This window comes from Pseudomonas sp. W15Feb9B (assembly GCF_000828175.1).
Lineage (GTDB): Bacteria > Pseudomonadota > Gammaproteobacteria > Pseudomonadales > Pseudomonadaceae > Aquipseudomonas > Aquipseudomonas parakoreensis.
The window spans coordinates 56,865-114,535 of the sequence record NZ_JTKF01000016.1 but is presented as its reverse complement, the minus strand read 5'-3'; the positions used below and the strand labels follow the sequence as shown (position 1 = coordinate 114,535).

At 61.6% G+C, this 57,671-nt stretch carries 48 protein-coding genes (2 of these 48 cut by a window edge); 21 read left to right on the top strand and 27 right to left on the bottom strand.

Annotated elements, in window-relative coordinates; all coding sequences use genetic code 11:
• The 12 genes from OC71_RS10205 to OC71_RS10150 form a co-directional block, all read right to left on the bottom strand.
• A protein-coding gene (locus OC71_RS10205) for an iron ABC transporter permease (RefSeq protein ID WP_041068196.1) crosses the window boundary here: on the bottom strand, positions 1-141 show its 5' end (the start). The gene continues 870 nt to the left of window position 1, outside the view; only the first 141 of its 1,011 coding nucleotides appear in the window; it begins with the start codon at positions 139-141; its stop codon lies off the left edge, out of view.
• Entirely contained in the window at positions 138-1,085 is a 948-nt protein-coding gene (locus OC71_RS10200) for an ABC transporter substrate-binding protein (RefSeq protein WP_041068194.1), read from the bottom strand. The genes OC71_RS10205 and OC71_RS10200 overlap by 4 nt, the downstream gene beginning before the upstream one ends.
• Positions 1,082-1,870 (bottom strand): ABC transporter ATP-binding protein, encoded by a 789-nt coding sequence (locus tag OC71_RS10195; protein ID WP_041068192.1) that lies wholly within the window; start codon positions 1,868-1,870, stop codon positions 1,082-1,084. Before OC71_RS10195 ends, OC71_RS10200 begins: the two co-directional genes overlap by 4 nt.
• Before the next feature lie 114 nt (positions 1,871-1,984).
• Complete coding sequence (locus tag OC71_RS10190; protein ID WP_041068190.1) at positions 1,985-4,108, bottom strand: TonB-dependent siderophore receptor; 2,124 nt, start codon at positions 4,106-4,108, stop codon at positions 1,985-1,987.
• A gap of 150 nt (positions 4,109-4,258) precedes the next feature.
• Positions 4,259-5,638, bottom strand: a complete 1,380-nt coding sequence (locus OC71_RS10185; protein WP_041068188.1) for a PepSY domain-containing protein — start codon at positions 5,636-5,638, stop codon at positions 4,259-4,261.
• Positions 5,639-5,791: 153 nt separating this feature from the next.
• On the bottom strand, positions 5,792-7,912 hold the full coding sequence (locus OC71_RS10180) for a TonB-dependent copper receptor (protein WP_041068186.1): 2,121 nt from the start codon (positions 7,910-7,912) through the stop codon (positions 5,792-5,794).
• Positions 7,913-7,997: 85 nt separating this feature from the next.
• Complete coding sequence (locus tag OC71_RS10175; RefSeq protein WP_041068184.1) at positions 7,998-8,438, bottom strand: DUF2946 domain-containing protein; 441 nt, start codon at positions 8,436-8,438, stop codon at positions 7,998-8,000.
• Positions 8,439-8,459: 21 nt separating this feature from the next.
• Positions 8,460-8,936 carry a copper chaperone PCu(A)C gene (locus OC71_RS10170; protein WP_041068182.1) on the bottom strand — a complete coding sequence of 159 codons (477 nt, stop codon included), beginning with the start codon at positions 8,934-8,936 and terminating at the stop codon, positions 8,460-8,462.
• Positions 8,937-8,984: 48 nt separating this feature from the next.
• Entirely contained in the window at positions 8,985-9,383 is a 399-nt protein-coding gene (locus OC71_RS10165; RefSeq protein WP_041068180.1) for a DUF2946 domain-containing protein, read from the bottom strand.
• A 349-nt stretch (positions 9,384-9,732) separates the two neighbouring features.
• On the bottom strand, positions 9,733-10,461 hold the full coding sequence (locus OC71_RS10160; protein WP_041068178.1) for a cobalt-precorrin-6A reductase: 729 nt from the start codon (positions 10,459-10,461) through the stop codon (positions 9,733-9,735).
• Positions 10,458-11,555 (bottom strand): cobalt-precorrin-5B (C(1))-methyltransferase, encoded by a 1,098-nt coding sequence (locus tag OC71_RS10155; protein WP_041068176.1) that lies wholly within the window; start codon positions 11,553-11,555, stop codon positions 10,458-10,460. Before OC71_RS10155 ends, OC71_RS10160 begins: the two co-directional genes overlap by 4 nt.
• Positions 11,548-12,759: a bifunctional cobalt-precorrin-7 (C(5))-methyltransferase/cobalt-precorrin-6B (C(15))-methyltransferase gene (locus tag OC71_RS10150; protein WP_041068174.1), complete on the bottom strand. Its 1,212-nt coding sequence runs from the start codon at positions 12,757-12,759 to the stop codon at positions 11,548-11,550. The genes OC71_RS10155 and OC71_RS10150 overlap by 8 nt, the downstream gene beginning before the upstream one ends.
• A gap of 229 nt (positions 12,760-12,988) precedes the next feature.
• On the opposite strand from OC71_RS10150, the gene OC71_RS10145 reads away from it, so the two are divergent.
• The 6 genes from OC71_RS10145 (at position 12,989) to OC71_RS10120 (ending at position 25,619) form a co-directional block, all read left to right on the top strand.
• Complete coding sequence (locus OC71_RS10145) at positions 12,989-13,645, top strand: hypothetical protein (protein WP_041068172.1); 657 nt, start codon at positions 12,989-12,991, stop codon at positions 13,643-13,645.
• Positions 13,646-13,792: 147 nt separating this feature from the next.
• Positions 13,793-15,091, top strand: a complete 1,299-nt coding sequence (gene cobG / locus OC71_RS10140) for a precorrin-3B synthase (RefSeq protein WP_371260375.1) — start codon at positions 13,793-13,795, stop codon at positions 15,089-15,091.
• On the top strand, positions 15,084-15,710 hold the full coding sequence (locus tag OC71_RS10135) for a precorrin-8X methylmutase (protein ID WP_041068168.1): 627 nt from the start codon (positions 15,084-15,086) through the stop codon (positions 15,708-15,710). The genes cobG and OC71_RS10135 overlap by 8 nt, the downstream gene beginning before the upstream one ends.
• Complete coding sequence (locus OC71_RS10130; protein WP_371260372.1) at positions 15,707-16,441, top strand: precorrin-2 C(20)-methyltransferase; 735 nt, start codon at positions 15,707-15,709, stop codon at positions 16,439-16,441. The genes OC71_RS10135 and OC71_RS10130 overlap by 4 nt, the downstream gene beginning before the upstream one ends.
• The gene (cobJ, locus tag OC71_RS10125; RefSeq protein ID WP_041068166.1) at positions 16,441-18,141 is read left to right on the top strand and encodes a precorrin-3B C(17)-methyltransferase; all 1,701 of its coding nucleotides are present in this window, start codon (positions 16,441-16,443) and stop codon (positions 18,139-18,141) included. Before OC71_RS10130 ends, cobJ begins: the two co-directional genes overlap by 1 nt.
• A 410-nt stretch (positions 18,142-18,551) precedes the next feature.
• A complete protein-coding gene (locus OC71_RS10120; RefSeq protein WP_041068164.1) occupies positions 18,552-25,619 on the top strand; it encodes a TcdA/TcdB pore-forming domain-containing protein in 7,068 nt (2,355 codons plus the stop codon).
• 99 nt (positions 25,620-25,718) lie between these two features.
• Here OC71_RS10120 and OC71_RS10115 read toward each other — a convergent pair whose 3' ends face one another.
• Entirely contained in the window at positions 25,719-26,315 is a 597-nt protein-coding gene (locus tag OC71_RS10115; RefSeq protein WP_003221263.1) for a MarC family protein, read from the bottom strand.
• 238 nt (positions 26,316-26,553) lie between these two features.
• Between OC71_RS10115 and OC71_RS10110 the strand changes: the two genes are divergently transcribed.
• Complete coding sequence (locus tag OC71_RS10110; protein WP_041068162.1) at positions 26,554-27,336, top strand: hypothetical protein; 783 nt, start codon at positions 26,554-26,556, stop codon at positions 27,334-27,336.
• Between the two features lie 60 nt (positions 27,337-27,396).
• Entirely contained in the window at positions 27,397-28,086 is a 690-nt protein-coding gene (locus OC71_RS10105; protein ID WP_041068160.1) for a hypothetical protein, read from the top strand.
• Between the two features lie 50 nt (positions 28,087-28,136).
• Here OC71_RS10105 and OC71_RS10100 read toward each other — a convergent pair whose 3' ends face one another.
• The 12 genes from OC71_RS10100 to gcbA all read right to left on the bottom strand — a co-directional run bounded on the left by OC71_RS10100 (position 28,137) and on the right by gcbA (position 44,353).
• Positions 28,137-30,911: a hybrid sensor histidine kinase/response regulator gene (locus OC71_RS10100; protein WP_041068158.1), complete on the bottom strand. Its 2,775-nt coding sequence runs from the start codon at positions 30,909-30,911 to the stop codon at positions 28,137-28,139.
• Between the two features lie 99 nt (positions 30,912-31,010).
• Positions 31,011-32,306, bottom strand: a complete 1,296-nt coding sequence (gene purD, locus OC71_RS10095) for a phosphoribosylamine--glycine ligase (protein ID WP_041068156.1) — start codon at positions 32,304-32,306, stop codon at positions 31,011-31,013.
• Positions 32,307-32,460: 154 nt separating this feature from the next.
• Positions 32,461-34,068 carry a bifunctional phosphoribosylaminoimidazolecarboxamide formyltransferase/IMP cyclohydrolase gene (purH, locus tag OC71_RS10090; protein ID WP_041068154.1) on the bottom strand — a complete coding sequence of 536 codons (1,608 nt, stop codon included), beginning with the start codon at positions 34,066-34,068 and terminating at the stop codon, positions 32,461-32,463.
• 82 nt (positions 34,069-34,150) lie between these two features.
• On the bottom strand, positions 34,151-34,471 hold the full coding sequence (fis, locus tag OC71_RS10085) for a DNA-binding transcriptional regulator Fis (protein WP_003221275.1): 321 nt from the start codon (positions 34,469-34,471) through the stop codon (positions 34,151-34,153).
• The gene (gene dusB, locus OC71_RS10080; RefSeq protein ID WP_007961945.1) at positions 34,468-35,478 is read right to left on the bottom strand and encodes a tRNA dihydrouridine synthase DusB; all 1,011 of its coding nucleotides are present in this window, start codon (positions 35,476-35,478) and stop codon (positions 34,468-34,470) included. Before dusB ends, fis begins: the two co-directional genes overlap by 4 nt.
• 185 nt (positions 35,479-35,663) lie before the next feature.
• Positions 35,664-36,956, bottom strand: a complete 1,293-nt coding sequence (locus tag OC71_RS10075; RefSeq protein ID WP_041068149.1) for a DUF3426 domain-containing protein — start codon at positions 36,954-36,956, stop codon at positions 35,664-35,666.
• Positions 36,957-36,986: 30 nt separating this feature from the next.
• Positions 36,987-37,865, bottom strand: a complete 879-nt coding sequence (gene prmA / locus OC71_RS10070) for a 50S ribosomal protein L11 methyltransferase (protein ID WP_041068147.1) — start codon at positions 37,863-37,865, stop codon at positions 36,987-36,989.
• A 235-nt stretch (positions 37,866-38,100) separates the two neighbouring features.
• Positions 38,101-39,459, bottom strand: a complete 1,359-nt coding sequence (gene accC / locus OC71_RS10065) for an acetyl-CoA carboxylase biotin carboxylase subunit (protein WP_041068145.1) — start codon at positions 39,457-39,459, stop codon at positions 38,101-38,103.
• A gap of 17 nt (positions 39,460-39,476) precedes the next feature.
• Positions 39,477-39,941 carry an acetyl-CoA carboxylase biotin carboxyl carrier protein gene (gene accB, locus OC71_RS10060; RefSeq protein WP_024164417.1) on the bottom strand — a complete coding sequence of 155 codons (465 nt, stop codon included), beginning with the start codon at positions 39,939-39,941 and terminating at the stop codon, positions 39,477-39,479.
• A 48-nt stretch (positions 39,942-39,989) separates the two neighbouring features.
• Positions 39,990-40,442: a type II 3-dehydroquinate dehydratase gene (aroQ, locus tag OC71_RS10055; protein ID WP_007914604.1), complete on the bottom strand. Its 453-nt coding sequence runs from the start codon at positions 40,440-40,442 to the stop codon at positions 39,990-39,992.
• A 242-nt stretch (positions 40,443-40,684) separates the two neighbouring features.
• Positions 40,685-41,728 carry a methyl-accepting chemotaxis protein gene (locus tag OC71_RS28720; RefSeq protein WP_371260374.1) on the bottom strand — a complete coding sequence of 348 codons (1,044 nt, stop codon included), beginning with the start codon at positions 41,726-41,728 and terminating at the stop codon, positions 40,685-40,687.
• A 954-nt stretch (positions 41,729-42,682) separates the two neighbouring features.
• A complete protein-coding gene (gene gcbA / locus OC71_RS10045) occupies positions 42,683-44,353 on the bottom strand; it encodes a diguanylate cyclase GcbA (RefSeq protein ID WP_041068095.1) in 1,671 nt (556 codons plus the stop codon).
• A gap of 322 nt (positions 44,354-44,675) precedes the next feature.
• Between gcbA and OC71_RS10040 the strand changes: the two genes are divergently transcribed.
• The 11 genes from OC71_RS10040 to OC71_RS09990 all read left to right on the top strand — a co-directional run bounded on the left by OC71_RS10040 (position 44,676) and on the right by OC71_RS09990 (position 55,205).
• Positions 44,676-45,824 carry a DUF2515 family protein gene (locus OC71_RS10040; RefSeq protein ID WP_041068092.1) on the top strand — a complete coding sequence of 383 codons (1,149 nt, stop codon included), beginning with the start codon at positions 44,676-44,678 and terminating at the stop codon, positions 45,822-45,824.
• Positions 45,825-45,933: 109 nt separating this feature from the next.
• Positions 45,934-46,542 (top strand): hypothetical protein, encoded by a 609-nt coding sequence (locus OC71_RS10035; RefSeq protein WP_368040865.1) that lies wholly within the window; start codon positions 45,934-45,936, stop codon positions 46,540-46,542.
• The gene (locus tag OC71_RS10030) at positions 46,521-47,027 is read left to right on the top strand and encodes an Hcp family type VI secretion system effector (RefSeq protein ID WP_041068089.1); all 507 of its coding nucleotides are present in this window, start codon (positions 46,521-46,523) and stop codon (positions 47,025-47,027) included. Before OC71_RS10035 ends, OC71_RS10030 begins: the two co-directional genes overlap by 22 nt.
• 53 nt (positions 47,028-47,080) lie before the next feature.
• The gene (locus tag OC71_RS10025; RefSeq protein WP_368040866.1) at positions 47,081-47,500 is read left to right on the top strand and encodes a hypothetical protein; all 420 of its coding nucleotides are present in this window, start codon (positions 47,081-47,083) and stop codon (positions 47,498-47,500) included.
• Positions 47,501-47,637: 137 nt separating this feature from the next.
• Complete coding sequence (locus OC71_RS10020; protein WP_007963034.1) at positions 47,638-48,705, top strand: DUF2333 family protein; 1,068 nt, start codon at positions 47,638-47,640, stop codon at positions 48,703-48,705.
• 3 nt (positions 48,706-48,708) lie between these two features.
• Complete coding sequence (locus OC71_RS10015) at positions 48,709-49,266, top strand: NUDIX hydrolase (RefSeq protein WP_041068082.1); 558 nt, start codon at positions 48,709-48,711, stop codon at positions 49,264-49,266.
• Between the two features lie 188 nt (positions 49,267-49,454).
• Positions 49,455-49,826: a translation initiation factor Sui1 gene (locus tag OC71_RS10010; protein WP_041068080.1), complete on the top strand. Its 372-nt coding sequence runs from the start codon at positions 49,455-49,457 to the stop codon at positions 49,824-49,826.
• A gap of 217 nt (positions 49,827-50,043) precedes the next feature.
• Positions 50,044-51,957: an arginine decarboxylase gene (gene speA / locus OC71_RS10005; protein WP_007963030.1), complete on the top strand. Its 1,914-nt coding sequence runs from the start codon at positions 50,044-50,046 to the stop codon at positions 51,955-51,957.
• 231 nt (positions 51,958-52,188) lie between these two features.
• Positions 52,189-53,526 (top strand): contractile injection system protein, VgrG/Pvc8 family, encoded by a 1,338-nt coding sequence (locus OC71_RS10000; RefSeq protein ID WP_041068076.1) that lies wholly within the window; start codon positions 52,189-52,191, stop codon positions 53,524-53,526.
• Positions 53,523-54,317: a DUF4123 domain-containing protein gene (locus OC71_RS09995; RefSeq protein WP_041068073.1), complete on the top strand. Its 795-nt coding sequence runs from the start codon at positions 53,523-53,525 to the stop codon at positions 54,315-54,317. The genes OC71_RS10000 and OC71_RS09995 overlap by 4 nt, the downstream gene beginning before the upstream one ends.
• 12 nt (positions 54,318-54,329) lie before the next feature.
• Entirely contained in the window at positions 54,330-55,205 is an 876-nt protein-coding gene (locus tag OC71_RS09990) for an alpha/beta hydrolase (RefSeq protein WP_041068070.1), read from the top strand.
• Here the strand turns inward: OC71_RS09990 and OC71_RS09985 are convergent.
• Entirely contained in the window at positions 55,199-56,548 is a 1,350-nt protein-coding gene (locus OC71_RS09985; RefSeq protein WP_041068067.1) for an MATE family efflux transporter, read from the bottom strand. The two genes, OC71_RS09990 and OC71_RS09985, sit on opposite strands and share 7 nt — an antisense overlap.
• Positions 56,549-56,700: 152 nt before the next feature.
• A complete protein-coding gene (locus tag OC71_RS09980; RefSeq protein ID WP_007963021.1) occupies positions 56,701-56,994 on the bottom strand; it encodes a hypothetical protein in 294 nt (97 codons plus the stop codon).
• A gap of 239 nt (positions 56,995-57,233) precedes the next feature.
• On the opposite strand from OC71_RS09980, the gene OC71_RS09975 reads away from it, so the two are divergent.
• Positions 57,234-57,536, top strand: a complete 303-nt coding sequence (locus OC71_RS09975; protein ID WP_007951009.1) for a MazG-like family protein — start codon at positions 57,234-57,236, stop codon at positions 57,534-57,536.
• On the top strand, positions 57,536-57,671 hold the start of the coding sequence (locus OC71_RS09970) for a methyltransferase (RefSeq protein WP_041068058.1). It continues 614 nt past the right edge of the window; only the first 136 of its 750 coding nucleotides appear in the window; it begins with the start codon at positions 57,536-57,538; its stop codon lies off the right edge, out of view. The genes OC71_RS09975 and OC71_RS09970 overlap by 1 nt, the downstream gene beginning before the upstream one ends.

Below are 57,671 nucleotides of genomic sequence, written 5' to 3'. Positions count from 1 at the left end.
ACCGAAGGTCTTGTGCAGCAGAATCCGCCACACCACCTCCACCGGCACCCGCGCCGGACCAAAACCGAGCGAGACCACGCACGACACCAGCAACAGGGCGCCGAGGGCGGTGAGCAATAGGGCGTAGCGCCGGTCGATCATTCGCCGTGGAATCCTTTGGCCAGGGTTTCCACCGCCAGCACGTTATCGATCCCCGGTGTGGCCTGCACGTAAGGGATGACGATGAAACGCTGGTTCTTGATCGCGTCCACCGATTGCAGCGCCGGGTTCTTCAGCAGAAATTCGATCTTCTGCTCTGCAGTGATTTCGCTGTAGTCGACGATCACGATCACCTGCGGATTGCGTTCGACCACGGTCTCCCAGTTGACCCGGGTCCAGCTCGCGTCGACGTCATCGAGAATGTTGCGCCCACCCGCCGCGTCGATCAGCGCCTGCGGCATGCCGAGTCGGCCGGAGGTCATGGCGCGGTCTTCGCCACTGTCGTAGAGGAACACACGCGGCTTGTCGGCGGGCAGGTCTTTACGGATCTCGGCGACCTGATTCTGCATGTCGGCGATCAGTGCGTTGGCGCGATCCTGTACGTCGAAAATCTTCCCGAGGTTGCGCAGGTCGTTGTAGGTGTCATCCAGCGTCGCCGCCGGGCGCTTCATCACGAAGGCGCAGGACTCGGTCAGCTCATACACGTTGATGCCCAGCGGTTGCAGGGTCTGCGGGGTGAGATCACCGCCGACGCGCATGCCGTAATCCCAGCCGGCGAAAAAGAAATCGACGTTGGCGTTGAGCAGGGTTTCCACCGACGGATATTTCGCGGCCAGCTCCGGCAAGCCGTCGAGCAGCGACTGCATCTGGGGCGTCACCGACTTCCAGCCACTGACGCCGCTGTAACCGGCCATGCGCGGTTTGAGGCCGAGGGCGAGCATCATCTGAGTCATGTTGATGTCGTGGCTGACCGCGTGCTTCGGCGCCTCGTTGAAGGTCACTTCGCGGTTGCAGCTATGGACGGTCAGCGGGTATTTGGTGGCTTCGGCCAAGGCTTGGGCACTGCACAACAGAAGAGCGACGCAAAGCAGGGAACGCACAGTCATGGTCGGGTTATCCAGGTGATTCGCGGGTAGCCGTGGAGGGGGTGGGAGTCGATCAACGCCTCGACGCCGAATACGTCGCGCAGCAGCTCGGTGGTCAGTACTTCTGGCGGCGTGCCGCTGGCGACGATCCGGCCGTGGTTGATCACGTACAGTCGGTCACAGAACGCGGCGGCCAGGTTCAGGTCGTGGATGCTGGCGAGGGTGCCGATCTGCAGACGTTTGACCAGTTGCAGCAGTTCGAGCTGATAACGCGGGTCGAGGTGGTTGGTCGGCTCGTCGAGGATCAACAGTTGCGGTTGCTGGGTCAGGGCGCGGGCAAGGATCACCCGCTGCTTCTCACCGCCGGACAGCGTGGCGAACGCATGGTCTTCGAAGCCGTCGAGGCCGACGGATTTGAGCGCTTGCGTCGCCAGATTGCGATCGTCCAGCGTGTCGCCATCGAACAGGCCTTTGTACGGCGTGCGACCCATGGCAACCACTTCTTCGACGGTCAGGCCAAAGGCATCGGGGAATTCCTGCAGAACCACGGCGATGCGTTTCGCGCACCAGCGCGAGGATTGCTTCCACACGTTGTGGTGATCGAGTCTGACCTCGCCACTTTCCGGCTGACTGAAGCGATAGGCGCAGCGCAGCAGGCTGGTCTTGCCGCTGCCGTTGGGGCCGATCAGCCCGACAAACTCACCGGCGGCCACCTGCAACGAGGCATCACGCAGCTGGAACTGGTGATGGCAGTGGCCGTGGCCCAGAGGTGTCCAGGCAAGGTTGGCGAGGGTCAGTGAGGTCATGCTTTTACTCTGAAATATCGGGTGTTGCTGATGACGCCTTCGCGAGCAAGCCCGCTCCCACAGTGGATCGCATTTCAATGTGGGAGCGAGCTTGCTCGCGAAGGGGCCGGTGAATCAAAAGGTGTAATCCGCCGTGACGAAAAACGATCTCGGCTCGCCGAGAATCCACTGCTGGCCCGCATTGTATTGGCTTTGTGCGTACTGGCGGTCAAACAGATTGTTCAGCTGCAGGCCCAGCGTGGTGTTGCGCAAGGCTTGCCACGACAGCGTCGCATCGACCACGGTGTAACTCGGCAGCTCATTGCGGTTGGCCATGTCGGCGTAACGTGCATCGACATAACGCACGCCGGCCCCGGCCTTCAGATCATCGCTGAGGTTTTTGTTCAGCCACAGATTGGCGGTGCGCCGTGGTACATCCACCGGACGATTGCCGTTGTACGACAGCGTCTGTCCGTTGACCACTTCGGAGAAGTCATCGTACTTGGCCTTGACGATGGCGGCGTTGGCCTGCAGTTGCCAGGCGTGCGGCAGTTGCAGGTCGAGGCTGGCTTCAAGACCGTTGGACGATTGCTGACCGACTTGCTGCTTGAGCGTCGGGTTACCCGGATCGTCGGTCAGCAGCTTCTTTTTGACGATGCGATAGGCCGCCAGGGTGAACTCGCCGCGTTGATCCCAGAACAACTGCTTCATGCCGACCTCGGTCTGGCGTGCCGTGGACAGGTCGTATTGCTGCTGACTCGGGCTCAGGGATATCAGGCCACCAATGCCGTCGGTGCTGGTCGCGACCTGAGCGTAAAACGAAGTCTCGGGCGTCAGGGCAAACACCAGTCCAGCCTTCCAGTTATTGCCGGTCAGGGTCTTGTCGCTCTGGCTGTCGTCGACCAGGTTGTTGCGATCCACCTGTACATAGTCACGGCGCACGCCGGTCACCAGCGACCAGCGCTCGCTGAGTTGTGTGCGGTTTTCGCCGAACACTGACATCTGTTTGGTGGTGCTGTCGAACTGGTCGCGGTACGGGTTGGCGCTTTCGAAATAGCCCGGTTGCGGGTGATACAGATCCAAGGGCTGACCGTTGGGCAACACATCGTTGAACGGCGAGTTGCTGTTGAGCTGGAAACGGATGCGGTTGTAATCGACGCCAGTCACGGTCTGGCTGTCGAGGCCGAACAGCGAGTGTTTGAAGGTGAAGGTCTGGCGGTCACCGACCTGTTCCTGTTGGTGGCCGATGCCGAAGTAGCCGCTGCGGCTGAGCTGTTGCGTGGCGGTGTCGAAGTTGTAGTTCTCGGCGTTCTGCCAGCGGCGCCGGGCCTTGAGGTAATACAGCTCGTTGCTGGCACTGACGGCATCGTTGATCTGCCAATCCGTGGTCAGGCGCGTCCACTGATCGTTGTAGTGCTGCTGGTCGTCGCGCACGTTGTAGTTCTTGTTGCGCAGGCTGTCTTTTAATTGGCCGTTGATCAACGGCGTGCCGAAGTCGTTCTGCGGGCGCTGATCGCCGTAATCGTGGGCGAGGGTGAAGGCCAGATCATCGCTTGCCTGCCAGCGCAGCGCAGCGCTGATGAAATCGCTTGATGAATCACCGCGATCAATCCAGCCGTTGCTGCGCAGGCGATTGAGATTGAGCCGATAGCTCAGGGTGTCGCTCAGCGAACCGCCGCTGTCGAATGCCTGCTGCTGACGGTCGTAGGAGCCGTAGCCGAGGCGCAAGTGGTTTTCGATGTCGCCCTCGAACGGTTTCTTCGCAATCACGTTGACCACCGCCCCGGTCGCGCCCTCGCCGTACAGCACCGAGGCCGGGCCGCGTAGCACGTCGACGCGCTGCACCGACCAGGTGTCGACCGGAAAGGTCACGGTGCCCATGCCGGTGTACATGCGGTTGCCGTCATACAACTGCATCACTGAACTCTGCCCGGTAAAACCGCGCGCCTGCAACGAAGTGCCGCCATCGCCCGGAGTGCCGGTGCGGCTGATGCCGGTGCTGCGCGACACGGCGTCCTGCACGCTGCGATCGCCACGGGCGCGCACCTGCTCGCCGCTGAGGCTTTCGACGCTGGCCGGGGTCTCCATGGCCGTCAGGTGCAGGCGCGAACCGGCGGAGGTCGGCGTGGTCAGGCTGACATTTTCTTCGTCAAGCGCAGGCGCGGTGATGGTGCCGGTGGGCAGCGTCAGCGGTTGGCCATCGGCGTTGGCGTTGTTCAGGGCGAACAGGCAGAGGCTGGACAAGAGGTACTTGTTCATCGGGGCGGTGAATCACTTCTTCAAAAGAAAGCCCGCAACTTTTGATCGCGGGCAGAGCGGCATATTTGCGTTATACAGTAACACTAAAATCTGCCGGAGTTTAAACCCCGGCAGTTTAAAGATCTGTCTGAAACGCGCATCTCGCCTGCTTCACGATGAAGTTGAGGCAGATTCAGCTTGGCGGCCCAGACGCGACAACAGCAGGCGATCCAGCAGCCAGACCAGCACCAGCGAAGCGCCCACTAGCGGAAAGATCACGGCCAGCACCAGTATGATCGCCACCCCGGTTTTCCATTTCGGCAGGTCATGGCGCAGCGGCGGCACGCCGAACTTGCCTTGCGGACGACGCTTCCACCAGATCACCACGCCGCTGACGGCGCTGAGCAGAATCATCAGGCAGATCAGCAGCACGACGATCTGGTTGAAGGTGCCGAACATCTTGCCCTCATGCAGCATCACACCGATTTCCGTGGCCCGTGCCACCGCGCCGTACTGCTCGAAACGCACATCGGCGAGGACCTTGCCGGTGTACTGATCGACATGCAGGGTCGCATCGTTACGCGGGTCGTCGGCGAACACGGCAATGGTGAACACGCCGGTCGCGGTGGTCGGCAGGGTGATGCTGTAGCCGGGTTCGACCTTGCGCTCAATGGCGATGCTCTGCACGTCTTGCAGGCTGATCGCGGGTGCGGCGGGGCCGTGTTGCATGCCGCCGTGGGCCATGTGCTCGGCATGGTCACCGGACATCGGCATCGGCGTGTTTTCCATCGCCCATGGCACGGTCTGGCGCGCGGCGTTGTTGAGGCTGCCGGCCTCGATGTCGGAGGTCGGCACATTGTTCCACATCGCGGCCGGGAACACGTTCCAAACCTGGGCGTATTGCTTGCCCCAGAAGCCGGTCCAGGTCATGCCGCTGAGCAGCATCACCAGCAACAGTGCGGCGCCCCAGAATCCGGTAACCGCGTGCAGATCACGCCACAACACCCGACCGCGACTGTTCAGCCGTGGCCACAGAATCCCGGCGGCCTGCCCGCGCGGCCACCACAGGAACACTCCGGACACCACCAACACCACACCCCAACCGGCGGCGAGTTCGATCAAGCGGTCACCGAGCGTGCCGATCATCAATTCGCCGTGAATGGCGCGGGCGACGGCTTGCAGATTTTTCTTCGCATCCTGCTCGCCGAGGATGTCGCCGTGGTACGGATCGATGAACACATTGAGTTCATGACCCTCATTCTTCACGACAAACTGAGCGCTGCGTTCGGCGTTGGCCGGCGGCAGGTATTGGCTGATCTGACCCTGTGGATAAGCGCTCTTGACCCGTTGCAGCAGGTCATCGGCCGGCACCGTGTGATGCCCGGCCGGGACGTTGAGCAGGCTGCTGTACATCAGTGAATCGAGTTGCGGTTTGAACAGGTAGACGATGCCGGTCAGGGCCAGCATCACCATGAATGGCGCGACGAATAATCCGGCATAGAAATGCCAGCGCCAGGCCAGGTTGTAGAAATTCGGTTTGGGCTTTTGCATCACGTTTGCTCCGCTTGGCTTGGATCTTTTAGTTGTTCTGCAACCCTTGTGGGAGCGAGCTTGCTCGCGAAGGCGTCGTATCAGGCTGCATCTATGCTGAACGTGCCGTCCCCTTCGCGAGCAAGCTCGCTCCCACAGGGTGGGATTTGACTGTCAGAAACTCATATCGACCTTGGTCCAGAGCGTGCGCCCCGGCTCGTTGATCGCTTGCGGGTCGTTGGCCGGGTAGCCGAAACCGGCGTTGCCCGCCAGGTTCAGGTGCTCGGCGTAAGCCTTGCCGAACAGGTTGTCGACGCCGGTGCTGACCTTCCAGTTCTTGTTGATCCGGTAGGCGCCGTTGAGCGAGAACACGCCAAAGCCGCCGCTCTTGTCGTAGTCCTTGCCGACCACGTTGCCTTTGTTCTGGTCGATGCGGTTTTGCGCCGCGACCACGCGCCACAGCGCCCCGGCGCTCCAGTTGTCTTCGCTGTAGGTCAGGCCGAAGCGGGCATCCAGTGGCGGCATTTGCGGCAGGGCCTTGCCATCGCTGCTGTTCTTGCCCCAGGCGTACGCCAGGGTCGCGTCGGCTTTCCAGTTATCGGTGAGTTTGTAGGCGGCGCCGAGTTCGCCACCCATGATCCGTGCGTCGATGTTTTCCGCGCGCGAAGTACTCATGCCCATCATCGTTGGCGTGTAGTCGAACAGGATGTAGTCGCGCACCACACCGACGTAGCCCGAGGCCCAGGCTTCGAGTTCGGCGGTCTTGTAGTTCACGCCAAAGTCGAACTGGGTGGTCTTCTCCGGCTTGATCGAGTCGAACGCATTCAGTGAACCGGCCGGGCCGGACTTCGGTGAAAACAGCTCCCAGTAATCCGGAAAGCGCTGCGCGTGACCGAGGCCGGCGTACAGCGTGGCCGGTGTGTCGGTCAGGTCATGCTCGTAGCGCACGAAACCGCTGGGCAGGGTGTCGGCGCGGGTCTCGTCGGCGGTCGGGTTGGGGCGGCTCATCATCCCCGAGCCGATACTCTGCCGGTAATCCTTGGCCGAGGCACGGTCGACCCGGGCGCCGGTAATCAGCCGATCGCGGTCGGCGGCGTACCAGGTCATTTCGCTGAACACGCCGTAGTTATGGAAATCGGCGTCCTTGGTGTAGGGCTGATCCTTGTAGGTGTCGATGCCCATGCCGCTGCGCTGGCGGTGTTCGTTGGTCTGCGCATCGAGGCCGGTGATCAACTGGATGTCGGCCCAGCGCCAGGTCGCCTTGATCCGCGCGCCGAGGGTCCGACGGTCGACGTTGGAGGCCATGGGCCCGGCCATCATCCCGGTGCCGGACGGTGTGCGCAGGGTGTAGTTGTCCATCACGTGGTCGGCGTAGTTGTAGTAGACCTGTGCTTCGAGTTTCTCCAGTACGTCAGTGATGTTGGATTTTTCGAAGCGCAGGCCGAGGCTTTCGCGCAGGAACTGCGAACCGTCCATGCCGCGTCCGGCGTAGCGCGCTTCGCCATCGCCCTTGCCGGCGGTGAGTTCGATCAGGGTGTCTGCGTCCGGGGTCCAGCCGACGGCGATGTCACCGTTCCACTTGTCGTAGCGCGACGGCACGCTGTCGTTGTTGCCATCGCGGTAGTCGTCGGAGTGCGCGGTGTTGCCGATCACCCGCACGTAGCCCAATGGTCCGCCGGCAGCGGCGTCGACGACCTTGTCGAAGCGTCCGTTGGAGCCGGCCAGCACGCTGGCATTCACCCGCGTGCCGAGTTCGCCGAAGCTTTCCGGCTCACGGTCGAAGAGGATCGTGCCGGCCGATGCGCCCGGGCCCCAGAGTACGGTTTGCGGGCCTTTGATCACCGTGAGTTTGTCGTAGGTTTCCGGTGAGATGTAGGAGGTCGGCGCGTCCATCCGCCCCGGGCAGGCGCCGAGCAGCATGCTGCCGTTGGTGAGAATGTTCAGCCGCGAACCGAACATGCCGCGCAGCACCGGGTCGCCATTAGTGCCGCCGTTGCGCACCAGGGCGAAGCCGGGAATGGTCTTCAGGTAATCGCCGCCGTCGCTGGCCGGCACCGGTTGGCGCGGGTCCTTGGGGTTGGTGACGATGGTCAGCGGCGAGCTCGGGGCGATGGCCGTGATCACCGTCGGGCTCAGTTCTTCGTTGTGCCCGGCGTGGTCATCGGCCAGCACCAGCGGCGACAGCAGGACGCCGCAAAGGACGGCGGTAGCGTGCGAGAAACGAATGCGCGATTCGCTCAGTGCGAAGGAAGCCCGGGCAGAACCCGAGCGCGGAACAGCAGAAAACCTGGACATGACAATTTCCATCAAACAGTCGTAAACGACACGGCCGGCAGCCTGAAGCTGTCTTCTCAACCGTGTGCAATCAAAGGTGCGGTGTTTACGCTGTGACGGGCGGGGCGCGGGTGCGGGCGCCAGGGAAGAAGGTCTGCCGGGCATGGCCCAGACGCGGGGAGGATGGGACGAAGGTGTTGACGTGGGCGATGCTGAATGTGACGAACGTGCCGCCACCGGTCAGCGCCGGGCAATTGAACAGCAGGCTGCAATAACCACACTTTTCCCACAGGGCGTGGTGCGATGATTGCGGCGGACAGTGTTCGGCAGCCGGTTGTGCGCCGTGCGCGGCGTGATCCATACCCGGCATGGCCATGTCCATGCTCATCGGCATGGAACTCGAGGCGTGCTGATCCATCGGCATCGACTGAGAAATCAGCGGGCCGATGAAGATCATCAACATGGCGAACAGGGCGATCCAGCTACCGCGGGTCAGAGCCTGACTCTGGCGATGCTTGCTGGACGCCCCGGCGCGTTGCGGGCGCACGGGCGTGGTCAGCCGGATCGGTTACTGGGCGTGATCGTGTGCCTTGGTTTCCGGTGGTTTCTTCTGCACCGCGACTTCGACGGTCACGTTGCCGGCCTTTTCGAAATGCAGGGTCAGCGGGAAGCGTTTGCCGTCGCTGAGCAGGTTGCGGTCTTTCGGGTTGAGCAGCATCACGTGATAGGCCATCGGCGCGAACGTCACTTTGCCGCCGGCCGGGATCACCACGTTGGGCACTTGCTGCATTTTCATCAGATCGCCCTGCATCACGTGCTCGTGCAACTGAGCCTCGTCAGTGATCGGCGAGTCGACGCTGAGCAGGCGGTCGTCGGTCTTGCCGGGGTTACTGACCACAAAATAAGCGGCGACGGTTGGCGCGTTGGGCGGCAACTCCTGCGACCACGGGTGCGCGATTTCCAGCTCGCCGGCCTTGTATTCGTGGGCATGGGCGAAGCACGCCGGCAGCAACAGCGCAGCGATGACGAAGAGTTTGTTCAACATGGCAGTTCTCCAGAACGATTTGATACGCAGGTCAATTGCGAGAACAAATCAAACCAGAGGCGAGGCGCGCGGATTAAGGCTCGGCCATTGCTGGCGCGGTGTCGGTGTTTGCAACGAGGGCGGCGCCACGCTGCGATTGCTTTCGTAACGGGCAAAATACAGCTGCGGCGCATGCCCCGGCAACGCCACCAGCGGCGCTGAACCCGAGCAGCACCAGCAATGCTGCATGTTGGAATGGCTGTCATTGGACGGGGCTTTCTGCTGCGGGGTGCCGATGTTGATCGCCACCATCTTCGTCCCGCTGCCAGTGCAGAAACTGCTCCACAGCAATTGTTCGGCCGGTGAATTGGCCGCCTGCGCCAGCGCCCCGGTCATCGGCATGGCGAGCATGTTGAACAGCACTGCAAAGCAGGCGATCCAGGCAAATGCTAGCCGGTGTCGGTTCATGGGACAGATCCGTTGGGTGGGCGATCAGGCGCGGGCTATTTAGCCTGATCAGGGCCGATAAGTAAAAAGGCGTCGTGCGGTTTGGTGTCGCAGATCAATGGAAATGAGTGTAGCGGTGGAAATGTGCAACGCCAGACTCATCCGCCGATCCTGTAGGAGCTGACGAGTGGAACGAGGCTGCGAACTTTTGATCTGCTTTTTAACGTTCAGGATACGAGCTGTCAGGTCGCACGCCTTCGCGAGCAAGCCCGCTCCCACAGGATCCCTGGCATACGCAAACTATGCGGTCGCCACCGACCACTGTGGGAGCGGGCTTGCCCGCGAAGGCGTATTCGGGATCTGCAACTGGCTAAAGCCGGGTGAAGGCGGCAAGGGCAGCGAAGACTTCAGCCGTCGTCACAAACTCCCGATCAACCCCCGGCAACACCGGCCGCTTCAACACCATCACCGGTACTCGCAACTCCCGCGCCACTTCCAGTTTCGGCTCGGTCGCGGTGCTGCCGCTGTTCTTGCTGATCAGGACATCGATCTGCCGGCGTTCGAACAGTGCGCGTTCGTCCTCAAGCAGAAATGGCCCACGGGCGCCGATCACTTCGCAGCGTTCGTTGCCGGGGTAGACGTCGAGGGCGCGCAGGGTCCAGAACTGGCTGGCAGGGATTTCATCGAGGTGTTGCAGCGGTTCGCGGCCGAGGGTAAACAGCGGGCGGCGGAACGGTTTGAGGGCTGCGGTCAGTTCGGCCCAGTCGCTGACTTCGCGCCAGTCATCGCCCGGTTGCGGCTGCCATGCAGGGCGGCGCAAGGCCCAGCAAGGGATGCCGCTCAGTTGCGCGGCGCGGGCGGCGTTGTGGCTGATTTGCGCGGCGTAGGGGTGGGTCGCGTCGAGCAGCAGGTCGATGCCTTCGTCGCGAATGAACTGCGCCAGACCTTCGGCCCCGCCGTAGCCGCCGACGCGTACCTGGCAGGTCAGGTCGGTCGGCACCCGGCCCACGCCGGCCAGGCTGTAAATGTGTTCTGGCCCCAGCGTGCGAGCGATGGCCAGGGCTTCGGTGACGCCGCCCAGCAACAGAATGCGCTTCATGCAAAACCTCCGGCGTGGCCGACAATGCCGCCCTGGCGATCAATCGCAAACACTTCGACCTGAACCTGCGCCGGCACTACGCTGCGGGCGAAATTCAGCGCGTGGCGGCAGACCTCATCGCCGAGGGCAATGCCTGCCGCACTGGCCATCGCCAGGGCCTGCTGACTGGTGTTTGCTTCACGAATACTCTGTTGCAACGCCTGATCGGCGCCAATCACCGCCGCCCATTCGGCCAGTTGCGGCAGGTCGATGCTGGAATGGCGAGAGTGCAGATCCATGTGCCCGGCCGCCAGTTTGCTGATCTTGCCGAAGCCGCCGCACAGGCTGAGTTTATCCACAGGCACTTTGCGCAGATGCTTGAGCACCGCGCCGACAAAGTCGCCCATTTCGATCAAGGCGATTTCGGGCAAGTCGTAGACCCGGCGCATGGTGTCTTCGCTGGCGTTGCCGGTGCACGCAGCGATGTGCAGGTAACCATTGGTTTTGGCGACGTCGATGCCCTGATGGATCGAGGCGATGTACGCCGCACAGGAAAACGGCCGAACGATACCGCTGGTGCCGAGAATCGACAGACCGCCGAGAATGCCCAGCCGTGGATTCATGGTTTTCAGCGCCAGCGCTTCGCCGCCCTCGACATTGACCGTGACCTCGAAGCCGCCGCCATAACCGCGTTCGGCGGCGAGCAGGCTCAAGTGATCGCTGATCATCTTGCGCGGCACCGGGTTGATTGCCGGCTCACCGACGCCGAGCACCAGCCCCGGCCGGGTCACGGTGCCGACACCTGTGCCCGCGATGAAGCGAATCCCCGGCACGGCCAGCAGCCGCACGTGTGAATAGAGCAGCGCACCGTGGGTCACGTCGGGGTCGTCGCCGGCGTCCTTGATCGTTCCGGCCTCGGCGCCGTCGGCGGTCAAGCGGCAAAACTCCAGGCGCATCTGCACCTGCTTGCCCTTGGGCAGGACGATCTGCACCGCGTCCGCCGAGGTACCGTCGAGCAGCAGGCGCGCGGCGGCAAGGCTGGTGGCGGTGGCGCAGCTGCCAGTGGTCAGGCCGCTACGCAGCGGCGCGGGTTGTTCGGCGGTTTCGTCACGCATCGAGGGGTTTGACCAGATCGAGCAAGGTGATCGGCAGCGCCTGACGCCAAGTGTCGAACTCGCCCAGCGGTTGCGCCTGGGCCACGTGAATTCGGGTCAGTTCGCCGCCGTGGAGTTCGCGCCAGTGCATCAGAGTGACTTCGCTTTGCAGGGTCACGGCGTTGGCCACCAGTCGGCCACCGGGCTTGAGTTGTTCCCAGCAGGTTTCAAACACGCCTTCACGGGTCACGCCGCCCCCTATGAAGATCGCGTCGGGTCGCTCCAGCCCGGCGAGCGCCTGTGGTGCGCGGCCCCGCACCAATTGCAGACCGGGTACGCCCAACGCGTCGCGGTTGTGTTCGATCAAGGCCTGTCGGCCTTCGTCCGCCTCGATGGCGATGGCACGGCAACTGGGGTGCGCGCGCATCCATTCGATGCCGATCGAGCCGCAACCGCCGCCGACATCCCACAGCAGTTCGCCGGGGATCGGCGCAAGGCGGGCGAGGGTGATGGCGCGGACATCGCGTTTGGTCAGTTGCCCGTCGTGCTGGAATGCCGAGTCGGGCAGTCCGGCCAGACGCGACAGGCGCGGTGCCTGCGCATCGGCCAGGCATTCGATGGCGATCACATTCAGATCGGCAATCGCCGGGTCGTTCCAGTCATTGGCAGTGCTGTCGATGCGCCGCTCGGCGTCGCCGCCCAGGTGCTCCAGAACACTCAGGCGACTGCCGCCAAATCCGCGCTCGCGCAGCAGCGCCGCGACCGCCGCCGGACTTTGCCGGTCATTGCTCAGCAGCAACAGGCGCACGCCGCTGAACAGCTGCGCATTGAGTGCCGCCAAAGGTCGCGCGACCAGCGACAGTGTCACTACATCCTGCAACGGCCAGCCGAGTCGGGCGGCGGCCAGCGAACAGGAAGAGGGCGTCGGCAGGATCAGCATCTCGGCACTCGGCACCTGCCGCGCAAGGCTGGCGCCGACGCCATAGAACATCGGATCACCGCTGGCCAACACGCACACCGCTTCGCCGCGCTGCTCCAGTACCGGCGCGAGGGAAAACGGGCTTGGCCACAACGCGCGTTCACCGCGTATACATACCGGCAGCAAGTCCAGTTGCCGCTGGCCGCCGATGATCCGCGAGGCGCCCATCAGGGCGCGCCGGGCATTTTTGCCCAGGCCCTTGAAGCCGTCTTCACCGATTCCCACAACCGTCAGCCAGGGTGTCATGCCGTTCCTTAAATCCAGGGTAGATCTTCAAGGGCGGCATGATAACGCGGCGGCCGGCATCTGACGCGGGTCTGTCGTCGCGGTGGGCTGAAAGCCGCGCGGAAATGTGTTGTTGAGCAATATTGGATTTTTCAACTGCTGTTTTTGTTAGTTTGCTTCAGTTCAGTCTTTTAATAAGTCTGGCGCAATAGATCGATAAATAATCAATGCCAAGTTGGCAGGAGATGATATGGATATCAGTTCCAATACACGTTTAAGTCAGAATAACGCAGTGGCCGTTAACAATATGTTATTCACCGGCCTGGAAGGTCGGGCCGAGGCCGATAACAACTTTGTGAAGCACTGCATTTATCTCGCGCAGATCAAGGCGGACGGCGTTTATAACAGCAGTACTCAGCCTGCGCAGTGGTTCGATCATTTTGCCGGCATCCTCTGGTCGTTTGGCTGGAGTCTTGAGGAACAGCCAGTGGTGCTGGTCCAGACGGCGTTTTCCGGGAGTGTGCAGGAGGCATGGCGGCGATTGACTGCGCCGTTGCTCGCGCGTTCGCAACTGACCCAGGTTGAAGCGGGACTTGCAGCGCTGGAAAAAGATGCGGCGTTGTTGAAGCAGTTTTCAGCGCTCAGTGGCAAAACTTTCAACTCGCACATTTTGCCGGTCAGTCAGAACACCCATGACGAGCTGGTGGTGGTACTCAGCCATATCCGCTTTATCAAGTTGGTACTCAATACCAACTATCTGTTCTGGCAGGTTCATCAACCCATGTCACAACTGGACATTCGCGCCAGAAAGCTGCTGATCAAGCGCCGGGCCATGGATGCCAACCGGGCAAGTGTGGAGCAAGCCATTCGCGAGAATGCGTCCAGGTTTGAGGAATACCAACTCTGAAGCAGCGCCTGACAGCGGGAATTGCAGCCTGGGTGCAGTTTCCGACCGGCAGGCATTTTCATGCGCTCGGGCAAAGCAGGCATAATGGCGACCTTTCGCCCACCACAGCGCTGCCAGCCAGCCGGTCATCCCTTGAACGAACGCCCTCTGTCCACCGCTCTGCGCCCCTCGGCTTGTCCGGGGTTGCTGCGTATCGTCCAGGCGCTGGACGGCGGCATCTGCCGGATCAAGCTCAATGGCGGTTCGATCACTGCCGATCAGGCCGATGCGGTGGCCAATGCCGCCGAGCGTTTCGCCCGTGGGGAAATCGAGGCGACCAACCGCGCCAATCTGCAGATTCGCGGCATCGGTGAGCAGTCAGCGGTATTGACCGACAGCTTGCTGGCCGCCGGCCTCGGGCCGCAAACCGCAGCGGGTGACGATGTACGCAACCTGATGCTCAGCCCGAGCGCCGGTATCGATCGGCGGTTGCTATTCGATACCCGGCCTCTGGCTGAACAGATTCTGCTGACATTGCAGACGCATCCGCGCTTTCCCGAGTTGAGCGCCAAGTTTGCCGTGCAACTGGACGGTGGTGAGGCGATGGCGATGCTCGAACATCCGCATGATCTGTGGTTGTCGGCGTTTGAGTGTGACGATGAAGTCTTGCTGGCGTTCGGTCTGGCCGGCTGTCCGACCGATCGGGCGGCCGGTGCCGTGACCCTGGAAAACGGCCATGCGTTGGTGGTCGCGGTGCTGGAGTTGTTCCTCGAGCGGGCTCGGCCGGAGCAGACGCGCATGCGCCATTTGCTTGATGAATGGCCGATGCCGGCCTTCCTCGAACAGTTGCGCGAACGGGTGGCGATCAAAGCCGTCGTTGCCCGACAGCGCACGCCGCTGGCGGAGGCTCTGCACATCGGTGTTCACCCGCAAAACGCTGCCGACCGGGTGTATGTCGGCGCGGTGCCGGCGCTTGGCCGTCTCGACCCGGTCATGCTGCGTGGCGCCGCCCGGCTGGCCCGCGAGTACGGTGATGGCAGCCTGCGTTTCACCCCGTGGCAAAGTCTGTTGCTGCCGAACGTGAAACCCTCTGACGCGGCGCAAGTCTTGCAAACACTGACGCAATTGCACTGGCTGACCGATGCCAGTGAGCCGCTGTCCAGGCTGATTGCCTGCACCGGTTCCAGCGGTTGCGGCAAAGGCCTGGCCGATACCAAACACGACGCCCGATGGCTGGCGACGCTGTTGCCTCAGGCGCAGAACGTGCACCTGTCCGGCTGCCCGCGCTCTTGCGCGGCGGCCCACCGCGCACCCGCCACATTGCTGGCGATCAGCCCCGGTCATTACGACCTCTATTTTCGCGATGCAGCGCTGCCGGGTTTCGGCACGCTGCACGCACGCAACCTTACTATTGAAGCGGCCGCGATCCTGCTCGACGCCCGCTCACGGAGCCCCCTTGATGCTTGATTACATCCGCGACGGTCAGGAGATCTATCGCAACTCCTTCGCGATCATTCGCAGCGAGGCCAATCTGGCACGCATCCCGGCCGATCTGGAAAAACTCGCGGTGCGGGTGATCCACGCCTGCGGAATGGTCGAGGCCATCGACGGTCTGCAATTCTCCGAGGGCGCCGGCAAGGCCGGGCGCGATGCGTTGGCGGCCGGTGCGCCGATCCTGTGCGATGCGCGGATGGTTTCCGAAGGCGTGACCCGTGCGCGTTTGCCGGCGAACAACCCAGTGATCTGCACCCTGCGCGACGACAGCGTGCCGGAGCTGGCCCGTGAGCTGGGCAACACCCGTTCGGCGGCGGCGCTGGAGTTGTGGCGTCCACACCTGGAAGGCAGCGTGGTGGTGATCGGCAACGCGCCGACCGCACTGTTTTATCTGCTGGAAATGCTCGACGCCGGCGCACCGAAACCGGCGCTGATCCTCGGCTTCCCAGTGGGCTTCGTCGGCGCCGCCGAATCGAAAGCGGCGCTGGCGGCTGACAGTCGCGGTGTACCGTTCGTGATCATGCAAGGCCGGCTCGGCGGCAGTGCCATGGCCGCCGCCGCAGTCAATGCCCTCGCCACGGAGGTCGAATGATGCAGGCAACAGGACGTCTGATCGGCCTTGGCGTGGGCCCCGGTGATCCGGAACTGATTACCGTGAAAGCCCTGCGTCTGCTGCGCGAGTCGCCAGTGGTGGCGTACTTCGTCGCCAAGGGTAAAAAAGGCAATGCGTTCGGCATCATCGAAGCGCACCTGCAGGACGCGCAGAACCTGCTGCCGCTGGTGTACCCGGTGACCACCGAAGTGCTGCCGGCGCCGCTGTCCTACGAGCAAGTGATCAGTGATTTTTACGACGCTGCCGCCGAAGAAGTCGCGGCGCATCTGGACGCCGGGCGCGACGTTGCAGTGATCTGCGAAGGCGATCCGTTCTTCTACGGCTCCTACATGTATCTGCATGACCGGTTGTCCACCCGCTATGAAGCCGAAGTGGTGCCGGGCGTGTGCTCGATGCTTGGCGGCGCCTCGGTACTCGGCGCGCCGCTGGTGTATCGCAACCAGAGCCTGTCGGTGCTCTCCGGTGTACTGCCGCACGAGGATCTGAAGCGGCGTCTGGCCGACGCCGATGCGGCGGTGATCATGAAGCTGGGGCGCAACTTTCCCAAAGTCCGAGCGGTACTCGAAGAGCTCGGTCTGGCTGAGCGGGCGCTGTACGTCGAACGCGCGACCATGGCCAATCAGAAGATCGTACCGCTGGATCAGGTCGAGCCGATGTCCTCGCCGTACTTTTCGCTGATCATCGTACCGGGTGAACGGTGGCAAGGTTGATGACACAGTCCACTCCGGCCATTGTCATCCTCGGACAGAGCGCGCTGGCCACCGCGCGACGTATCCAGCAGGTGTATCCGACGGCGCAGATCCACGGCCTCGCCGGACGCGTCGAAGGCGCCGACCGCCGCTATCAGGAATTCGGCGCAACCCTGCGTGAGCTGTACCAGCAAGACACGCCGATCATTGCCCTGTGCGCGGCCGGCATCGTCATTCGCACCCTGGCGCCGCTGTTGCTGGAAAAAGGTGCTGAACCGGCGGTACTCGCCGTTGCCGAAGACGGCAGCGCCGTGGTGCCGCTGCTCGGTGGCCTCGGCGGGGTGAATGTCATGGCCCGGGAAATCGCTGGCGCATTGCAGGTCGCAGCGGCGATCACCACCAGTGGCGAATTGCGCTTCGGCACTTGCCTGCTCAATCCACCCAGCGGCTATGCGCTGGCGGATCTGGAACTGGGCAAGCGTTTCGTTTCCGACCTGCTGGCCGGGCACAGCGTGCGCATCGAAGGTGCGGCGCCGTGGCTGGATCAGGCGCAGTTGCCGCAAGACCCGCAGGCGCAGCGCTCGATTCATGTCGGCAGTGCCGAACGTATCGCGAACGCCAACGAGTTGCTGATCTATCCGCGCAGCGTCGCGGTGGCGGTGAGTGCGCAGTTGGAGGACCTGCCGAACGCTGTGCGCGCCGCGTTGCAGCAGGCCGGGGTTGCGCAGCAGGCGCTGGCTTGTCTGCTGGCGGCTGACACGGAAATGGCGTCGGCCAAGCTGCGTGAAGCCGCCATCGAGCTGGGTGTGCCGCTGCGCTTTGTCGCGGCGCACAACGACCTCGACGCGTTGGCGCGTCAGGCACTGCCGCAGGCCACGATCAGCCGTGCCAACGGCTTGGCGATTGCGCGCGCCGAACAGCCGCTGGACGTCGCGCAGATCGGTCGTCAGCGTGGACGCCTGGCGGTGATCGGCCTCGGCCCCGGCGCTGCCGAGCTGATGGTGCCAGCGGTCAAGGCGGAACTGGCACGGGCCACCGATGTGCTCGGTTATGAAACCTATGTGCGCATGGCCGGCCCGTTTCGCGCTGATCAGGTGCAGCACTGCACCGACAATCGCGAAGAAATGCAGCGCGCCCGCCACGCCTTCCGGCTGGCGGCCGAGGGGCGTTCGGTCATCGTGGTCTCGTCCGGCGACCCCGGCGTTTTCGCCATGGCCGCAGCGGTGCTTGAAGCATTGCACGAGTCGACCGATCCGGCCTGGCACAGCGTCGAGCTGGAAATCCTGCCGGGAGTGTCCGCCTCGCTCGCCACGGCTGCGCAAGCGGGTGCGCCGCTGGGTCATGATTTCTGCGTGATGTCGCTGTCGGATAACCTCAAACCGTGGTCGATCATCGAGAAGCGTCTGGATCTGGCGGCCGCCGCCGATCTGGCCCTGGCCTTCTACAATCCGATCTCCCGGGCGCGTCCGTGGCAACTGGGCCGTGCACTGGAAATCGTTGCGCAACATCGCACTGCGGCGACGCCGGTGGTGTTGGGGCGCGACATCGGTCGGCCGGGGCAGTCCCTGCGGGTCACCACACTGGGGCAACTGACCCCGGATCAGGTGGACATGCGCACCATGGTGCTGATTGGTTCTTCGACCACGTGCACATTCCCCAAGGCCGAAGGTGGCGAGTGGGTCTACACGCCGCGCTGGTACGGCGAAAAGCCGCAGTCATGAGCGCAGGCGAGGGGGCTTGCTCCCTCGCCGTGCCGGACATGGCGGGTAGATTGTTTCCGGATTTGCCGATGTCATATCTTTCAGCAGGGCGTGTGTGATTTGCTCCATTGCCGCGTGGGCTCTTTCTTGTGACTTACATTTTGTCGGACTTATCCTGAATCTTGATTGGCCGCAGTAAAAGTCGATGCGCAGTTGTGCCGCCGACTTTCGCAGTTTTTTTAATTTATTGATCAGGGTTGTCGCAATAACTTGTTGCGGTTACATGCGTTATCAGTTGTTTTTTAGTCGCCTGTTTTGACATGTATTGAAAGTTCTGAAGTTTGAGTGTGAATTTGCCATTCGTTAACTTCGCTGCCATTCAAGTGCCTGGGTGCACTGATGATGTCGGTCAGAATAACGGAGGAACTTTCATGCGCAATCAACGATTTAAAGATGCCAGTGGTTATGTCAGTTTTATCAATCTGTTCAAACAGGCTGATCTCGAGCAGGCCCTGTTGGTACACCGGGACAGTGACGTTTATCCGTCAGTGTGGCGCTATTACTTTGCATGTATCGGTTTGCTCAATTCTCCGCGACTGATTGAACCCCTGACATTGCTCAAGCATTCCCTGGCGCAGTTGATCGGCGAGCCGCGTGTGCGCCGTGACACTCTTGGCCAGTCTGAGCCGCCGAAAAACTCTTTATCGGGTATTTACAACAATATCCAGGCGTTTGAGACCCGTCTGCGAAACAGCGAGATTTACGCGAAGACCGCCGCCACTCCGGTTGTAAAAAATCTGCATTTTGTCTGGCTGGGCGGTGGTCTTGGCGCGATCCAGCGAGACTACCTCGACCTGTGGAAGCAGGTATTGAGCGGGCAGGGGTACAACCTCCATCTCTGGTATGACAGTGACGCGCTACTGGCCTGGCAAACCAATCAGTTGATCGTCGAGGCCGCCAAGGCTGACGCCATGCAACATGGCGGTAGCGAGAGTATTACCGACAGCAGACTGGGGACGCTGTACGAAGAACGGGTCATCGTCCTCAAGCAGCAGATGTTCATGCACATCAACGAAGCGCTGGAACGAGGGGAATCGGCGGATGACGCACGGGTCGATTTGTTGACCCGCGCCTACGGCCAGGACGCGGTACAACTGGAAGCCTTGATCGAGCAGAACCGGCGCAGTCTGCTCGATCTGGCAGGCGATGATTTGCAGTTGCGTGACTTGCGTGACCTCGACGCACCGCTGCGACTGCAAGCCATCTATGAGCGCGAGACCCGGTTGCGCGGTAATCTGGCCGCCGCCTCCGACGTGGTGCGGGCCGAGGCGTTGTACGAGGAGGGCGGTCGCTACGTCGATGTCGATAACCTGCCGCCCCTGGTCAAAACCATGGGCGGGGTCGACATCAGTGCGTTCGGCGGCGACGCGCGCCTTGGCGTTCTGCAGCTGCTGCTCGATCACAATCCGCACTGGATGCCGGGACGCCAGGCATTGCGCGACCGGTACACCGATTATCTGGGCCGGATTCCCGACGAACACCGCGCCGCGCTGGAGGCTTTTGCCCGGCAGCAACCGGCACTGCACGAGGTGTTCCAGGCGCCGGCCGAGCTGCTTGTGCGCCCGCAGGACCTGCGCGCTGTTGCCGTGCAGAACACGTTGAGCAACTCGTTTCTGATGGCTCATGCGCAATCGCCGATGCTCAACAGCGTGATCGAGCGGTTCCGGTTCAACTATCAGGCCATTGACCAGACGGCCCGCCTCGCTGCCAAGCGAGGCGTCGCATTGAGCGATTTTGACGGCATGACAGAGCTGGCACGGGAAGTACTCGAGCAGGCATTTGGCCCTCTGGCCGAACTGTCGATGACCGAGGACGTGGCGGCCAACTTTCTGATGCTGGCCATCGCGGGCTACTTCAGTGACGGCATTCGCCCGCAGAGCGAGGGGACGATTTATCTGACCGGACCCGCCGCGATGCGCGATGGCATGGCCGATTACGCACGGCGCAATTTCGTCCCGCGCGAGGAGGAAACCTTGCGTGTGGAAGCGGCTATCGAGCCATTGTGGATGGTCAACGACAAGACCGAGGAAGAGCAGGACCACTCCTGGAAAGACAACGCCGTTGATGTCGAGCAGTGGGTGCTCGACGAGCAGCAGCGCTGGCACGAAGGACAGTACAGCGCGCGCTACCGCGGCGATGTAAAAGCATTGTTGACCCAGCAGAGCATAACGTTCGAGGAGGGCTGGCCGGTTATCGAGGGCCGGCCAGTGCTGTTGACGCAGGTGCTGCAACGGATGATCGACAGACTCGGTGAACCGTTCGTGGTCGCGATGCGCGACGGACATAACGGCCCATTATGGTTTCCTGACGGGCCGGGGCTCAGCTTCGATGATCGCCAGGCCATCAAGGCCCAGCCCGTCACTTTGCAGGCTCCGGCGTCGCTCAGCGATGCGCGGATTCAGGGGCTGGCGCTGGATGAGTTGCTAAGCGGCATTGCCGAGGGTTCGCTGCCGTTCTTTCAGATCAGTCCGTTGCAACGGGTGGTGTTGGGACAGATGCTCGGCGCACGCTCACTGGATAACTCAAGTCTCACGCAACTTGCCTCCGAGCTGGATAATCTGGCCAACAGCGTTGCCGAGTTAGGGGCGTCGGTGCGTTATGCGGCCATTGAACGCCATCTGTATCAGCAGCGAGCCCCGCAATTCATGGCTGGTCTCGCCAGTCATGTCGAGCAGCCGATGATGTCGTCAGACAGTGCGTTGACGCTGAAGCGAGCCGCGCTGTCGCAGGCGCACACGCTGTTTCAATGGGGGCGTCATGTTGCCCATTTTCAGACCGTCGCCACCCGCGAGCATCGCGAGCAGGTGATCCTGCGGCTGGGTCAGGTGCTGGGGCAAATCGAGGCCAGTGACGTCAAACTGGTGCCGCAGGACCTGTTGCTCGAAGGGCCGGGCGATCCCGGTGGCCGCTGTTACCCGCTGGCGCTGATCATGAGTGCTGCTCTGGAGCAGGGCGTTGTCGCGTCGCGACGATTGCGCGAGCGGTTCTTTCTGGCCACTGCCGAGCCGCAGCAGCACGATTCAATGATGTTTCTGGAGGCGCTCGAAGAGTTGCGCGGCGTGCAATTGCACGACATCGGCAAGCCGTTGGGGCGGGTCGATCTGCAACAGCTCGGCACCACGCTGGAAGCGTTCGCCAGCCCGCGCACGCTGATGCTCAACTCGGACAACCACGCCATGCTGGTGGCGAAAACCTTCAAGGGTGGGCACGCCACCTATCACTTTTATGATCCCAATTTCGGCGTGTTCGAGTTCAGCCAGCCGGATCAGTTTCAGCTGGCACTGACTGACCTTTTCCAGAAACAGGGCATGGCGAAATACTATGCGGCCTATGGCGACAACGCGCGTCCGACCTTTGATCTGATCGAGCTGCAGGGGCAAAGGATATCGGCCCTGAATCTGTCCGGCGGATTTAGCGTCGGGCAATTGCTGGAGTCCGACAATGTGTTGCCGGAGCAGGCACAGCGGCCAATCCGTCGGCGCTTGAACAGTGCTCGCGGCCATTCGTTGGTCAGCAATCCGCACCTGGGGCGCAGCCTGCGCGATCTGGACAGTCATTGGTGGGGACAGCAGATTGCCCAGGCAACTGACGCTTTACAGCACTTGCATGCTTCGGCAAAACCGTTGGTGCCGTTGTTCGAAACCCTGGAGATGATGCCCACCGGCGAGTTCCGGATCAACCTGATCGATCCCGCGCAAACCGAGCATGTGGTACAGGTGGTCAGCAGCGATCATCGCCTGCTGCGCATCAGAAATTATCTGTCGGAGCAGTTTTCGACACTGGGCACCCGAGCCACGCCGCAGATGGTTGAGGCCGGTGCCGTTCACACCCTCAATACCGGCTTCACGATCCAGGCACTGATGAACGTCTTGCGTGGACGAGAGGGGGATGGCCGCACCTTGACCACCGCCGTCAGGTTGCATGCTTACGTCAATTACGCGCAATTGCTGCACGGCAATGTCACCGACGTCGCCGGTCTGCTCAGTCTGATCAAGACCGCACTCAATGAGGAGAAAGTCATTGCCCGTACCTGTGCGCCCGTGGTTGGCGAGGCGCTGGGACACGTCGCCAACGAAGGCGTGGGCGCGGTGCTGGGGCTGGCCAATGTCGGCTTCGACATCTACCAATTGGCGACGGCAGACAACGAGGTCGAGCGCGCGCAGTTCGGCACTCAGTTGGCCTTCGACGCCACCAGTCTGGCGTTGACCGCTGGTGGTCTGGGAGCCGGCACGGCGGGCGCGGCGACTGCAGCCGCTGTGCTCGGCGGCGCCGGGGTGTTGCTGGGCGGCTTGGCTGTGGGTGTGGCGGCACTGGCTCAGGGGTTCGCCAGGATCGCCGGGCAGGCGCAGGAAGTGGGGCTGTTTTTCGATGATCTGGAGCGGGCCTGTCGCGGTGTCGGTTATCGTTATGACGACGGGCTTGGGGCGTGGGTCGCTCACCCCTCGCTGGTGGTTCAGAGCCTGGACTTCAATCGCGCGATGATGGTACTCGACAGCCCGAAGGTGTATCGGCTGCGCGACCATTTCGGGGTGCCGGGTATCAACCCGGATGATCAACAAGCACTCGATCTGCGGCGTGAGCTGGGGCTGCCAGGCTACATCCGCTTCGATCCGCCGAGCACGCAGCTGGTCGTCCTGCCATGCACGCCGACCACCTACTACGGTTACGAATACAAGGCGCTGCCGTTCTCGACGCTGCGTCACGACACCGGTTTCGATACGGCCCGCAAGCTGGAGAAAAAGGATGCGGCTGGCCAGTGGCAGTTCCTGTTTTCGTTCTACTCTTTTCCCACGCACTACATCATCAACCGTCTGATACCGTCGTATCGCTCAACCGTGATCGAGGTGCGGCTGGATGCCCGCGAACGTGCGCTGGCAGTCCCCATGACGCCGCCGGTCTGGCACGACAAGTTGTCGTATCGCATCGAAGGAGCGGGCGGCGCCTGTTCACTGATTCTCAATCGTGGGGTCGATGTCCAGTTGCAGTCTCCCAGCCTGCAGCTGTGTCGCTGGAAGCTGGTCGCCACCTGGGCCAGCGAAAGGGATGTGCGGATTGACGCCGCCGGGGTTCTTGCGGTGGGCGGTGTGAAGGTGACGTTCACCGGCAGAGGACGGCATGACGTCACGCTGCAACTGACCGGGCGACAAACGTTCAAGGTCAACCGCGGTGACGCACGACTGGACATTCTCGAGCAGGACGCGCCAGCCGGGGAGCATGAGCAGTCGCTGCTTACGCATTACCAGAGGCTGGCCCGGGAGCATCGGCTGGTGATGCCTTACACGCCGGTTCATCACTTTCCGATTCCTTTCGAGCCCGAGGGACAACCGCGCTACACCACGGCCTGGTACGACGCTGCCAAGGATCGTTTTCTGTACATTCGCAGTGAAGAGGTACTCGCGGCCGATGAAATGCTGCTGGCGGCGGTGGTCGACGATTCTGCGTTTTTCTATGAGACGCACAACTACGATATCTGGCAGGTCGATGCCGTCAGCGGTTTACTCAAATGCCGTTACCGGCTGCTGGTGATGAAGGGGCAGAGCAGCGTGCGGCGTATCGATGTCGATGCCCAAGGGGTGATTCACATCGAGCAACAATGTCAGGGGGCCGATCAGCAAGTCACGCAGTTCAATTACCTGATCCGTGAGGGCCAGCTGCAGCTGGTTGCGGTGAGCCGAGAGATGGACCGTGACTTGGGCCAGCGAGTGTTCGCCAATCCGACCCTGACACATTGGTCGGCGGTGCTGGGTCACTATTTCCCGTTATCGCCGGTGCCCGAACGCGCAGGCGTCACCACCGTCGACTGGCAACCGGCCGCCTACGTGTCGGTGTGCTGGAAGTTCAATCCGGACAAGCGCGATCTGGTCTGGATTCGCAGCCGGGACCTGTTGTGCATTCATCCGTTTGCCTCTGGGCGTCACCGCGGTTGGGCCGATTCGATCAAGCATCTAGATGATCTGGTGCTGCTGCCGGTCAACGACGAGCACGCGCTGTTTTTCATCTACGACCGGCTGGCGCAAAAACTGTGCAGGGTGCAACGCAGCGCGCCCGCAGGCAGCGAGCGTTGGCCGGCGCAATGGACGCATCAATGGCTTCAGCCTGACGGACTGAATGACGTGGTGCCGGTACAGGACGGGTATCTGGCCCTGACCGATGACGGCTTGTTCTTCAATCTGACCGCCGAGGGTGAAGTGCAGCTGGGTGGCTTGAGTGAGCGCTGGCTCAAGGGACGGGCCCAGTGGTGGCAAGCATTGGAAGCGCTGGCAGCGAAGTACCCGATCGACAGTTTTGCCATTCTGGGTGTGCGCAACGCCACCGGTGATCGCAACCTGTGTGCCTGGTACGTGGATAACCGCGTGCTGCTGTGCGACCCGGGGCACGACCGGGAAATGCGCCTGCTCGGCGTGACCCCGGACAATCGGGCGGTCTGGCTGTTGGACGTCGGCAGCGGTGAGATCTTGAGTCAGCTGTTCTTTGACAGTCGACAGCTCGCAGCAGCCTTCGGCGGTGGCGCACAGTTACTGGCGGGCGAGCTGTTGCCGGCACCGCAGGCCGAGTGGGACGACTGGCGGTTCAGCACCGTGAGCAATGATGGCTCCGGTCTGCGCGGGACGTCAGCCGATGGCGTGTCTCTCGAGCTGCGATATCAGGAACCTGAACGAATCATTGGCGTCGATCATCAGTGGGCAAGCGAACACGCAGAGCATTTGCCAGAGGCTCTGCAGGCATTGCTGGAGACTGCCGAGCATGCTCCCTACATCGCCGTGGAGTCCGACGCGGGCAAACTGCAATGGTTCGACGTGGCGAATGCCCGATTGATCCGGATCGCGGGCCAGAACCTGCCGCACGATTGCGAATTGCTCGGCACGCGCCATCGGCATGTGCTGTTGCACGAGCGCGCGGCACACTGTGTGTTCGTCTACCCCGATCACCAGAGCATTGGCCCTTTCGAATATATGCGGCGCGACGCCGAGGTGTTGGTGGTCGAGGGCCAGAAACAGGTCGACGACCTCTTGCCACTGATCGCTGATGACGTGAGTTGTCTGGTATTGCGCGTGGGGCAGGGTGGTGTGACGTATCACCTGTCGAAGGCCAGCTGGTTGCGGCTGGAATCGGTCATCGTCGATTGTCGTCCCCCACTGGGCGAGGCTCCGGTGATTCCCGGCAAGCTGGTCTGGGCGCTGGACGCTCCGCAAAAACTGCAACTGTCGTTTGTCGACGAGCACTTGCTGATCGTCGACCCGGATCGCCAGCACAGCCTGATCCTGAGGGATGTGTGCTCGCGGGATCCGGCGATGCGCGGCGACGTCTTCCTCGGCTTCGAGGGCAAGCGCTCCCATGCGGTATCGAGTCTGGTGCAAAGGCTGCGTGAAGTCGTCGAGGTCGATGATGCTGACGGCAGTGCAACGCTTGCGCAGTTGCTGGGAGCCGTGCCGGCCTGACGTGGAGGGGAAAATGACCAGGCCTGCGCAGATTTCTGCGCGGGCCTTTTTACTGATTCTGTCTCGTCCTGAATAAGGTTTGCACCGGCTGACTTCACCTCAGGAAACCAGATAGCCCTTCACCCCGGTAAAGATGATCTGCGCCGCCAGCGCGCAAACAAACAGGCCCATCAACCGACTGACAATCTGCAAGCCTTGGTCGCCGAGAATCCGCTCGATGTGATTGGACAGGTACAGCACCACGCCGACGGTGAAGCTGGCAAGGGTGATACTCATGATCGCGGTCAGTTTATCGTCCCAGTGCGGCTGGCTGACGCCCATCACCAGCAGGGCGCCGATGGTGCCCGGGCCGACGGTCAGCGGGATGGTCAGCGGAACAATCGTCACGTCCTGCTGCACGTTGTCACTCTGCACCACCGGCTTGCCCTGGGCCATGCCCAACGCCGAGATGAACAACACGCTGCCGGCACCGATGCGGAATGCGTCCGCCGTGATCCCGAACACATCGAAAATCACCCGCCCGAACAGGTACAGCAAGACGCTGGATACCAGCGTGGCAATCGCCACTTTCCAGGCCAGGCGCCGCTGCTCCTTGCGCGAGTAGCCACGCGTCAGGCTGATGAAGCAGGACAACACGAAGAAGGGGCTGTAGAGCACCAGCATCTTCAGGTAAACGCTGAATAACACGTGGAGCATGGTGTTGGCTCGCGGCGGCAGATGGACAGAGCGGAGTCTATCAGCCGGTTTAATTTTTGGGGGGATGGCGAAAACAAATATCCACGGAGTAACTAAACAAGTTGTAGTTTTGAAATGCGTGTTTTTCGGGTCTTGTTATTAGCAAGTTACATGTTCTGGTTTGTGGTTTTTTATTGTTCTGTTTATTGTTCTTTCGCGGGTTCAAGAGGAGCTCGTTTTAATTAATAAGGATTTGATAATGAATATTCATGATGTTGAAGATTGCGCCGTTGCTGAGTGTGTCCACCGCTTGCAGAGTTATGAACTGGACGGCGCGGCTATTCGTCCTCGTGGCCTTTCGCTGCCGGCGATCGAAGAGCCGGGCAAGGGTTCCATCGTCGGTGAAGGCATTCTGTCCTTTACCGGAAACTTGAGTGAACAGAATCGCGAAGATGTGCAACACGCGTTCCTGTTCGCCACGCTGGTCGCCAACAAGAAGTATCCGTACGAATATCAGGGCAAGGAATGGTACTACCTGTTTCTGCAAGTGATGACCGATGCCGGCTGGCTGCCAACGAGCAAGTACTACAACGACATGAACATCGGCGGTAATACCGTACGGATGGATCAACTGGTGCTGGAGATCCTCGGCAGCGTCGTGGCCGGGCTTGCTGTGCCGGGCTCGGCTTCGGTGTTGATGCTGAAAGTCGCAGGCGACGCCATTACCGCCCTGAAAAAGCGTGAAACCGCGCTGACGCTGTACGAGCGCAACATGCTTGAACATGGTGTCGGCGGTATGGCGGCGGGCACGTGTACCGAAATCAATGGCGAAGTCACCATGGCCTTGGGGACTGTGCGTTTCATCCGCAAGAACACGGCCAAGCAAGTGTTGTTCATGGATTGGGATTCGCGTGAAGTGAAACTCTATCGGGGTGATTCGGTATTCCGCAAAGTGCCTTCTATCGTCGAGCAAACTCGCGATACCATCCGCGTCAAACTGGGTTTGAACGCAAAAACCAAGATCGAAGATTACGAGATCTGACTGAGTGTTATTGATAGGGCGGCCGTTATTGGTCCGCCCTTTTTCCATTGAGGGTTGATAATGGCTCGGTTATACACGTTGTTGGCGGTAGGGCATGCTGTTTTGGCGTTGCCGGAATCTGGACGCCGCACGGATTACGATGATCTCGTTCAATCAGGTCTTTTGGCGCAACTGGTCGCCAATAAAAAAATCGAAGACGCGAAAGTTGAAAGTTGGTACGACGCTTATATCGCTGTGCTGGATGACTTCTGGGTGCGAAGCGTGAAGTTGCGCGAGGATTTCTCTGTCGCTCAGGCAGATACGGGTTCGGCGCTGGAGTGGGCCACGATAGTGTTGGCCAATAACGCTGGCAACGATCCGGCACTTGGCGGGCTGATGGCATATGCGGCGCGAATCACTGACGGTGTTTCGGCAGTGCAGACGTTGCCCGAGCCGCCTGGCGAGGCGCTCATGCAGACGCCGAGGCCTGCGCTTCAGGTGGTGCGCCTGCTGACCATTGCTGCGCAGAGTCCGACATCGATCAGCAGCCTTTATCTTGAGTTCAAGACGCGACAGACGCTGGCTGCCAATCCGTGGTCGCAGCGTTTCGCGAGCGCTGAAGTTGAAGGTCTGGTGTGTGTGCGTTATGCGCAAGCGACGCTGTCACAAACGCTCTACGCGCTATCGCGTCAGGCCGTGGCGCGAAAGCTTGGAGATCGACTGGCGCAGAACGTGGCGCCATTGGCTGAGGCAATCGATCTCGGTGTCTGAGGCGGATTGCCTGGGAGCTGCAAGCGCTTTCGGGCGATGAACGGCAATCGTCAGAAAGTCGAGGCCGTACGGTTCTGCTGATCACGCTGGGCCACCCAGTGCTCGATCAGCTCGCGCAGTTGCGACAACTCCACCGGTTTGGCCATGTGCCCGTCCATCCCGGCCTGGCGCGCGCGTTCCTTGTGCTCGGCGAGGATGTGCGCGGTCAGCGCGACAATCGGTGTGCGGATGCGCTGATTGCTGACTTCCCACGCGCGCAATTGCTGGGTCGCCGAGAAACCGTCGAGGATCGGCATTTCGCAGTCCATCAGCACCAGGTCGTAACGCTGAGCCTTCATCGCCTGCAGGGCTTCTTCGCCGTTGCTGGCAGTGTCCGGTTGCAGGTTGAGTTTACCGAGCATGCCGCGAATCACTTTGGTCGAAATCGTGTTGTCTTCGGCGACGAGAATGCGGAAATCGCTCGGCACCTTGGCGGCGGTCGCGGGGGTGACCACTTGCGGCTGGAACACCACCTGCCCCTTGTTGCGCTGGTTCAACTCGTCGGCCAGCGTGGTCTTGAGCGTGTAGCCGGCCACCGGTTTGGCGAGGATGCGTTTGATCCCGGAGTTGCGCGCGATGATCTTGCTCGGCGCGTTGCTGATGCCGGTGAGCATGATCAGCAGAATATCGTGGTTCAGACTCGGGTCTTCCTTGATCTTGGCCGCCAGTTGCATGCCAGTCATGCCGGGCATGTTCTGGTCCAGCAGCACCACATCAAAGTAGTCACGCAGATGCGCCTTGGTGCGCAGCAGCGCCAAGGCTTCCTTGCCCGAGGGCACTGCACTGACGTTCAGGCCCCAGGCGCTGCATTGCTGCACCAGCACCTTGCGGCAGGTGTCGTTGTCGTCCACCACCAGCACGCGCGCACCTTGCAGCGGGCCGTCGAGGTCGGAGGTCGGGTGTTCGAGACGGTCCGGGTCCAGTGGCAGGGTCAGCCACAAGGTACTGCCCTGATTGGCGCCGCTCTTGATCCCGAACTCGCCGTGCATCAGGCGGATCAGTTGCCGGGCGATCACCAGCCCAAGGTTGCCACCCAAACGGTTGGCCGAGAGGAAGTGCTTGCTGTGCAACTCGGCGTGCAGCAGCGCATCGCGCTCTTCTGCCTCCATCGGCTGGCCACTGTCCTGCACGGCGATGCGCAGGCGCGGCTTGACGCTGCGCTCGTCGAGGGCGACGACGATCAGCACTTCGCCTTCGTCGGTTTTTTTCAGGGCATTTTCCAGCAGGCTCAGCAGGGTCTGGCGCAAGCGGGTCGGGTCGCCGCTGATCACGCGCGGTACCTGTGGCTGGATGAAACTGATCAGCTCGACGTTTTGCTGTTCGGCCTTGGCCCGGTAGATGCTCAGGCAGTCGTCGATCAAAGCATTGAGGTCGAACTGCACATCGTCCAGTTCGATCTGTCCGGATTCGAGCTTGGAAATGTCGAGAATCTCGTTGATCAACGTCAGCAGTTCGTTGCCGGCACTGTGGATGGTTTGCACGTAATCACGTTGCTTGACCGACAGTGGTGTGCCCAGCAGCAGCTCGGTCATGCCCAGCACGCCGTTCATCGGGGTGCGGATTTCGTGGCTGATCTTGGCGAGGAACTCGGCTTTGGCGTTGATCTCGGCATTGCTCGCGGCTAGGTCGCGGCTGATGCTGAAACGGCTTTCGGTGATGCTGCGCTGGCGTTCACCCAAGGCGATGCTCATCAGCAAGCCACTGATGCAGATGAAACCCATCAGGGTCATGATCAGGCCTTGCGGCGCCACCAGGGTCAGCCCCAGCAGGGCCGGCAGGATGATCAGCGTGCCGATGTTGAACACCACCATCCCGGCAACGAACAGCCGCGCCGGACGGTAGCCCTTCTGCCAGTGATAGAAGCCGACCAGCAACATGCTCAGGCCGGCCAGCGCCACCAGCGCGTAGGTGATGATGTTCAGCGGCAGGGTGTTGACGAACAACAGCAGCAGGCTGCAGATCACGATGAACAGAATGTCGCCCAGCAACAGTTTGTTCAGTGGGTGCGGGCCCAGCGGGGCGAAGAAGCGCAGGGCGAACATCAGCCCGGCCGGGGCGGTCAGCAGCAGCGCCAGATAAGCGCCCGGCGTCTGCATCGCGTGCCAGTTCGGCAGCCACGGGCCGGCGAGGTTGAGCAGCAGCAACAGACTCAGGCCCAGCAGGCCTTCGCAGATCGCCAGCCACAGGCTGCTGCGCGAGCGTGAGTAGGCATAGCGCACGAGGTTGTGCAGCAGCAACATGCCGAGGCAACCGAACAGCAGGCCGAAAATCAGCGTCTGGTTCTGATTGGCGGCACTCATCACCGCCGATTGCAGAGTGATGTGCGGGCGCAGCTGATGGTCGGAGACCATGCGCAGATAGATGTCGAGTGGCTTGTCGCTTTGCGGCAGCGGTAGCAGGAAGTCGCTGCTGGGCAGTGGTCGCTCGGCCTGCGGCTGGTGGGTGCCGGAGAGGCGTTGCTCGATCAGCTTGTCGCCGTCCAGCACGTACAGACTGAGACTGGACAGGTCGGGCGCAAAGATACGCAGCACTTGCTCGTGCTTGCCCGGCGCCAGTTTGAAGCGCAGCCAGAGTGCGCCATCGGGCTCGGCCGCCGTGAGGCGATCAAGTTCGATGGGACTGAATTGATTGGTGTAGCGAGCCGAGCGGATATCGCTCAGTTGCAGATTGCCCTGATCGTCAAGCAATACCGACCAGCCACTGCCTTGCGCGGCCAGCGCCGGAAGCATGCAGAGCAAGGTCAGCAGCGTGACGGTGAAGCTTATGGCAATCCTGAGCCAGCGCACGGCGAAATCCCTTCGTAGGTTGATGCCAGAATATAACGATGCGCAGCGGCGGAACAGCCCGGCGAGGGACTGCATCCCGCGCCGGACCTGAAGGACAGCTTATTCCTGGGTTTCGCCACGTTCACGGGCAATGGCGCGGTAGCCAATGTCCTTGCGGTAGAAGCAACCTTCCCAGTCGATGGCGGCGGCCAGCTTGTAGGCTTGCTGCTGCGCTTCGCTGACGCTGGCGCCCATGGCGGTGGCGCAGAGTACGCGACCACCGGCCGTCACCACGTTGCCATCCTTGAGCGCCGTACCGGCGTGGAAGACTTTGCCTTCCAGGCTTGCGGCTGCGTCCAGACCGTTGATCGCTGCACCCTTGGCGTAATCGCCCGGGTAACCGCCGGCCGCCAGCACGATGCCGACGCTCGGACGTGGATCCCACTGCGCTTCAACCTTGTCCAGTGCCTGCGCCAGGGCGGCTTCGACCAGCAGCACCAGGCTCGACTGCAGGCGCAGCATCACCGGTTGGGTCTCCGGGTCACCGAAGCGGCAGTTGAACTCGATGACTTTCGGGTTGCCGGCCTTGTCGATCATCAGACCGGCGTACAGGAAACCGGTGTAGACGTTGCCTTCTTCGGCCATGCCGCGCACGGTCGGCCAGATCACCTGGTCCATCACGCGCTGGTGCACATCGGCGGTGACCACCGGGGCTGGGGAGTAGGCACCCATGCCGCCAGTATTCGGGCCGCTGTCGCCGTCGCCAACACGTTTGTGGTCTTGGCTGGTGGCCATCGGCAGCACGTTCTTGCCGTCGACCATGACGATGAACGAGGCTTCCTCACCGTCGAGGAATTCTTCGATCACCACGCGCTCGCCGGCATCGCCGAACGCATTGCCGGCGAGCATGTCGCGCACGGCGTCTTCGGCTTCGGCCAGGGTCATGGCCACGATCACACCTTTACCGGCGGCCAGGCCATCGGCCTTGATCACGATCGGTGCGCCTTTTTCCCGCAGGTAAGCCAGGGCCGGCTCGATCTCGGTGAAATTCTGGTAGTCGGCGGTCGGAATCTTGTGCCGGGCCAGGAAATCCTTGGTGAAGGCTTTCGAGCCTTCCAGCTGCGCAGCGCCAGCGGTCGGACCGAAGCAGTCCAGGCCACGGGAGCGGAACAGATCGACCACGCCAGCGACCAGCGGTACTTCCGGGCCGACGATGGTCAGGGAAACGTTTTTCTCGGCGAAGTCGGCTAGTTGCTCAAGGGCCAGCACGTCGATGGCGACATTTTCGCACTTGGCTTCAATCGCGGTGCCGGCATTGCCCGGCGCGACAAAAACCTTCTGCACGCGCGGATCCTGAGCCACTTTCCAGGCCAGGGCGTGTTCACGGCCACCGCTGCCAATGATCAAAACATTCATTTCAAAAACCTCGGATGACGCTAATTCTGTTGAGCACCGCAGGGGCGCTTTTCTGTGGGAGCTGGCTTGCCAGCGATGCAGGCGACTCGGTTCATCAGTCAGACCGAGGGGATGCTATCGCTGGCAAGCCAGCTCCCACATTTGAATCGATGTATCAGTGACGGAAGTGGCGCATGCCGGTGAAAACCATCGCGATACCAGCCTCGTCGGCTGCAGCGATCACCTCAGCATCACGCATCGAGCCGCCTGGCTGGATCACTGCCGTGATGCCAACCTTGGCCGCGTTGTCCAGACCGTCGCGGAACGGGAAGAACGCGTCCGATGCCATCACCGAACCCGCCACTTGCAGACCGGCGTGCTCAGCCTTGATCGCGGCGATACGCGCGGAGTTTACGCGGCTCATCTGGCCAGCGCCGACACCGATGGTCTGACGGTTCTTGGCGTAGACGATGGCGTTGGACTTGACGTACTTGGCGACTTTCCAGGCGAAGATCAGGTCGTGGATTTCCTGTTCGGTCGGGGCGCGCTTGGTCACCACTTTCAGGTCGTCGGCGCCGATCATGCCGATGTCGCGGCTCTGCACCAGCAGGCCACCGTTGACGCGCTTGTAGTCCCAGGCCGGAGCGCGATCCGCCGACCACTCGCCGCAGGCCAGCAGACGCACGTTGGCTTTGGCGGCGACGATGGCGCGGGCTTCTGCGCTGACGCTTGGGGCAATGATCACTTCCACGAACTGACGCTCGACGATCGCCTTGGCGGTCTCGGCATCCAGCTCACGGTTGAAGGCGATGATGCCGCCGAAGGCCGACTCGGTGTCGGTGGCGTAGGCCAGTTCGTAGGCCTGACGGATACCGCCCTCGGCGTCCGGGCTCACGGCCACGCCGCACGGGTTGGCGTGCTTGACGATCACGCAGGCCGGCTTGACGAAGCTCTTCACGCATTCCAGCGCGGCGTCGGTGTCGGCCACGTTGTTGTACGACAGCTCTTTGCCTTGCAGTTGGGTCGCGGTGGCGATACCGACTTCGGCAGGCTTGGCTTCCACGTAGAACGCCGCGCTCTGGTGCGGGTTCTCGCCGTAGCGCATTTCCTGAGCCTTGATGAACTGGCTGTTGAAGGTGCGCGGGAACTCGCTGCGGCCTTCGGTGCTCAGGGTTTCGGCAGCCTGATTCACGGTGCCCATGTAGTTGGCGATCATGCCGTCGTAGGCGGCGGTGTGTTCGAAGGCCTTGAGCATCAGGTCGAAACGCTGAGCGTAGGTCAGGCCGCCGGCCTTGAGGTTTTGCAGAACGTTGGCGTAATCGCTGGCATTCACCACGATCGCCACGTCTTTATGGTTTTTCGCCGCCGAACGGACCATGGTCGGGCCGCCGATGTCGATGTTCTCGATAGCGGTCGGCAAGTCGCAGCCTGGCTTGCTGATGGTGGCTTCGAACGGGTACAGGTTGACCGCAACCAGGTCGATCGGCTTGATGCCGTGCTCGCTCATGATCGCGTCGTCGATACCGCGACGACCGAGGATCCCACCGTGGATTTTCGGGTGCAGGGTTTTCACCCGACCGTCCATCATTTCCGCGAAACCGGTGTAATCCGCGACTTCCACTGCGGCAACACCGTTGTCGCGCAGCAGCTTGAACGTCCCGCCGGTGGAGAGGATCTCGACGCCGAGGGCTTCAAGCTCCCTGGCGAACTCGAGGATCCCGGTCTTGTCGGAAACGCTGATCAAGGCGCGGCGGATCGGCAGGCGGGTAGTCTGGTCGGTCATCTCAATTTCCATCAAAAGCAAAGGAAGTCAGCAAAAAAGGCGACCGGTTTTACGCGGGCGCCTTTCTGGTTTGATTGAATGCTTACAGCAGATCGTACTGCTTGAGTTTCTTGCGCAGTGTGCCGCGGTTGAGTCCCAGCAGCTCACTGGCCTTGGTCTGGTTGCCCTTGACGTAGTTCATCACGCTTTCGAGCAGGGGAGCCTCGACTTCGGAGAGCACCAGGTTGTACACATCCGTGACGGACGCGCCCTCAAGGTGGGCGAAATAATTGTGCAGCGCCTTCTCGACACTCCCGCGAAGGGTCTGACCTTCTTCGCTTGGGGTATTGAGGTGCTGTTTCAAATTCACGTTGTCGCTCACGGGTGCTGTTCCACTCACTAAAGTCTCGGTCATCATCGTCATGCGGCCACCCCTTCTTCGTCCCCTGTCAGGCTCTTGTAACGCTCGGCGAAGAACTCCCGAACGTTGGCGCATTGTGTTTCCGTACCATCCAAACGATTGAAGTGGGCGCGAAACTCCCTGGCGCCCGGCAAGGTTGCGAGATACCAGCCCACATGCTTGCGGGCAATGCGCACGCCCATCACATCCCCATAGAAGGCGTGAAGGGCGGCCAGATGCTCCAGCAGGATGCGTTCCACTTCGCTCAGCTCCGGCGCCGGCAATTTCTCGCCGGTACGCAGGAAGTGTTCGATCTCGCGAAAAATCCATGGCCGCCCCTGGGCAGCCCGGCCTATCAGCAGGCCATCGGCACCGGTCGCGTCAAGCACGTAGCGGGCCTTTTCCGGCGAATCGATATCGCCATTGGCAAACACCGGGATCGACACCGCCTGCTTGATCGCGGCAATCGTGTCGTACTCGGCTTCGCCGGTGTACAGATCGGCGCGCGTGCGGCCATGCACGGCCAGCGCGGTGATCCCGGCCTGCTCGGCGATCTTCGCCACGGTCAGGCCGTTCTTGTTGTCGCGATCCCATCCGGTGCGGATCTTCAGGGTCACCGGCACATCCACTGCAGCGACGACGGCCTGCAGGATCTCGGTGACCAGTGCTTCATCCTTCAACAACGCGGAGCCGGCGGCCTTGTTGCAGACCTTCTTTGCCGGGCAACCCATGTTGATATCAATAATCTGTGCGCCCAGTTCGACGTTGGCCCGTGCCGCGTCCGCCAGCATCTGCGCATCGCCACCGGCAATCTGCACCGAGCGTGGCTCGGGATCGCCTTCGTGGATCATGCGCATGCGCGACTTGCGGGTGTTCCACAGGCTCATGTCACTGGTGACCATTTCCGAGACTACAAGCCCTGCGCCCAAACGCTTGCACAGCTGACGAAAGGGCTGGTCGGTGACGCCCGCCATCGGGGCGAGAATCAAACCGTTCTGCAATGTATATGGGCCGATGCGTACCGCCGACATAGGACTTCCCTGAAGTGGGGCCGGATCATGAGAGTTCGAAAAAGGGTTGGCATGATACCCGCTCTCGATGACTGGATAAAGGCTGAATTGAACAAAATCTGAACAGTTATTCTGTTATTACCAGCGGTTTGGTGGCCGCGGAGGAAGTCAGAAAACTGCCGTCAAACCTGAAGCGATGAAGCGATTCACTCGGGGGAGTGGAAACTCAGGCTGTAATTCACCGCTTTGGGGCCTGGATCGAGGATATCCAGTGCGATGTGGATCGGCGTCTGTGGCGGCATTTCCGCCATGCCCTCAAGGTCGCCGTTGAGATATTCGCCGGGTTTGAAGCGACGACTGGCAATCAGGTGACCGTTGAGATCGGCGAAGCGCAACTCCAGCAGCGGGAACGGCTGGGAGAATGTTGCGCGGTTATAAATGATCGCGTCGACCACCAGCGCTCCACTGAATTCGGGATGGCTGCGCACCACCAGGTTGCTGCTTTTGATTTTGCCGATGTCGACCTTGGACGGCACCGTGCAACCGATCTGCGGACAGAACTGCTGGAACCACGGGCGGTACTGATCCTGGCGCGCCAGTTCGTCGAAATGATAGGCGATGTACTGACCCGCCAGACCGGCGGCGGCGAGCAGCACCAGCAAACTCCAGAGCAGGCGCCGGCCCCAGGGCGAACGGCGCTTCTGCCAGTCCAGTTGCAGCGGGTCGTCGGTCAGATCCTGCAGCACTTCGGCGCGTACGCCGGGTTCGGCACGTTCACGTTTTTTGCGCAGCGGTTCGACCGATGGCAACTCGTCATCGTCCGGCTCGACGCTGGCCGACAGGCGTTCGCGGCGGGCATTCGGATCGATCGGATCGTGCAGGCGCAGTTGCGGGATCGGCGGCTCGTCATCCAGATCCACCGGCTCCAGCGACAACGAAGGCTCGGTGCGCGCGGTTTTCAGCGGTTCGGCTTCGACGATCTCGGGTTCGATTTCATCTTCGGGCTCGGGCAGGCGTTCATCGTCGCGTGCGCTGAACAGGCTGTCGCGCCACACCGTTTCATCGGCTTCAGGGCTGTCGCGGCGGGCGCTCAGGGACTCTTCGCGCTGACGACCGAATTCGGTGGTCGGCTGGATTTCCCGTTGTTCGAGGCGGGCCAGTTCTTCGTCCAGATCGAGGCTGTCCAGATCCAGCTCGCTGGCGCTCCATTGCTTTTGGCTGATGGCGCGCGGCACGGGCGGTTCGTCGTTGACGGGCGCTTCGACCACTGGCGGCGGTTCGCTGACCACAGGCTGAGACGGTGCTGGCTGGACAATGGACGGCGCCACCGGCGTAACCGTTTCCTTGCCGGCGTGTTGTTCCAGCAGCTGTTTGGCGGCATTGAACACTTGCAGGCAGGAGCCACAGCGAACCACCCCGCGGGCCACGCTCAACTGAGCATGGCTGACGCGGAAGCTGGTTTGGCAATGCGGGCACTGGGTGACGAAGCTGTCGGTCATGCGGCGATCCGGTTTATGCAGGCGGCCATTCTAGCGCCGACGGCCGGTGATGCGCACCCAGCCATCACGATTGGCGATCGGGTCCAGATCGAAGTCCTGCGCATAGGCTGCAGCGACCTCTTCGCCTTGTTCGGCGAGGATCCCGGACAACGCCAGACGCCCGCCGGACTTGACCAGGCCGGACAGCTGCGGCGCCAGGGAAACCAGCGGGCCAGCCAGAATGTTGGCCACCAGCACGTCGGCTTTGACCTGCGGCAGATCTTCCGGCAGGTACAGCGGGAACAGCTCGTCGGCAATGTTGTTGCGTCCGGCGTTATCGCGCGAGGCTTCCAGCGCCTGCACGTCGATGTCGGTGCCGACCGCTTCTTTGGCGCCGAGCAGCAGGGCGGCGATCGCCAGAATTCCCGAGCCGCAGCCGAAGTCCAGCACGTTGCAGTCTTTCAGGTCCTGACCGTCGAGCCATTCCAGGCACAGGGCGGTGGTCGGATGGGTGCCGGTGCCGAACGCCAGGCCCGGATCCAGCAACAGATTGACCGCGTCAGGCTCAGGCGCGGCGTGCCAGCTCGGCACGATCCACAGGCGCTGACCGAAACGCATTGGCTGGAAACCGTCCATCCAGCTGCGTTCCCAATCCTGGTCTTCGATGACTTCGCTGTGATGCTCGGGCAGCGGGCTGCCGGTCAGCAGTTCCAGATGGGCCAGCACCGGCGCAGGCTCGGTGCCGCCCTCGAACAGGGCCAGCAGATGTGTGTGCGCCCACAGCGGGGTGGTGTTGAGTTCCGGCTCGAAGATCGGCTGATCTTCGGCGTCCATGAAGGTCACCGAAACGGCGCCGACTTCAAGGAAAGCGTCTTCGTAGGTTTCGGCTTGTTCCGGGCTGATGGCGAGACGTACTTGCAGCCAAGGCATGGCGGGCACCTTTGAAAAAATATGATTGCAGCCTAGCGGCCAGCGAGAAGCGCGCAAGTTTACGCGAGCGCAAAGCTTTTGTGGGAGCGAGCTTGCTCGCGAAAGCAGATTGCCAGTCACTTTGATGCTGACTGATGTGCCGCCTTCGCGAGCAAGCTCGCTCCCACAGGTTTTTTGCAATCTCCAGAAACAGCAAAGCCGCCCGAAGGCGGCCTTGTCTGGTGCGGGCTGAAGCTTAGTGCTTGTCGCCAGCCAGCTTGTGCTCGAGGTAGTGAATGTTCACGCCCCCTTTGCAGAAGCCTTCGTCGCGGGTCAGATCACGGTGCAGCGGGATGTTGGTCTTGATCCCGTCCACCACGATTTCGTCCAGGGCATTGCGCATGCGCGCCATGGCTTCGTCGCGGGTGGCGCCGTAAGTGATCAGCTTGCCGATCAGCGAGTCGTAGTTCGGCGGAACCGCATAACCGCTGTACAGGTGCGAATCGACGCGAACGCCGTTGCCGCCTGGAGCGTGGAAATGCTTGACCGTGCCCGGGCTCGGCATGAAGGTTTTCGGGTCTTCAGCGTTGATCCGGCACTCCAGCGAGTGACCGCGGATCACCACGTCATCCTGAGTGAACGACAGCTTGTTGCCAGCGGCGATGCTGAGCATCTCCTTGACGATGTCGATACCGGTGACCATTTCCGAAACCGGGTGCTCCACCTGAACACGGGTGTTCATTTCGATGAAGTAGAAACGACCGTTCTCGTACAGGAACTCGAACGTGCCGGCGCCGCGGTAGCCGATGTCGATGCACGCCTTGACGCAGCGAGCCAGCACTTCCTGACGCGCCTGCTCGTCGATGCCCGGTGCCGGCGCTTCTTCGAGAACCTTCTGGTGACGGCGTTGCAGCGAGCAATCGCGGTCGCCCAGATGGATGGCGTGACCCTGGCCGTCGGACAGCACCTGAACTTCGACGTGACGCGGGTTGGTCAGGAATTTTTCCAGATAGACCATCGGGTTGCCGAACGCCGCGCCAGCTTCGGAGCGGGTCAGTTTGGCCGAGGCGATCAGGTCTTCTTCCTTGTGCACCACACGCATGCCGCGACCACCGCCGCCGCCAGCGGCCTTGATGATCACCGGGTAGCCGACTTCACGACCGATGCGCAGCGCCGTTTCTTCGTCTTCCGGCAGCGGGCCGTCGGAACCTGGAACGGTAGGCACGCCGGCTTCGATCATCGCGTGCTTGGCCGACACCTTGTCGCCCATCAGGCGAATGGTTTCGGCTTTCGGGCCGATGAAGGCGAAGCCGGAGTTCTCGACTTGCTCGGCGAAATCGGCGTTTTCCGCGAGGAAACCGTAGCCTGGGTGAATGGCGGTGGCGCCAGTCACTTCAGCGGCAGCGATGATGGCCGGGATGTGCAGGTAGGACTGAGCGGCAGAAGCCGGGCCGATGCAGACGGATTCGTCTGCCAGACCCAGGTGCATCAGCTCTTTGTCGGCCTTGGAGTAAACGGCGACGGTCTTGATGCCCATCTCTTTGCAGGCACGCAGAATCCGCAGGGCGATCTCACCGCGGTTAGCGATCAGAACTTTTTCCAACTTCGCAGTCATCAAAGGCTCTCCGCAGTTCAAACGATGGTGAACAGCGGTTGGTCGTACTCAACCGGCTGGCCGTCTTCGACGAGGATGGATTCGATCACACCGCTGGTTTCAGCTTCGATGTGGTTCATCATCTTCATGGCTTCGACGATGCACAGGGTGTCGCCTTTCTTCACGGTCTGGCCGACTTCAACGAAGGCTGGCGAGGTTGGCGAAGATTTGCGGTAGAAGGTGCCTACCATTGGCGAGCGGGCCACGGTGCCGTTCAGTGCAGGAGCAGCAGCGGCGGCCGGAGCGGCAGCAGCCACTGGAGCAGCAGCGGCGGCAGGTGCAGCGGCCGGAGCCTGCATCGGTGCCGGAGCGTAATACTGCTGAGCCGGAGTCTTGCTGTGACGGCTGATGCGTACGGACTCTTCGCCTTCCTTGATCTCGAGCTCGTCGATGCCGGACTCTTCCAGCAATTCGATCAGTTTCTTAACTTTACGGATATCCATGAATCATCAACTCCCAAGGGTCGGTCAGGGGCGTTTAACGCTTGTGGTTCAAGTCGTTGCCTGTGTTTCAAGCTGCTCTAGTGCGGCCTCCAGGGCCAGTCGGTAACCGCTGGCGCCAAGGCCGCAGATCACTCCCACCGCTACATCGGAGAAGTAAGAGTGATGGCGGAAAGGTTCGCGCTTGTGCACGTTGGACAAATGCACTTCGATGAATGGGATGCTCACTCCCAGCAGCGCGTCACGTAATGCGACACTTGTGTGCGTAAATGCTGCTGGGTTGATCAGAATGAAATCCACACCTTCACCGCGAGCGGCGTGGATGCGATCGATCAATTCGTACTCGGCGTTGCTCTGCAGATACAGCAGATGATGGCCGGCTTCACGGGCGCGGCGCTCCAGATCCTGATTGATCTGCGCCAGGGTCGTTGAACCGTAAGTGCCGGGTTCGCGGGTGCCGAGCAGGTTCAGGTTGGGGCCGTGCAGCACCAGTAGCGTTGCCATCTGCATGTTCCTTGTTATGAATGAGCAGTCGTCAGAACCCGGCGACTATGCCGCAAAGGCTTTGTGACTGTCCAGTTCTCTGCAATAGCCAGCACGATGACCGATGTTTGCGCGAAATTTGTGACTGAGTGATTTGATCCGGTCATTCGCTCTGTAGGAGCTGCCGAAGGCTGCGATCTTTTGATCTTGTTTCTAAAAAATCAAAAGATCGCAGCCTTCGGCAGCTCCTACAGGGATCGTGATCAGACGCGGAAGGCCTGCACGGCGGTATGCAGTTGCCCGCCCAATAGCAGCAGGTTCTCGCCTTGTTCTCGACCTTCGCCGATGCGTAGCAGGTTATCCCCACCCAATTGATGGATCCGCTCGCTGTGATCACGGATTTCGCTGACCGCGCCACTCTGCTGGGCGGTGATCTCGGCGATGCGGATCGCCGTGTCGGAAATGGTCTGGATCGCGCCGACGATTTTATCCAGCGCGCCGTCCGCCGCTTGTGCCTGATTGGCTGTGGCTTCGGCATGTTCGACCTGCGCGCGCATGCCTTCCACCGATTGTCGAGCGGCGGCTTGCAGGCCCGCGATCAGCGTCTGGATTTCCGCCGTCGCGCCGGCCGTGCGTTGTGCCAGTGAGCGCACTTCCTCGGCCACCACTGCAAAGCCACGGCCCATTTCCCCGGCCCGCGCCGCTTCGATGGCCGCGTTCAGGGCCAGCAGGTTGGTCTGGTCGGCGATCGAGCGGATCACCGTCAGCACGCCACCAATGGTCGCCGACTCTTCGGCCAGGTGCTCGATCATCTGTGCATTGCCCTGCACCTCGCCGACCAGCGCGTGCAGGCCGGTGAGGCTTTGGCCGATCACGGTTTGCCCGTGCTCCACGGCCAGTCCGGCATGGCGACTGGCATCGGCAGCCTGCCGTGCATCGCCGGCGACCTGCTGAATCGTCGCTTCCAGCTCACCCAGTGAATCGCGGATCAGCGCGGTGTCGCCGGCCTGATGCTCGGCACCGGAGTGCAGGTTGTTGCTCAGTTCGGCCAGGGTGCGGCTGCTGTCGGCGACCTGTTCGGCGTTGCCGCGAATCGTCCCGACCAGATCCACCAGATACGCGCGCAAGCGGTTGAGCGAAGCCTCGATGTCATGCAGTTCGCGGTTGGTGTTGCCCAAGTGAATGTCGTTGCTGAAGTCGCCTTCGGCCCAGGTCGACAGCGCCGGAGCAAGGTTGGTCAGGGTGCGCGCCAGGCGCCGCTGCAAAGTGTCGATCAGCAGCGCGATCAGCAGAATCAGGCCGATCATCACGCCCTGCATCAGGCGTACTTCGCCCTGGATCTGTCCGTGCTGGGCGCGCACCACCGGTTCGAGTCCTGCGATGGCCTGTTGCACGGCGGCGATTTTCAGGTGAGTCGCGGTGCTCAGTTCGGTGCGTTTCTGGATCTGCTCGCGGGTGCGTGCCAGTTCCGCCGGGTAGCGGCCGAGCAGGCTGTTCAATTCACGCTTGAGGCCGATGCCGGCGTCTTCGGCGGCGGATTTTTCGGTGCTTTCGATGCCCATCATCGCGGCGAAATCATCACTGCCGGATTCATTTCTGGCGACCACGCCGAGCAGGGGCAGGGCGTCAATGGCCTGAGCCTGGGCGCGGATGGTGTCGACTTCGCGCTCGACGTCGGCCGCCAGTTCACTGCGGCCGCTGCTGACCAGTTTGTCGCGGGCCAGCGACAGCTTGCCCAAGTGCTGCGAAGCGACAAGCAGCGGTGTCAGATACGTAGCGTTGCCATTGGCGTAGGTGCTGAGTTGATCGAGACTGGCGCTCAGTTCGCGTTCGGCCTGCAACAACAACGCCTGCGGATCACCGGCCAGTTTGCCGGCGGCGAGCAGGTCGGTTTTGCTGAATGCTTCCAGGCTCGACAGGCTCGGGCGCAGGGTCTCGGCCAGCGCCGGCGGCAGTTCACCGAGCTCTTTCTGCAAACCGTCGATGGCCTGGCTGGCGCTGCTCAGTCGCAGGGCGTCGCCGCTGGCGAGGTAGTCCTCGACATTGCGCGCCACGTCATTCTGAAATTGCTGCGACAGGCCGAGGTAGCGCTCCATCAACAGATACGGACGCTCCAGGGCTTTTTGCGACCACCACAGCGTCGCGCCGAGGGCCACGCAGACGGCGACCAGCAGCAGGGTGTTGAGATTGGTGAGCAACTTCAGGCGCATGACGTCTACCAACGGCAGAAATGGTAAGCGCCTGAATTTATTGCGGTTCTGTTACAGGGTTATGACCGAATCGGTGGATTCCGATGAAAAGGTGGCACTTTGCTTTGAGTCGCGCGCGGTCTGCACTCGATTGCGTCCGGCACCCTTGGCGCGGTACAGCGCTTCGTCGGCTTGGCTGGCCATCATCAGGCTGTCGGAGTCTTCGTGCATTTCCACCACGCCGGCGCTGAAGGTGCACCACAAATCCTGCGGCTGCGCCGGATAGTGGATTTCGGCAAAGCGCTGGCGGATCTCGTCGAGCACTTTGTGCGCGGCTTCTATATCCGTGTCGGGCATGACAATGGCGAACTCTTCGCCGCCGTAACGGCCGATGAAGTCGGTCTTGCGCAAGCGTTGCTTGAGGAACAGCGCCAGGCTCTTGATCACTCGGTCGCCCATCGGGTGACCGTGGCTGTCGTTGACCCGTTTGAAGTGGTCGATGTCGAGCATGGCAAAGCTCAGCGGCTTGTTCTCTCGCCGGGCGCGGAACGAGCAGTCTTCGAGCAATTGCAGGATGTGCGTGTGGTTGTACAGGCCGGTGAGGCTGTCGCGGACCATGCGTGCCTTGAGATTGCGCGCACGGGCGGCGCGGTTGCGCACCGTCGTAATCAGATGTCGCGGCTTAATCGGTTTGGTCAGGAAGTCGTCGCCGCCCTCGCTCATCGCGTCGAGCTGCTTGTCCAGATCGTCCTCGGCCGACAAGTAGATGATCGGTACGCTGACGTAGCGGTCGTTGTGGCGAATCACCTTGGCCAGTTCGGTGCCGGTGCAGGCCGGCATGTACATGTCGAGGATGATCAGATCCGGCTGGAAATCCGCCAGTTCGGCCATCGCCTGGATCGGTTCGATCAGGGTACGCGTGACGATTCCGGCGCTGTTGAGCAGGCGTTCGGTGTGCAAGGCCTGGGCGCGGGAGTCGTCGATGATCAGCACTTTATAAGGTTCGTACTGGGCGACGCAGGTCAGGACTTCGATCTTTTCCAGCAGGCTCGACGCTTCGAGGGTGCCGGTGAGAAATTCCTGGCCGCCGGCGCGCACGGCGGCGAGGCGCGTCGGGGTGTCGGTTTCGTGCAGGCTGAAAAACAGCAGCGGCAGCGGTTCTTCCAGGCCAACCTGAGCTTCGGCAGCCAGTTGCAGGCCGACGCCTGCGCCGCTGAAGTCCACGTCCATGACGATCGCGGCGGGCAAGCGCTCGACCATCGAGGAGCGAAACGCCGCGACACTGTCCAGCGCCTGCGCGGTCAGGCCGAAAAACTCCAACTGCTTGGCCAGCCGCTCGGCGCGGTCGTGATCCTGCAACATGACGTAGATCGGTTTGCGCAGTGGCGGCAGGAAGGTCTGGTCGAGTTGATCACCATGGCGCAGACCGGTGCGCGACAGACGCTGCATCAAGCGATTGAGGTCGGTGATCAGGCCGCTGCTCAGACGCCCGCGATTGGCGTCCACCGCTTCCAGCGACTGGCTGATGTGATGAGCCAGTTGCGTGTGCTCGGGCTGCTCGAAGCGCTCGGCAAAACGCAGCAGGCGCAAGTTCGCTTCGCTCAGTTCGGCGAGGTCGGCAGTGGACCACTCACTGCGTTGCAGGCGCTGCCATATCTCAAGAATCTGACGTGCCTGATGAATTACCCGCTGGGCAAAGTGGTGCTTGAGGCGCTCACGGCTGGGGTCTTCTGGCTCGGTCATATCCTGACTACTAGTTAGGGCGCATGCTGAGATCGACTGGTGGCTCTATGCTAGCACCTCTTTTCCCTTATATGAGTGTCGTGCATCAATAATCTGCGGTGCTGCACAATTCAGTTTCTGACCGAGCGGTTTTGTTTTTGACTTGCTCGTCGGTCAAGCCCCCGTATTACGGGCTCTTTGGGATTTTTCCTGTCGTTCGCGAAGGAGTGTCCCACCGCTTTGAAGTCATTGTCTTTCAGAGTCTTCTGATTTTTCTTCGACCCCTTTCACAGGGTTTACAGAAGGGTAGGGTTAAGGGATTCCCTTAGATGCCTTCGCCACCATGACCCAATGTTTCAACCAGCATCCCAGCGATGGATTACGCCTGAACCACACCACCGCGCCCGTCGCCGAGTGTGAGTGCAAGGAAGAGTGGCTGTACGGCGAAAAGATGCTGGTTACCGAGGTTCCGGTACTGACGTGTCAGTGCCTCTGGCGTGCCTGTCAGCAGGAGGCCGAGAAAGTTGTCGCACCTGAGGGCGTTCTGATCGCCGATCCCGTTGCACGCAACCGGGCGATCAACGCCGCCTATGCCCGCTTGTGGCGACACGATCCGCGGTTCCAGTGGGCGGGTCTGGCGGCCTTCGCTTCCAAGCAGGTGGGTTGTGGGCTGCTCCATGCCGCAGACAGTATCGAACGTATTCGTGAAGAACATGAGGCGCGGCAGCGGGTGCGGGATGCTCGCCGCGAGTCCGGATTGCTGACTCCTGCAAAAATGCCTGAGCAAGCCGATGCGTTGCGCGAGTACGACGAAGCCCGGGCGCGCAATCCTGTGTCGTCGCTGGATTTCCATGGCCCCGGTGCAGCGTTGTCAGTGGCGCAGCAACAGTTCCAGCATGTGTACGACATGATGGCGATGGGCAATACCACGCTGTTTCTGGATGTACATCCGTTGCACCGGTTTTATGCGGTGCGTGGGTTGGCGGAGTTGAAGAAGTGTCTTGGTGAGCGGAAAAAAATATATGGGCACCCCACGTTTCCGGTCCTTTGGCCGGTGGGGCAGGAAACACTTGAGTTTGGAAAGCGCTCTACAGAAATTCTGGATGCTTTTGAAGCGATCGAGGCAGGGAATATTGCCGAAAGTGTGGAGCATCTGGCTTGGCATGAGCAACGAAACATTCTTCAGCCAACCATCTACGAAAACCTTCATCTGGTGGCGCTGCTGCGGGGCAATCATTTTTCTTACGTAACGGATTTTCCCTCAGGCGTTGCCCAGGCCATCGAGTTGACCCTCACCAGTCAATGCCAGCGAGTCGATGATGGCCGCACCATCGGTTTCGATACTAATCCTCTAGCGGATTTATCCGATATCGATCAACGAATGGCGTTCGTGCTTCGGGCGGCGGCTCGTTTTGACCAGATGCTCAATAACGACGATAGACATGCGCTAGCACAATCCATCCATGAAATTGCCACCATGGAGGGGAGTTAACTTGCACTTCTTTCTGTTCAGCAGGCGCTGTTGGGGGGCGTTGGTGCTTTGTACTGTTCTAGCGATAGCCGCCGCACGTCTACTGACGCAGCCATTGTGGGATGACCCCGTGATTACCGTGAAAATGGGGGGAACATATGAATACATGGAAGCGCACTCGACAGCCGGATTCAAGGCGTGGGGTCGCGGCCGAGGCGGCGTTTCGGGTGGGATCCCGAAGACTGACGCCCGCCTGCGCTTTATTGATCCGCAGTACGGATTCAAAACACCTCTTGCGCGTTTTTTTACGCTGACTTTCGTTGGCAATCTGGTCATCGACATCCGCATGTCCCCGCAAATCGAGCCTTTACTCATCGACGATGCGATGAAAGTTGTAGTCGATCTGCAGGCACAGTGGTGTGCAAAGGGCTGGAAACCGATGGGTACGCGGCGCGATCCGACTATGGCGGATACCCCGCAGTGGCGTGCATACGTCCGACAAGGCGTGCTCTCGGGCACGTCCTATTGGCAGGCTGGCGACAAGTACCAGGCAATGCTGTCACTGGCACGATTTCGAGACTCCAGGCATCCGGATCAGGAGCGCTACCTCATCACCCTTGAGGTCGCCGAACCCTGGATACCTTTCGAAGAAATCGAAAAGCTCCCCGACGAACCCGACCATTTCCCCCCGCCCCAACCACAAAAAGGAGCAACCCCATGCCCAGCCCAGCCTTCATGACCATTCACGGCAGCCGTCAGGGGCTGATCAGTGCCGGGGCCTTCACCGAGGAGTCGGTGGGCAACATCTATCAGAAGGGGCGTGAGGACAAAATCATGGTTCAGGCCCTGAGCCACGGCATTTTCCTTCCCAAGGGGCAGGGCGCGGGGAGGCGGATGCACAAGCCGCTGATCATCACCAAGGCACTCGACAAGGCATCGCCCCTGATCGAGGTGGCGATGTGTTCCGGTGAGCTGCTCAGCCAGTGTCGCGTGGAGTTCTATCGCACCTCCGCCCAGGGCGTGCAGGAGCACTTCTACACTATCGAACTGGAGGATGCGCTGATCGTCGGTGCCGAGGTGCTGATGCCGCATTGTCTGGATTCGGCGGTGTCGCACTTCACTCAACTGGAAAAAGTCCATTTCAGCTACCAGCGCATTTATTGGCGACACGAGGTGAGCCGCACGATGGGCTCCGACGAGTGGCAAGGCGCGGCGCAGGGATGAGGCTGGTTCATCATGCTGAGTTGACCAGCGCCGAGCGTCAGCATGTTTACCCCGTGGATCAGGCGCTGGAACGCGTCTGTCAGGTATTGCTGGAGCGCCGCCGGCTTGAAGGGCTCGATGAGCTGCGGGCCAGCTTGCTGATCAATCTGGACAGCGAAGTGCTGGGGCAGATTGAGTGTGGCGACTGGTTGTTGCTCAAGTCACAAGCCGAATTCGGCCAGTGGCCGGTTGCGGCGTCGGTCTTCGATCAGACTGTGCTCGAGATGATGAACAATCCCCCCGCGCAGCCCGTCCGAACCCCGCGAATTTTTCGTCTGGTCGACAGCATGACCGGTGAGCCGCTGGCGCAGCAGCCTTATCTCGTAACGGTTGACGGCGTTGTCAGCCAGCGCAAGACCGACGCTGAGGGCATCGCCCATCTGTTCGCAGCTGACGCCGTCCGGCCGATTTCAATGAAAATTTTCAGCGTCTGAAGGGCGCGTCTATCCTTTCGCTCACCGACCGCGCGCGGTTTTTTGTTCCATGACCCGATCACGGGTGCCCGGCCTTGGCACGTTGTTGTATGGTTGTGGTCGAACCGTTGAACCCAAGTGATTGAAAGGATATCGCCATGCTGGACTGGAAGAACCGCGCGGGCAGCGCGCCTGAACGTGCCGCTGAACCGAAGTCGGCCACCCGCAGCTACGTGGGCGGGCTGCTGTTCAGCCGCGCGCTGGCCACGCTGATCGGCATTTATCTGCTGGTCACTATTGGCCTGGGCTGGTACTGGAGCCAGGAGCCCGCGCTGTTCCCGGTGGCACAAAATGCCCAGGCGGCTGCCGAGAAAGAAGGCAAGCAAATGGTGGTCGGTTACACCACGGTCGAAACCCTCAAGACCGTTGCCGGCACTCTGCTGAACAAGCCGGGTGGCTACATTTCCAACGACCGCTTCCCGCCAGGCCTGTGGATGGACAACACGCCGAGCTGGGAATACGGCGTGCTGGTGCAGGTGCGTGACCTGACCCGGGCCCTGCGTAAAGACTTCGCCCGTTCGCAGTCGCAGTCGGCCGAAGATGCCGACCTGGCAAAAGCCGAACCGCGTTTCAACTTCGACAACAAGAGCTGGATCCTGCCGTCGAGCGAATCGGAGTATCAGGAAGGCATCAACTCCCTGAGCCGTTATCAGGCGCGTCTGTCTGATCCAACGCAGAAAAACGCCTTGTTCTACGCCCGCGCCGATAACCTGAACAACTGGCTGGGCGATGTCGGCACTCGCCTGGGTTCGCTGTCGCAACGTCTGTCCGCCAGTGTTGGCCGGGTGAAGCTCAACACCGCACTGAAAACCGAAGTGCCGGCGGTGGGCGAAGTGCCGCAGGTTGACGAGGAAGTGGTCGAGACTCCGTGGATGCAGATCGACAACGTGTTCTATGAAGCACGCGGTCAGGCCTGGGCGCTGTCGCACCTGCTGCGCGCCATCGAAGTGGACTTCGCCGATGTGCTGGCGAAGAAGAACGCCACGGTCAGCGTGCGCCAGATCATTCGTGAGCTGGAAGCCTCGCAGGAGCCGGTCTGGAGCCCGATGATTCTCAACGGCAGCGGCTTCGGCGTGCTGGCCAACCACTCGCTGGTCATGGCCAACTACATCTCCCGGGCCAACGCCGCCGTGATCGATCTGCGTCAACTGCTCAATCAGGGCTGAGTCATGGACGAGAGCGCCAAAGAGGCGGCCCATCGCGCCGCCTCCGATGCTGAACAGATCGCCTGGGTCGACGAGCAGGACAACCTGCTCGGCGCCCTGGTGCGGGCCGATCTGCGTGAGCGTGGGCTGATCGGTCGCGGCACTTACATCATGCTGTTCAACAGTGCCGGTGAGCTCTGCGTGCATCGACGCACCTTGAGCAAGGCGATCTATCCCGGTTACTGGGACGTGGCGGCCGGCGGCATGGTCCAGGCCGATGAGACCTATGCCGAATCGGCGGCCCGCGAGCTGGAAGAGGAATTGGGGGTGAGCGGGGTGGAACTGACCGCCCACGATCATTTCTTCTTCGAGGACACCGGCAATCGCCTGTGGTGCTCGGCGTTTTCCGCGGTGTGGGACGGCCCGCTGAAACTGCAGCCGGAAGAAGTGCTGGAAGCACGCTTCCTTCCGGTCGAACAGGTGCTGCTGGAAATCGAGCAAAAGCCTTACTGCCCGGACTCTCTGGCCGCGTTGAAGCGCTATCTGAAGGCGCAGCAAAGCGACGTCGCAAAGAACACATAAATTGGCGCCGATTGGCTCTTAGCAATTGCGCTTTTTGCCGTTACACTGCGCGACCTTTTCAAGCTGCACCGACCTGCTTTTGTTCAAGCGTACGGTGCAGTAGCGCTGCCCCTGCCTGAGTGGGGCTTCGCGGTCGATGACCTTGCCCAAGGTCGCGATCAGTCTTTGTCCTCCCAAGAGGATTGCCGGTGGCCAAAAAAGCCGCATCCTTCGCCGCCCTTGGTGGCCTGGTATTTTCCACCGACGCAGGTCGTCATTGCCCGGAATGCAGCAAACCGGTGGACGCCTGTATCTGCAAACAAACCGTAATCCCGGCCGGGGACGGCATTGCCCGCGTGCGTCGCGAGAGCAAGGGCCGTGGCGGCAAAACGGTGACCACCATCACCGGCGTGCCACTGGCCGAAGACGCCCTCAAGGAGCTGGCGACAACGTTGAAGAAACGTTGCGGCACCGGTGGGGCGTTGAAGGACGGGGTCATCGAAATCCAGGGCGATCATGTCGAGCTACTCTTGGCAGAGCTGATCAAGCACGGTTTCAAAGCGAAGAAGTCCGGCGGCTAGCAGCCTCTGTGAAAACCACCTGCGGCTTGATCCGGCTCTGTAATGCTCAGCGCCGGCGTCGTCTCCATGGTTTTCACAGAGCCTGTTCATACCGGTTTCTAAACTACACGCGGTCAGCGCGGTCTACCGCCGCGCTGACGAACCGTCATTTTCATTCTTTAGACTGCGCCGGCCTGCGATCAGGCGACGCACTATGACTTCTTTATAGGGGACTTCGATGTCCGTACGACGCACACGCAAAGACGATGGCAGCCAATGGACAGTTGCGGACAGCCGCAGTGTTTACGGGATTCGCCATTGGGGGGCCGGGTATTTCGCGATCAATGACGCCGGTCGCGTCGAAGTTCGTCCGAACGGCCCGAGCAGTTCGCCTATCGACCTGTTCGAACAAGTCGACCAACTGCGCAAGAGCGGCTTGTCCCTGCCGTTGCTGGTACGTTTCCCCGACATCCTGCAAGACCGCGTCCGTCAGCTGACCGGTGCTTTCGACTCGAACATCGAGCGCCTGGAATACCAGAGCAAGTACACCGCGCTGTACCCGATCAAGGTCAACCAGCAGGAAGCGGTGATCGAGAACATCATCGCCACCCAGAACGTTTCCATCGGTCTGGAAGCCGGCTCCAAGCCTGAGCTGCTGGCGGTGCTGGCGCTGGCGCCGAAGGGCGGCACCATCGTCTGCAACGGTTACAAGGACCGCGAGTTCATCCGTCTGGCGCTGATGGGCCAGAAGCTCGGCCACAACGTGTTCATCGTGATCGAGAAAGAATCCGAAGTCGGCCTGGTGATCGAAGAAGCGGCCTCGCTCAAGGTCAAGCCACAGGTCGGCCTGCGCGTGCGCCTGTCGTCGCTGGCGTCGTCGAAGTGGGCGGACACCGGTGGCGAGAAATCCAAGTTCGGTCTGTCGGCGGCGCAACTGCTGTCGGTGGTCGAGCGTTTCCGCGCCGCGGGCCTGGATCAGGGCATTCGCCTGCTGCACTTCCACATGGGTTCGCAGATCGCCAACCTGGCTGACTACCAGCACGGTTTCAAGGAAGCCATCCGTTACTACGGCGAGCTGCGCAACCTTGGCCTGCCGGTCGATCACATCGACGTCGGCGGCGGTCTGGGTGTCGACTACGACGGTACCCACTCGCGCAATGCCAGTTCGATCAACTACGACATGGACGACTACGCCGGTGTCGTGGTCGGCATGCTCAAGGAATTCTGCGACGCGCAGAGCCTGCCGCATCCGCACATCTTCTCCGAAAGCGGCCGCTCGCTGACCGCACACCACGCGATGCTGGTGGTGCAAGTGACTGACGTCGAGAAGCACAACGACGACGTGCCACAGATCGAAAACAAGGAAGCACTGCCGGAAACCGTGCAGTGGCTGGTTGACCTGCTCGGCCCGACCGACATCGAAATGGTCACCGAGACCTACTGGCGCGCAACGCACTACATGAGTGACGTGGCCTCGCAGTACGCCGACGGCAAACTGACCCTGGCTGAAAAAGCCCTGGCCGAGCAGTGCTACTTCGCGGTGTGCCGTCGCCTGCACAACTCGTTGAAAGCCCGTCAGCGTTCGCACCGTCAGGTGCTCGACGAACTCAACGACAAGCTGGCCGACAAGTACATCTGCAACTTCTCGGTGTTCCAGAGCCTGCCGGACACCTGGGCGATTGATCAGGTGTTGCCGATCATCCCGCTGCATCGTCTGGACGAAGAGCCGCTGCGTCGTGCCGTGCTGCAAGACCTGACCTGCGACTCCGACGGCAAGATCAACCAGTACGTCGACGAGCAGAGCATCGAGACCAGCCTGCCGGTACACGGTCTGAACGAAGGTGAAGACTATCTGCTGGGGGTGTTCCTGGTCGGCGCTTATCAGGAAATCCTCGGCGACATGCACAACCTGTTCGGTGACACCGACTCGGTGAACATCTATCAGAACGCCGATGGCAGCGTGTACCACGCCGGTATCGAGACCCACGACACCATCGAAGACATGCTGCGCTACGTGCACTTGTCGCCGGAAGAACTGATGACCCACTACCGTGACAAGTGCGCCAGTGCCCGCATCAGTGCCAGCGAACGCACGCAGTTCCTCGATGCCTTGCGTCTGGGTCTGACCCGCTCCTCCTACCTGTCTTCCTGAGACAGATGCTGTTGCACCGGGTTGTCTGAAATTTCCACGAAAGCGGTGGAAAATTCGGATGATCCGGTGGGACATCTCCCAAATTTCCCGCGAAATAACTGCCTGCCACAGCCGGTGAAGTGATCCCGTCTGCTTTTCGCGTAGGTCATTTCCTAAGTTGTACTTCAGCTCTCTACTCGGCCATGTCTCTCGGCGAGAATCCCCGGCCGCCCCTCCTGTAGAGATCCGCCCATGTTCGAATCAGTCAACGAGCCGTCGTTTCGTCTCGATGTAACGGGGCTGCCCGACCCCTTCGAGGTGCTGGCCTTTACCGGCAGTGAGGGCATCAGCGAACCTTTTGCGTTTGACATCGACCTGTTGATCGATGACCCGCAACTGGACCTGGCCGGTCTGCTGTACCGCTCGGCGTTCCTGCATTTCGGCCCCAGACACAATGGCCTGAGCGGGCAACTGCAGAGCGTCGTGCAGCATGAGCACGCGGCGGGGGTGCGGTTGTGCCGAGTGACGCTGGGACCGAAGTTGAGTTGTCTGGCGCTGCGTTTCAGTCAGCGCATTTTCAGCAGCCAGTGTGTGCCGCAGATCCTCGCACAGGTCCTCAAGGAGCACGGTATCGCTGGCGCGCAACGGCGTTTTGATTTGCACGGCGAATACCCGGTACGCACGTTTTGCACCCAATACCGCGAGTCGGACCTGCAGTTCGTGCAGCGGCTGTGCGCGCAGGCGCGAATTCACTACTACTTCGAGCATCGGCCTGACGGGCACTGTCTGGTCTTCGTTGATGATCCCGCAAGGTTTCCGCTGGTTGGCGGGGCATCTGTGGACGATGACGCGAACTCGCCGAGCGTCCGGCGCTGGCAGATGCAAGTGGATGCCAGCGATGTGCAGGAGCGTTTGGCTCGGCCCGGCAAAGCCCACGGCCACAGCGATCTGCCAACCTTGCGCAGTGCGCGGTGGCTGGCACTGAGCGAACATCCGTTTGCCGAGTGCAACCGCCGCTGGCTGCTGAACCGGATCGAGCATCGTGCTGATCCGGCCAGCGAACCGCCGTACAGCAACCGGATTCTTGCCTCGGCCCAGGCGCCTCTTGCCCCGCCGACGAGCCCTGCAACACCACCGCGTATGCACAGTCTGCAACGGGCCTGGGTGGTGACCGTCACTGAGCCTCAACCTGACGAATGGCGGTCGGTAGCGGTGCAGTTTGACTGGCTCTATCAGGGTGAAGGCGCTGCTGCCAGTCACTGCTGGCTGCCCCTTTCTGCGGCGTTGAGCGAGACGGCGCCGGCAGCGTTGGACGAGGGCGTCGAGGTGGTGGTGAGTTTTCTTGAGGGCGATCCGGATCAGCCGGTGATCAGTGGTGTGTTGCAGGAACCGGCCCTGATCGAAGACTGCCAAGAGCCTCCGGTGCTGCCGGACGTTCTGCCGAGCGCAGGTCTGGCGCGGTGGTTGATGTCCGCCGAACCGCTGTTGCTGTTGTGTCTGGTGCCCGGCGGTGGCAGTTATAACCACTGCACGGCGGCAATCTGCAGTTGCCGGCTGGTCGCGTCGCTGGGACAGGGCGGCGCCACTTGAGCGGCGCGCCATTCACCGCGCAGACACAGTGGCTGCTGCTCGATGGCACCGATGCGCAGCAGGCGCGGACGACGTTGCGTCAGGGGTTCGCCGCCGTCCATTGCACGCGGCTGTTCGAGGGCACCGAATTTCAGGCGGTAAGCGAGCTCGGGCCGCTGCTGGTCGACCTGCACGAAAGCCCGGCACTGGCGGCGCTGTGTCACCGTGATCCGCAGACCTGGCGCGGTCTGCTGATCGCGAGCGATGCCTCGCTGCAGGTTCTTCTGAGTCACTTGCGACGAATGCTGACCGTCTCGTTCGGGCTCAATCATCGCGCCTTGCTCGGTTACTACAACCGGCAGACAGCCAGTTACTTCTTCGATGCCTGTGATGCCGCCGACCTGAGCCGCTGGCTCGGGCCGATCCAACTGCTGCGCTGGTTCGGTGGTACCTGGGCAGACCTCGCCATTGGCAGTGAGGGCTGGCAGCAACTGCGCAATCCGCAATGGGTGGTCGAGCCGCTGAGCGTCGACGAAAGCCTGACCCGGCGCCAGCGCGAACGCTTGCAAAACTGTCTGCTGGAACAACACATCTGGCGCTGGTGCCAATCCATGGGAACCGACTACGCGCGGATGGCCTCCCATGTGCAGGAGGGCCTGAGCCTGGGTTTCAGCGACCGCGCGGTGCTGGATGGCTGGTTATGGCTACGCTTGCAGCATCCCCGGGCGCCACTGCCGGACGTGCCGGACGGGCTGAGCCAGCAGGCACGGCTCGACCATGTGCGGCGGCACTGGCAGAACGATCAATCTTGAGGTGTGGCACCCATGACAAACCCGCTGTGGCAACGGTTTGGTTCAATCCTCGGCGGGTGTCTGCTGCTGATGCTGTCGGGGTGTTCGCCGGTCAAGGTGCTCAATGCGCTGACACCCGATGACACGTTCCAGCGAACGGCGGGCATTGCCTACGGCGAAGATCCACGGCAGAAACTCGACGTCTACGTGCCTCACCAGCCACTGGAGGGCGCACCGGTGGTGGTGTTTTTCTACGGCGGCAGCTGGAACAGCGGTGATCGCGGCGATTACGCCTTTGTCGGCGAGGCGCTGGCGTCGCGGGGGATCGTCGCGGTGCTGGCGGATTATCGGCTGTACCCGCAAGTGCGCTATCCGCTGTTTCTTGAAGACTCGGCGCGGGCAGTGGCCTGGACCCGGGCGCATATCCGCGAGTTCTCCGGCAACCCGCAACGCCTGTTCCTGATGGGTCACAGTTCCGGGGCCTACAATGCGGCGATGCTGGCGCTCGACCCTGCGCTGCTCGGTGCGGTGGGCATGTCGTCGAAAGACCTCAGCGGCTGGATCGGCCTGGCCGGGCCGTACGATTTTCTGCCGATCAAGAATGCCGCTGTGCGCCCGGTATTCTTCTGGCCTGACTCACCGCCGCAATCGCAGCCGATCAACCATGTCCGGCAGGGTGAGCCTCCGGCGCTGCTGATCGCTGCGACCAAAGATAATCTGGTCAACCCGACGCGCAACACCGCCGGTCTCGCGCGCAAACTGCGCGAGGCCGGTGTGCCGGTGCAGGATCTGTACTATTCGCGCCCCAGTCATGTGACGCTGGTGGCGAGCCTGTCGCGGCCGCTTCGGCGCCTGGCGCCGGTGCTTGAGCAGGTCGTCGCGTTCGTCAAACACACGCCGGTTCAGTGAGCGGCGCCGCTGAACCAGCCGTCGTCGCGGCGCAGCCACAGGGCAAATACGCCGAGGGTCAGGCTGCGCAAGACCATGAACAGCAGGAACGTTATCCACAGCCCGTGATTGCCCAACCCTTGTAGCGCCCAGGCAAACGGCAGCAGCAGGGCGACGGTCAGCAGCATGCCATTGCGCATTTCCCGGGCGCGGGTGGCGCCGATGAACAGGCCGTCGAGCAAATAGCTCCAGACCGCAATCAGCGGCAACACCGCCAGATACGGCAGATAGATGAACGCGGTGTCGCGCACGCTCTGGATATCGGTCTGCATTTCGATGAACAAATGCCCGGCCAGCAGAAACAGCGCGGCAAATCCGAGGCTGGCCAACAACGACCAGCCGCCGGCCACCACCAATGAGCGGCGCAGGGCGAGGCGATCGCGGGCGCCGATCGCGTGCCCGCACAAGGCTTCGACCGCATGCGCCAGACCGTCCAGCGCATGGGCGGTCAGCAGCAGGCCGTTGAGCAGCAGGGCATTGGCCGCCACCGTGGCATCGCCCAAACGCGCGCCTTGCACGGTGATCAGGAAGAACACCGATTGCAGCGCCAGGCTGCGGATGAAAATGTCGCGGTTGACCGCCAGTAACGGGCGCCAGCTCTGCCACACCTTCAGCGCTGCCCAGGCGATTTGCCCGGGATAGGCGCGCAAGGCGCCACGGGTCAGCCACAGGCCAAGCAGGGCACCGCTCCACTCGGCAATCACCGAAGCCCGGGCCGAGCCGACCACCCCCCATTCCAGGCCAATCACGAACCACAGGTTCAAAGCGATGTTGATCAGGTTGGTGCTCAGCAGAATCGCCAGCGGCGCCCGGGCGTTCTGAGTGCCGAGGAACCAGCCGACCAGGGCGTAACTGGCCAGCGCTGCGGGCAGCCCGAATAACCGGGTGTGGAAGAATTCGCGGGTCAGTTGATCAAGCTCCGCCGACGGCTGCATGAAGTGCAGGGCCACGCCGCTCAACGGCACGCCGAGCGTGCCGAGCACGATTGCCAGTCCCAGCGCCAGCAGCAAACCCTGCAACAGAATCTGCCGCAACGCCGCGCCATCGCTGCGCCCGGCGGCCTGGGCGGCAAACCCGGTGGTGCCCATGCGCAGAAAGCCCATGGCCCAGGCGAGAAAGGTGTAGAGGCTGGCGCCGACCGCCACTGCGCCCAACTGATGGGCGTGGGGCAGGTGGCCGATGACGGTGCTGTCGACCAGCGCCACCAGCGGTACGGAAATATTCGAAAGAATCATCGGCGCGGCGAGCGCCCAGACCTTGTGGTGAGTCGGACGGTCGCGCCAGTCGGCAATCAGGTTGGACATGCGGGCTCCTTGGGGGAGCGGGGATTGTAGCGATTCATGCGGCCTGCGATACAGACCAATGTGGGAGCGAGCCTGCTCGCGAAAACGGTGTGTCATTCAGAGCCGTTTTGGCTGATCTGACGCCTTCGCGAGCAGGCTCGCTCCCACGAGGGTTAATGGATGATCCAGCTCAACAGCCACAACCCCAACAGCAACCAGATGATCCCGGCAATGATCGACGCATTCATGAACGCGCGAATCGCCGACCACAGCAGCATCAGGCCGACAATCAGCGCGAGGATGCTGATGATCGAGGTGTCCATGCCCAGTGTCTTGGCCAGGCCATCGACAAAATTGCCGCCAGCGTTGCTCAGTATGTTGAACAGGCCGCTGAGCCCATCGACGATGAAGCGGATGATCGAACCGAGTGCCTGGCCGAGCCATTCGAAAAAGCTTTCTACCTGCATGTGTGCATCCTGATGAAAGAGCTGAGCCTTGGGCCACAACGCGGGTGGCCGAGTTCCCTGACAGGAGTATGGCCCAATGCTGCGCCGAACGGAAAATCTGTAGGAGCTGCCGCAGGCTGCGATCTTTGGCTGTTGATTTTCAGGGGCAAGATCAAAAGATCGCAGCCTGCGGCAGCTCCTACGTGGGCCTTGCCTTCAACGCGTATCCCCCCGAAGCTATACGCCTTCAGGAGAGCCCGATGAACCTTGTTGAACTGACCGAACGCCTGCACGCCATTCGTGACCGTAATGACTGGCGGCAATTTCACAGCCCGAAAAACCTCGCCATGGCCGCCAGCGTGGAAATGTCCGAGCTGGTGGAGATTTTCCAGTGGCTGACCGAAGACCAGTCGCGCCAGTTGCCGGCGGACAAACTGGCGCATGCCGGGCAGGAAGTCGGTGACATCGTCCTGTATCTGTTGCTGCTGTGCAGCGAGTTGGGGCTGGACATGAATGAAGTGGTGCGCAGCAAGCTCGCCGACAGCGAACGGCGGTTCAGCTGATGAGCGACCGGCATTTCGATCAGTTGGCGACCCGGTTCGCCGAAAAAATCTACGGCGGCGCCAAAGGCGCGATTCGCCTCGCGGTGTTGCAGGCCGACCTGGCCGAAGCGTTGCCGGACCGGCCATTGCGCGTGC

Coding starts and splice junctions, on each gene's coding strand:
- OC71_RS10135 (WP_041068168.1), top strand. CDS start 15,084: ATGCTTGATTACATCCGCGACGGTCAGGAGATCTATCGCAACTCCTTC.
- OC71_RS10030 (WP_041068089.1), top strand. CDS start 46,521: ATGCCCAGCCCAGCCTTCATGACCATTCACGGCAGCCGTCAGGGGCTG.
- OC71_RS10000 (WP_041068076.1), top strand. CDS start 52,189: ATGTTCGAATCAGTCAACGAGCCGTCGTTTCGTCTCGATGTAACGGGG.
- OC71_RS10180 (WP_041068186.1), bottom strand. CDS start 7,912: ATGTCCAGGTTTTCTGCTGTTCCGCGCTCGGGTTCTGCCCGGGCTTCC.
- dusB (WP_007961945.1), bottom strand. CDS start 35,478: ATGTCGGCGGTACGCATCGGCCCATATACATTGCAGAACGGTTTGATT.
- speA (WP_007963030.1), top strand. CDS start 50,044: ATGTCCGTACGACGCACACGCAAAGACGATGGCAGCCAATGGACAGTT.
- OC71_RS10150 (WP_041068174.1), bottom strand. CDS start 12,759: ATGACACCCTGGCTGACGGTTGTGGGAATCGGTGAAGACGGCTTCAAG.
- accC (WP_041068145.1), bottom strand. CDS start 39,459: ATGACTGCGAAGTTGGAAAAAGTTCTGATCGCTAACCGCGGTGAGATC.
- OC71_RS10020 (WP_007963034.1), top strand. CDS start 47,638: ATGCTGGACTGGAAGAACCGCGCGGGCAGCGCGCCTGAACGTGCCGCT.
- fis (WP_003221275.1), bottom strand. CDS start 34,471: ATGACGATGATGACCGAGACTTTAGTGAGTGGAACAGCACCCGTGAGC.
- OC71_RS10115 (WP_003221263.1), bottom strand. CDS start 26,315: ATGCTCCACGTGTTATTCAGCGTTTACCTGAAGATGCTGGTGCTCTAC.
- OC71_RS10075 (WP_041068149.1), bottom strand. CDS start 36,956: ATGACCGACAGCTTCGTCACCCAGTGCCCGCATTGCCAAACCAGCTTC.
- OC71_RS10130 (WP_371260372.1), top strand. CDS start 15,707: ATGATGCAGGCAACAGGACGTCTGATCGGCCTTGGCGTGGGCCCCGGT.
- OC71_RS09975 (WP_007951009.1), top strand. CDS start 57,234: ATGAACCTTGTTGAACTGACCGAACGCCTGCACGCCATTCGTGACCGT.
- OC71_RS10120 (WP_041068164.1), top strand. CDS start 18,552: ATGCGCAATCAACGATTTAAAGATGCCAGTGGTTATGTCAGTTTTATC.
- cobJ (WP_041068166.1), top strand. CDS start 16,441: ATGACACAGTCCACTCCGGCCATTGTCATCCTCGGACAGAGCGCGCTG.
- OC71_RS09980 (WP_007963021.1), bottom strand. CDS start 56,994: ATGCAGGTAGAAAGCTTTTTCGAATGGCTCGGCCAGGCACTCGGTTCG.
- purH (WP_041068154.1), bottom strand. CDS start 34,068: ATGACCGACCAGACTACCCGCCTGCCGATCCGCCGCGCCTTGATCAGC.
- OC71_RS10185 (WP_041068188.1), bottom strand. CDS start 5,638: ATGCAAAAGCCCAAACCGAATTTCTACAACCTGGCCTGGCGCTGGCAT.
- OC71_RS10040 (WP_041068092.1), top strand. CDS start 44,676: ATGACCCAATGTTTCAACCAGCATCCCAGCGATGGATTACGCCTGAAC.
- OC71_RS10160 (WP_041068178.1), bottom strand. CDS start 10,461: ATGAAGCGCATTCTGTTGCTGGGCGGCGTCACCGAAGCCCTGGCCATC.
- OC71_RS10110 (WP_041068162.1), top strand. CDS start 26,554: ATGAATATTCATGATGTTGAAGATTGCGCCGTTGCTGAGTGTGTCCAC.
- gcbA (WP_041068095.1), bottom strand. CDS start 44,353: ATGACCGAGCCAGAAGACCCCAGCCGTGAGCGCCTCAAGCACCACTTT.
- purD (WP_041068156.1), bottom strand. CDS start 32,306: ATGAATGTTTTGATCATTGGCAGCGGTGGCCGTGAACACGCCCTGGCC.
- OC71_RS10105 (WP_041068160.1), top strand. CDS start 27,397: ATGGCTCGGTTATACACGTTGTTGGCGGTAGGGCATGCTGTTTTGGCG.
- OC71_RS10145 (WP_041068172.1), top strand. CDS start 12,989: ATGGATATCAGTTCCAATACACGTTTAAGTCAGAATAACGCAGTGGCC.
- accB (WP_024164417.1), bottom strand. CDS start 39,941: ATGGATATCCGTAAAGTTAAGAAACTGATCGAATTGCTGGAAGAGTCC.
- OC71_RS28720 (WP_371260374.1), bottom strand. CDS start 41,728: ATGATCGGCCTGATTCTGCTGATCGCGCTGCTGATCGACACTTTGCAG.
- OC71_RS10195 (WP_041068192.1), bottom strand. CDS start 1,870: ATGACCTCACTGACCCTCGCCAACCTTGCCTGGACACCTCTGGGCCAC.
- prmA (WP_041068147.1), bottom strand. CDS start 37,865: ATGCCTTGGCTGCAAGTACGTCTCGCCATCAGCCCGGAACAAGCCGAA.
- OC71_RS09985 (WP_041068067.1), bottom strand. CDS start 56,548: ATGTCCAACCTGATTGCCGACTGGCGCGACCGTCCGACTCACCACAAG.
- aroQ (WP_007914604.1), bottom strand. CDS start 40,442: ATGGCAACGCTACTGGTGCTGCACGGCCCCAACCTGAACCTGCTCGGC.
- OC71_RS10015 (WP_041068082.1), top strand. CDS start 48,709: ATGGACGAGAGCGCCAAAGAGGCGGCCCATCGCGCCGCCTCCGATGCT.
- OC71_RS10165 (WP_041068180.1), bottom strand. CDS start 9,383: ATGAACCGACACCGGCTAGCATTTGCCTGGATCGCCTGCTTTGCAGTG.
- OC71_RS10155 (WP_041068176.1), bottom strand. CDS start 11,555: ATGCGTGACGAAACCGCCGAACAACCCGCGCCGCTGCGTAGCGGCCTG.
- OC71_RS10200 (WP_041068194.1), bottom strand. CDS start 1,085: ATGACTGTGCGTTCCCTGCTTTGCGTCGCTCTTCTGTTGTGCAGTGCC.
- OC71_RS09990 (WP_041068070.1), top strand. CDS start 54,330: ATGACAAACCCGCTGTGGCAACGGTTTGGTTCAATCCTCGGCGGGTGT.
- OC71_RS10190 (WP_041068190.1), bottom strand. CDS start 4,108: ATGAACAAGTACCTCTTGTCCAGCCTCTGCCTGTTCGCCCTGAACAAC.
- OC71_RS10170 (WP_041068182.1), bottom strand. CDS start 8,936: ATGTTGAACAAACTCTTCGTCATCGCTGCGCTGTTGCTGCCGGCGTGC.